This window comes from Thalassolituus pacificus (assembly GCF_025318105.1).
GTDB lineage: Bacteria > Pseudomonadota > Gammaproteobacteria > Pseudomonadales > Oceanobacteraceae > Venatoribacter > Venatoribacter pacificus.
Genome location: NZ_JAOANI010000019.1, coordinates 56,012 through 107,958 on the forward strand (window position 1 = coordinate 56,012; position 51,947 = coordinate 107,958).

Annotated in this window: 37 protein-coding genes; 23 read left to right on the forward strand and 14 right to left on the reverse strand. The window is 53.4% G+C overall.

Going from position 1 to position 51,947, the window contains the following annotated elements; translation table 11 throughout:
- Positions 1–174 precede the first annotated feature (174 nt).
- The 3 genes from NYR02_RS10900 to aceF all read left to right on the forward strand — a co-directional run bounded on the left by NYR02_RS10900 (position 175) and on the right by aceF (position 5,974).
- On the forward strand, positions 175–1,212 hold the full coding sequence (locus NYR02_RS10900) for a hypothetical protein (RefSeq protein ID WP_260976399.1): 1,038 nt from the start codon (positions 175–177) through the stop codon (positions 1,210–1,212).
- A gap of 372 nt (positions 1,213–1,584) precedes the next feature.
- Positions 1,585–4,263 carry a pyruvate dehydrogenase (acetyl-transferring), homodimeric type gene (gene aceE, locus NYR02_RS10905; RefSeq protein WP_260976400.1) on the forward strand — a complete coding sequence of 893 codons (2,679 nt, stop codon included), beginning with the start codon at positions 1,585–1,587 and terminating at the stop codon, positions 4,261–4,263.
- Between the two features lie 13 nt (positions 4,264–4,276).
- The gene (gene aceF / locus NYR02_RS10910) at positions 4,277–5,974 is read left to right on the forward strand and encodes a dihydrolipoyllysine-residue acetyltransferase (RefSeq protein WP_260976401.1); all 1,698 of its coding nucleotides are present in this window, start codon (positions 4,277–4,279) and stop codon (positions 5,972–5,974) included.
- 186 nt (positions 5,975–6,160) lie between these two features.
- Here aceF and NYR02_RS10915 read toward each other — a convergent pair whose 3' ends face one another.
- Both NYR02_RS10915 and NYR02_RS10920 read right to left on the reverse strand, forming a co-directional pair.
- Positions 6,161–7,030, reverse strand: coding sequence for a CPBP family intramembrane glutamic endopeptidase (locus NYR02_RS10915; RefSeq protein ID WP_260976402.1), 870 nt, complete (start codon positions 7,028–7,030; stop codon positions 6,161–6,163).
- Positions 7,031–7,373: 343 nt separating this feature from the next.
- Positions 7,374–7,982: a MarC family protein gene (locus NYR02_RS10920; RefSeq protein ID WP_225692572.1), complete on the reverse strand. Its 609-nt coding sequence runs from the start codon at positions 7,980–7,982 to the stop codon at positions 7,374–7,376.
- A 177-nt stretch (positions 7,983–8,159) separates the two neighbouring features.
- Between NYR02_RS10920 and rlmF the strand changes: the two genes are divergently transcribed.
- Positions 8,160–9,410, forward strand: coding sequence for a 23S rRNA (adenine(1618)-N(6))-methyltransferase RlmF (gene rlmF, locus NYR02_RS10925; RefSeq protein WP_338055949.1), 1,251 nt, complete (start codon positions 8,160–8,162; stop codon positions 9,408–9,410).
- A gap of 175 nt (positions 9,411–9,585) precedes the next feature.
- Here rlmF and NYR02_RS10930 read toward each other — a convergent pair whose 3' ends face one another.
- Positions 9,586–10,350, reverse strand: coding sequence for a GntR family transcriptional regulator (locus NYR02_RS10930; protein ID WP_260976403.1), 765 nt, complete (start codon positions 10,348–10,350; stop codon positions 9,586–9,588).
- A gap of 278 nt (positions 10,351–10,628) precedes the next feature.
- Here NYR02_RS10930 and NYR02_RS10935 point away from each other — a divergent pair, with 278 nt between their 5' ends.
- The 8 genes from NYR02_RS10935 to NYR02_RS10970 all read left to right on the forward strand — a co-directional run bounded on the left by NYR02_RS10935 (position 10,629) and on the right by NYR02_RS10970 (position 22,685).
- Positions 10,629–11,495, forward strand: coding sequence for a (Fe-S)-binding protein (locus NYR02_RS10935; protein WP_260976404.1), 867 nt, complete (start codon positions 10,629–10,631; stop codon positions 11,493–11,495).
- Positions 11,492–13,099, forward strand: coding sequence for a LutB/LldF family L-lactate oxidation iron-sulfur protein (locus NYR02_RS10940; protein ID WP_260976405.1), 1,608 nt, complete (start codon positions 11,492–11,494; stop codon positions 13,097–13,099). The genes NYR02_RS10935 and NYR02_RS10940 overlap by 4 nt, the downstream gene beginning before the upstream one ends.
- A complete protein-coding gene (locus NYR02_RS10945) occupies positions 13,096–13,776 on the forward strand; it encodes a LutC/YkgG family protein (RefSeq protein ID WP_260976406.1) in 681 nt (226 codons plus the stop codon). The genes NYR02_RS10940 and NYR02_RS10945 overlap by 4 nt, the downstream gene beginning before the upstream one ends.
- 1 nt (position 13,777) lies before the next feature.
- Positions 13,778–16,582, forward strand: coding sequence for an FAD-binding and (Fe-S)-binding domain-containing protein (locus tag NYR02_RS10950; RefSeq protein ID WP_260976407.1), 2,805 nt, complete (start codon positions 13,778–13,780; stop codon positions 16,580–16,582).
- Between the two features lie 162 nt (positions 16,583–16,744).
- Positions 16,745–18,589, forward strand: a complete 1,845-nt coding sequence (locus tag NYR02_RS10955; protein WP_260976408.1) for a PAS domain-containing protein — start codon at positions 16,745–16,747, stop codon at positions 18,587–18,589.
- Positions 18,576–21,011 carry a two-component system response regulator gene (locus NYR02_RS10960; protein ID WP_260976409.1) on the forward strand — a complete coding sequence of 812 codons (2,436 nt, stop codon included), beginning with the start codon at positions 18,576–18,578 and terminating at the stop codon, positions 21,009–21,011. Before NYR02_RS10955 ends, NYR02_RS10960 begins: the two co-directional genes overlap by 14 nt.
- Positions 21,012–21,195: 184 nt before the next feature.
- The gene (locus NYR02_RS10965) at positions 21,196–22,119 is read left to right on the forward strand and encodes a Dyp-type peroxidase (RefSeq protein ID WP_260976410.1); all 924 of its coding nucleotides are present in this window, start codon (positions 21,196–21,198) and stop codon (positions 22,117–22,119) included.
- Between the two features lie 29 nt (positions 22,120–22,148).
- Positions 22,149–22,685: an isochorismatase family protein gene (locus tag NYR02_RS10970; protein WP_260976411.1), complete on the forward strand. Its 537-nt coding sequence runs from the start codon at positions 22,149–22,151 to the stop codon at positions 22,683–22,685.
- Positions 22,686–23,155: 470 nt separating this feature from the next.
- Here NYR02_RS10970 and lon read toward each other — a convergent pair whose 3' ends face one another.
- A complete protein-coding gene (gene lon, locus NYR02_RS10975; RefSeq protein WP_260976412.1) occupies positions 23,156–25,537 on the reverse strand; it encodes an endopeptidase La in 2,382 nt (793 codons plus the stop codon).
- Between the two features lie 199 nt (positions 25,538–25,736).
- Here lon and NYR02_RS10980 point away from each other — a divergent pair, with 199 nt between their 5' ends.
- Both NYR02_RS10980 and NYR02_RS10985 read left to right on the forward strand, forming a co-directional pair.
- Positions 25,737–26,921 (forward strand): YeiH family protein, encoded by a 1,185-nt coding sequence (locus NYR02_RS10980; protein WP_260976413.1) that lies wholly within the window; start codon positions 25,737–25,739, stop codon positions 26,919–26,921.
- A gap of 177 nt (positions 26,922–27,098) precedes the next feature.
- Positions 27,099–28,457, forward strand: a complete 1,359-nt coding sequence (locus NYR02_RS10985) for a TrpB-like pyridoxal phosphate-dependent enzyme (protein ID WP_260976414.1) — start codon at positions 27,099–27,101, stop codon at positions 28,455–28,457.
- Between the two features lie 137 nt (positions 28,458–28,594).
- Here the strand turns inward: NYR02_RS10985 and NYR02_RS10990 are convergent, their stop codons facing one another.
- From NYR02_RS10990 to NYR02_RS11000, 3 genes are all read right to left on the reverse strand, one after another.
- The gene (locus tag NYR02_RS10990) at positions 28,595–30,889 is read right to left on the reverse strand and encodes a DUF6351 family protein (protein ID WP_260976415.1); all 2,295 of its coding nucleotides are present in this window, start codon (positions 30,887–30,889) and stop codon (positions 28,595–28,597) included.
- A gap of 204 nt (positions 30,890–31,093) precedes the next feature.
- The gene (locus NYR02_RS10995) at positions 31,094–33,190 is read right to left on the reverse strand and encodes a DUF6351 family protein (protein ID WP_260976416.1); all 2,097 of its coding nucleotides are present in this window, start codon (positions 33,188–33,190) and stop codon (positions 31,094–31,096) included.
- Positions 33,191–33,450: 260 nt separating this feature from the next.
- Positions 33,451–34,167: a pseudouridine synthase gene (locus tag NYR02_RS11000; protein WP_260976417.1), complete on the reverse strand. Its 717-nt coding sequence runs from the start codon at positions 34,165–34,167 to the stop codon at positions 33,451–33,453.
- A 232-nt stretch (positions 34,168–34,399) separates the two neighbouring features.
- Between NYR02_RS11000 and NYR02_RS11005 the strand changes: the two genes are divergently transcribed.
- From NYR02_RS11005 to NYR02_RS11025, 5 genes are all read left to right on the forward strand, one after another.
- Positions 34,400–35,659, forward strand: coding sequence for a dicarboxylate/amino acid:cation symporter (locus NYR02_RS11005; RefSeq protein ID WP_260976418.1), 1,260 nt, complete (start codon positions 34,400–34,402; stop codon positions 35,657–35,659).
- Between the two features lie 187 nt (positions 35,660–35,846).
- A complete protein-coding gene (gene rimO / locus NYR02_RS11010) occupies positions 35,847–37,190 on the forward strand; it encodes a 30S ribosomal protein S12 methylthiotransferase RimO (protein ID WP_260976419.1) in 1,344 nt (447 codons plus the stop codon).
- 169 nt (positions 37,191–37,359) lie between these two features.
- Entirely contained in the window at positions 37,360–37,737 is a 378-nt protein-coding gene (locus NYR02_RS11015; RefSeq protein ID WP_260976420.1) for a helix-turn-helix transcriptional regulator, read from the forward strand.
- Positions 37,731–39,059 (forward strand): type II toxin-antitoxin system HipA family toxin, encoded by a 1,329-nt coding sequence (locus tag NYR02_RS11020; protein ID WP_260976421.1) that lies wholly within the window; start codon positions 37,731–37,733, stop codon positions 39,057–39,059. The genes NYR02_RS11015 and NYR02_RS11020 overlap by 7 nt, the downstream gene beginning before the upstream one ends.
- Positions 39,056–40,102, forward strand: coding sequence for a tRNA-queuosine alpha-mannosyltransferase domain-containing protein (locus NYR02_RS11025; protein ID WP_260976422.1), 1,047 nt, complete (start codon positions 39,056–39,058; stop codon positions 40,100–40,102). Before NYR02_RS11020 ends, NYR02_RS11025 begins: the two co-directional genes overlap by 4 nt.
- Here NYR02_RS11025 and NYR02_RS11030 read toward each other — a convergent pair.
- The 3 genes from NYR02_RS11030 to NYR02_RS11040 all read right to left on the reverse strand — a co-directional run bounded on the left by NYR02_RS11030 (position 40,085) and on the right by NYR02_RS11040 (position 44,014).
- Positions 40,085–41,215, reverse strand: a complete 1,131-nt coding sequence (locus NYR02_RS11030; protein ID WP_260976423.1) for a response regulator — start codon at positions 41,213–41,215, stop codon at positions 40,085–40,087. The two genes, NYR02_RS11025 and NYR02_RS11030, sit on opposite strands and share 18 nt — an antisense overlap.
- A 347-nt stretch (positions 41,216–41,562) precedes the next feature.
- Positions 41,563–42,351, reverse strand: a complete 789-nt coding sequence (locus tag NYR02_RS11035; protein WP_260976424.1) for a substrate-binding periplasmic protein — start codon at positions 42,349–42,351, stop codon at positions 41,563–41,565.
- A gap of 190 nt (positions 42,352–42,541) precedes the next feature.
- Complete coding sequence (locus tag NYR02_RS11040) at positions 42,542–44,014, reverse strand: RimK family protein (protein ID WP_260976425.1); 1,473 nt, start codon at positions 44,012–44,014, stop codon at positions 42,542–42,544.
- A gap of 339 nt (positions 44,015–44,353) precedes the next feature.
- On the opposite strand from NYR02_RS11040, the gene NYR02_RS11045 reads away from it, so the two are divergent.
- Positions 44,354–45,451: a GNAT family N-acetyltransferase/peptidase C39 family protein gene (locus tag NYR02_RS11045; protein WP_260976426.1), complete on the forward strand. Its 1,098-nt coding sequence runs from the start codon at positions 44,354–44,356 to the stop codon at positions 45,449–45,451.
- Between the two features lie 69 nt (positions 45,452–45,520).
- Here the strand turns inward: NYR02_RS11045 and NYR02_RS11050 are convergent, their stop codons facing one another.
- A complete protein-coding gene (locus tag NYR02_RS11050; protein WP_260976427.1) occupies positions 45,521–45,733 on the reverse strand; it encodes a hypothetical protein in 213 nt (70 codons plus the stop codon).
- Between the two features lie 273 nt (positions 45,734–46,006).
- Here NYR02_RS11050 and NYR02_RS11055 point away from each other — a divergent pair, with 273 nt between their 5' ends.
- Positions 46,007–47,734, forward strand: coding sequence for an endonuclease/exonuclease/phosphatase family protein (locus NYR02_RS11055; protein ID WP_260976428.1), 1,728 nt, complete (start codon positions 46,007–46,009; stop codon positions 47,732–47,734).
- A 70-nt stretch (positions 47,735–47,804) separates the two neighbouring features.
- Here NYR02_RS11055 and NYR02_RS11060 read toward each other — a convergent pair whose 3' ends face one another.
- A complete protein-coding gene (locus NYR02_RS11060) occupies positions 47,805–49,001 on the reverse strand; it encodes a GNAT family N-acetyltransferase (protein ID WP_260976429.1) in 1,197 nt (398 codons plus the stop codon).
- Between the two features lie 137 nt (positions 49,002–49,138).
- On the opposite strand from NYR02_RS11060, the gene NYR02_RS11065 reads away from it, so the two are divergent.
- A complete protein-coding gene (locus tag NYR02_RS11065) occupies positions 49,139–49,597 on the forward strand; it encodes an HIT domain-containing protein (protein ID WP_260976430.1) in 459 nt (152 codons plus the stop codon).
- 21 nt (positions 49,598–49,618) lie between these two features.
- Positions 49,619–50,413 carry a hydroxyacylglutathione hydrolase gene (locus NYR02_RS11070; protein WP_260976431.1) on the forward strand — a complete coding sequence of 265 codons (795 nt, stop codon included), beginning with the start codon at positions 49,619–49,621 and terminating at the stop codon, positions 50,411–50,413.
- Positions 50,414–50,419: 6 nt separating this feature from the next.
- On the opposite strand, the gene NYR02_RS11075 is transcribed toward NYR02_RS11070, so the two are convergent.
- A complete protein-coding gene (locus tag NYR02_RS11075; RefSeq protein ID WP_260976432.1) occupies positions 50,420–51,229 on the reverse strand; it encodes an SGNH/GDSL hydrolase family protein in 810 nt (269 codons plus the stop codon).
- Positions 51,226–51,813 (reverse strand): uracil-DNA glycosylase family protein, encoded by a 588-nt coding sequence (locus tag NYR02_RS11080; protein WP_260976433.1) that lies wholly within the window; start codon positions 51,811–51,813, stop codon positions 51,226–51,228. Before NYR02_RS11080 ends, NYR02_RS11075 begins: the two co-directional genes overlap by 4 nt.
- Positions 51,814–51,947: the final 134 nt, after the last annotated feature.

Sequence of the window (51,947 nt, forward strand, 5' to 3'; positions counted from 1 at the left end):
TATCTGGAGAGTGTCTGCGCCTGGCTCCCACGCTCTGCGTGGTAGTTTTTGCTGACGAAGTTGCATTCCCACGCGGAGCTTGGGAACGAGAAATGGGAACGAGAAATACTGCATAACTTTACCCATATTTGTTGTAATCTCGGGCCGTTTAAGGCACTACTCAATGGATAAAAAATGTACGGAAACTTATTAAAAATACTGCTGCTTGTTCAGCTGGTGTTAATCATTACTCCTGTACAGGCGGGAAGAAATAAAGATTATTCAGATCTTACCTATTTTTCGCTGACCAGCAATAATACCTTTCCGGACGCTGCTTATCAGTCGCTTACCGGGTTGGGTGATGCCGATCTGGTTGTGGCTATCAGCCTTGACGATACTCCTTATCAAAAGGAGATCAGTTTCAGGGTAGAAGCCGTAGCCGGAAAACTCTATGCGCCGGATATTGTTGTGCTGGATGAACATTTTCGCGTTATTCAGTTAACCAGCTCTTATGCGGATATTGATGCCTGCGATGAGGAACTGGATCATCATGTGATACTCAATAGCGAAGCCCGTTATCTGGTCATCAAGGCAGGGTATAAGGGCAACCGGAAAGCAATGGATACCTGTGTCCGCTGGTGGGCGGTTCCGGGATTAATTATTCCGGTATTTTATTCGGCTGAAGTGTTCGCCGCATATGAGCCGGAAGGGAAGTCCAGTCTGGAAATAGACAAGGTATGGAATGAACGAACGCGCTTTTTCTGGTCTTCTGAGCTGGAAAGTAATGGTAAGGATTTTTTGCGCAGCAGCGACAATCCGGACTTTAAAACCCCACCCAGCGTGAACTTTCATCTCGGCGCTGATGTGCCTTTAAATCCTACGTCCTTTCTCCGCGCCACCCTGGGCGCGCGCTTTACCACGGTCAACGATCAGCAGCAAAAAGGTCAGATGCTGTATCTCGGCGCCGGTTACCGGCCAACACAAAACTGGAATATCAGTGCCGGACTGCGGGCGGAGTTTAACCGCAGCCAGATTGCTCCCTGGATTGATTATCAGGGCAATGCAGCGGTGAAGTATGACACCAGCTATGGCTTGCGCCTGGGAGCGGGTTATCACCTCGGCCGTTCCTGGAGCTCTGAATTGTCAGCAACCTTGCTGGAGCTGGAAACCCAGTCGGGCGTGTCGGTGTCTGGTAGCAGTTTGTCGCTGGCGCTCGTTTATCACTTCAATTAACCGCTATCAGCGGGACGCCCGGGCAGTGTTACTGGTCGGGCGTCGCTCTCCGTTTTTGCGCCTCCTGAATTCCTCTCTACGACCTTGGTGGTAAAAATTGGTCATTCTGTAAAAAAACTACAGGAATGCATTGTCAATAAGCGTTCTTAAGTGCAGACTGGGTTTTGTCAAGGTTTTATGGGCTTTTATTCTGTAAAAGTACTACGAAATAACCTTGGTAAAACTACCTAAAAGGTCTTATCTATGATCATTTTTAAAGAAAAGGATAATAGGTAAGACCAATTTAGACGGTGTTGCAGCTCACAAGGCTGCAGCGGACTCAGTGCCGGACTAATCGGTTGCGGCACGTACAATCAGGAGACCGGAGTTCACATGACACACGATGTCGATGTTTATGAAACGCAGGAGTGGCTGGATTCATTACACGCCACCATTCGTCACGCAGGCCCTGAACGGGCTGCCTTCTTACTGAAAAAACTCTTCGATCATGCCATGGCCAAAGGCGTTGCTTTACCGCCGGCTATTACCACACCTTATCGCAACACCATTGCCACGGAAAAAGAAAAGCGCATGCCCGGCGATTTATTTATGGAGCGCCGTATCCGCTCGTTAATCCGCTGGAACGCGCTGGCAATGGTGATGCGCGCCAACGATAACGACGAAGGCCTGGGCGGCCATATTGCTTCTTTCTCGTCGGCCGCGACCTTATATGACGTTGCTTTTAATTATTTTTTCCGTGGCAACGATGATGGTCATCTGGGTGATCTGATTTATTTTCAGGGCCATTCGGCACCGGGTATTTATGCGCGCTCTTATCTGGAAGGGCGCTTTGACGAGCAACAGCTCGACAGTTTCCGTCGCGAAGTTGATGGCAATGGTTTGTCGTCTTATCCGCACCCATGGCTGATGCCCGATTACTGGCAGTTCCCGACGGTATCCATGGGGCTGGGGCCAATCCAGGCGATTTATCAGGCGCACGTGATGCGTTATTTATCCGCCCGTGATCTGGTTGCCCGTGGCGACCGTAAAGTCTGGGCCTTTCTGGGTGACGGTGAATGTGACGAGCCGGAAACTCTGGGCGCGATTTCTCTGGCCGGGCGCGAGCAGCTGGAAAATCTGATCTTTGTCGTTAACTGCAACCTGCAGCGTCTGGATGGACCGGTACGGGGTAACGGCAAAATCATGCAGGAACTCGAAGGCGTATTCCGTGGCGCCGGCTGGAATGTGATTAAAGTGGTGTGGGGACGGCACTGGGATATTCTGCTGGAAAAAGATAAATCCGGCATGTTGCAGAAACGCATGGACGAAGTCTGTGACGGTGATCTGCAGAACTACAAAGCCAATGGTCCGGCCTATACCCGTGAACATTTCTTTGGTGCTTATCCGGAATTAAAAGAACTGGCAGATGAACTGACCGATGACGATATCCGCAAACTGAACCGCGGTGGTCATGATCCGTTTAAAGTCTATGCCGCTTATGCCGAAGCCGTTGCCCATAAAGGCCAGCCAACCGTGGTGCTGGCGCAAACCGTAAAAGGCTATGGTCTGGGTGATGCCGGTGAATCGGCCAATATTACCCACTCGGTGAAAAAACTCGATAAAGAAGCGCTGAAACAATTCCGTGATCGCTTTGCCATTCCGCTGACCGATGACCAGCTGGATGACGTGCCGTATTACCGTCCGGCGCCGGACAGTCCGGAAATGAAATACATGCGCGAACGCCGCGAGCAGTTGCACGGTTTTGTGCCATCACGCCGTCCGGATTTTGAGCCTTTAAATATCCCGGCACTGGAAGCCTTCCAGAGCCAGCTCAGTGGCAGTGGCGAACGTGAATTATCCTCGACCATGAGTTTTGTGCGGGTGTTATCGCAACTGGTTAAAGACAAAAATATTGGTCAGCGGGTCGTGCCTATTGTGCCGGATGAAGCCCGTACCTTTGGTATGGAAGGCATGTTCCGCCAGCTGGGTATTTATTCCTCCGCCGGGCAGAAATATACCCCGCATGATTCCAATCAGATCATGTATTACAAGGAAGATAAAAAGGGCCAGATTCTGGAAGAGGGCATCAATGAAGCCGGTGCGATGTCGGCCTGGATTGCAGCAGCGACGGCCTACAGCAACAGCCATTGCCCGATGATTCCGTTCTATGTGTTTTATTCGATGTTCGGTTTCCAGCGTATCGGCGATCTGGCCTGGGCTGCTGGCGATATTCAGGCGCGCGGCTTTTTAATCGGCGCGACCTCTGGCCGTACCACCTTAAACGGTGAGGGGCTGCAGCATCAGGATGGCCACAGTCATTTAATGGCGCACACTATTCCTAACTGTAAATCCTACGACCCGACCTATGGTTTTGAGCTGGCGGTCATTATTCAGGATGGTTTAAAGCGCATGTATGAGCAGCAGGAAAACTGCTTCTATTACATCACCACCATGAATGAAAACTACGTCCATCCGGATATGCCACAGGGTACCGAAGAAGGCATTATCAGAGGTATTTATCTGCTGAAAGGCGGTAAGAAAACCAAGGCGGCCGAACCCCGGGTGCAGCTGATGGGGGCAGGCTCAATTTTGCGTGAAGTGGAAGCTGCGGCGGATATTCTGCGCAACGATTACGGCGTTGAGTCGGATATCTGGAGCGTAACCTCGGTGAACGAACTGACGCGTGATGGTCAGCGCTGTCAGCGTGACAATCTGCTTAAACCGGATGCTGAAGCACAGGTGCCGTATCTCACTCAGGTACTGGCCGATAAAAAAGGCCCGGCGGTGCTGGCAACCGATTATATCAAGTCGTATGGCGAGCAGTTGCGTGCCTTTATTCCGCAAAACTGTGGTGGTGCCGCAGGCTTTAAGGTGCTGGGAACCGATGGTTTTGGCCGCAGTGATACACGTAAAAAGTTACGACATTTCTTTGAAGTCAGCCGTGAATTTATCGTACTGGCTGCCCTCAGCAGCCTGGCCGAAGAAGGTAAGCACTTCACCAAAGATGATCTGTTGAAAGCGCGCAAAGCCTTAGGTATTGCGGCTGACAAAAACGACCCGACCCTGTGCTGAGAAGGAGGACATCATGAGTAAACTGACTGTGACTGTGCCCGATATCGGTGGTGCAGAGAATGTGGAAATTATTGAAATTAATGTCGCGGTGGGCGACAGCGTAAACGCCGATCAGGATTTACTGGTACTGGAAACCGATAAAGCAACGATGGAAATTCCCTGCCCGCAGGCCGGTAAAATTCTGGCGTTGCTGGTAAAGGTTGGCGATAAAGTCTCTGAAGGCTCGGCCATTCTGGAGCTGGAATCTTCAGATTCTGCTGACACTGAGCAGAACAAAGCTGAGCCAGCGGCTGCTGCGCACGAGCCTGCTCAGACGGCTCCGGTGGCAGAAATAAACGCCGGCGCAGCAGATGCTTCAGCAACAGATAGCTCAGCAGCGGATAGTGTAGAAAGCCTGATCGATCTGGTGGTGCCTGATCTGGGCGGGGCCAGTGAAGTCACCGTGATTGAACTCTGTGCGCAGCCGGGCGATAACCTGAATGCCGATGATTCACTGATCGTACTGGAAACTGATAAAGCCAGTATGGATATTCCGGCACCTGTAAGTGGCACTTTAAAAGAGTTGCTGATTAATATTGGCGACAAAGTGAAAGAGGGCCAGGTGTATGGCAGGCTGCTGACGCAAGCGCAGCAGGGCTCTGCAGCGACAGCTCAACAGACATCGGCTCAGCAGGCAGCGGTTCAGGCAGCGTCAAATAAAGCGGTGGAAAATGCACCAGCGACAACAGCGGCGGCTGTTTCTGCGGTGCCTGTAGCTGCCGTGTCTGAAACGACGAGCAGTGCAGAAAAAACTGATATTCATAATGTCTACGCCGGTCCGTCTTCCCGTCGCCTGGCGCGGCAACTGGGTGTCGATTTAACCAAAGTAAAAGGCACGGGTGACCGCAGCCGTATTACCAAGGACGATATCCGTGACTACGTTAAAGCGCTGGTAAAACAGGCTGAAAGTGGCGTTGCTGCGGTGACTTCTGGCAGTGGTATTCCAGCGGTTCCGGCGGTTGATTTTGCACAGTTCGGTGAGATTGAACTGCAACCGATGAGCAAAATTAAAAAGGTCACGGCGGCTAATATGAGCCGTAACTGGCTGAATGTGCCGCACGTTACGCAGTTTGATGAAGCCGATATTACCGACCTGGATGCTTTCCGCGCCTCGATGAAAGCGGAAGCAGAAAGGCAGGGCGTTAAACTGACTCCGCTGCCGTTTTTAATTAAGGCAGCGGCCAGTGCCCTGACGCTGGAGCCCAGCTTTAATGTATCGCTGCATCACGATGGCGAACATATGGTGCAAAAACACTATGTGCATATCGGAATCGCCTGCGATACGCCGAACGGCCTGATGGTGCCGGTGTTGCGTGATGCCGATAAAAAAGGCATTTATCAGATTGCCCGTGAAGCCAGCGAGCTGATTGAAAAGGCCCGTAACGGTAAGCTCAAACCTAACGAAATGCAGGGTGGCTGCTTTACCATTTCCAGTCTGGGAGCGATGGGCGGCACAGGTTTTACGCCGATTGTGAATGCACCGGAAGTGGCGATTATGGGCGTGTCTAAGGCGCAGATAAAACCACAGTGGAACGGCAAAGAATTTGTGCCGCGTAATATGCTGCCGCTGGCGGTATCTTACGATCACCGGGCGATTAACGGTGCCGACTGTGGCCGCTTCTTCACCACGCTGGTGGCGTTGTTGTCGGATGTGCGTCGGCTGATTTTATAACCAAGCGTGTTATCGCGGGCATGGCCCGCTCCTACCCAAATCTGCTCCTTTTAAAAGACGCCGATTTGGGTAGGAGTGGACCATGCTTGCGATAAAAAGATTGTGTCATCGGGAAATTCAGCAACATTGATTTTGTAGGAGCGGGCCATGCCCGCGAATACCTTTAGCCTTAAAGATATATTCCTCTCAGCGCAGCCACTGCTCAGGCAGGCCTTTGGTCTGAATCATCGCGGCAAAATCCATGGCCAGCGCAATTGCCACATGCACGGCAACACCACCCCAGATTGAGCGTGACTTTAACGCCAGAATGCCAAGAAAAAAGCCAAATAAAATTGCGCCGGTCGACTCCAGCCACAGCTTTGGGAAATGCAGCATCAGATAGGGCAGGCACATCACCGCGACCGATAAACTGCCAAACTGAGGCCGCAGGCCATTCACAATAAATCCGCGGAAGAAAAACTCAACGGCAATAAACTGGGTGATGTAAATACACTCCCAGAGCAACAGATCAAGCCAGCTTTTATGGGCCAGATTATAAAAGGGGTAGTGGTTGGCAAAGTCGTCGCGGAAGCTGGCCAGAATGGCAAAGAACACAATCGGCGTGGCCAGCAGGCAATAACCTAACCAGTGCTTATGCACCTCGCCCCATTGCCAGCCGTAATCGCGGACGGATTGCTTCAGCACGTATCGGATGGTGAGCATCGGGATAATAATAAAGGTCAGCAAATGCCAGCCTCCCCACCAGACATAACCCAGTAATTCGCGGTACTGGCTGCGCTGATAGCTGATCAGCCACTGGTGGTTGTCAATGGCAAACAGGTTTTCGAGTAGCGGGATTGCAGTACGCAGGTTGCTCGAGTATTTCAGGTAATGCAGCATCAGTAAGCAAACACAGGCAACGGCAATCACAATCCAGGCGCGGTTTTTTAAGGTTGCCGGGCTGACATTCTGCCGTTCCTGATCGGCCTGCTCATCAATGGCGCTGACGTGCGACCAGATCTGCTTCGGGTGCAGCCAGTACAGCGGGTTATGCAGGGGTCTGGATTGCGATGACATAAACATCCTGTTTGTAATGCCGCCGTGCGGCTTTTTGTGAGGGCCTGTCGACACTAATTAAACAGACCTGTTATCGGCTAAAAATTTCTCAGGCAAGGCGCTGAGAGTGTGGCCTAACGGGTTAAGCGAGCGAACAGCAACGCTGGATGAGGGATTTTTAGCCATAACCCTTCGGGCTGAGGCCAGTTTTCCCCATTAACATCGTCGTTCGTCATGCATTTAGCCCGCTAATATCACTCCTCTCTCCTTGTTCTGAGAAAAACTGGCTCTCAGCAGGCGGATTTACTTAGTGTCGACAGGCCCTAGGTAACACGCACGCGGCCGCTACTGTGCCGGCACAGGGTTAAAGCAAAAAGTAGGTCTTAATACCGGACAGGATATTATTCACGGCGACAGAGGCCAGAATCAGCCCCATCACCCGGCTGATAATACTGGCGCCACCATCACCGATAAGCCGGTGAACCCGGCTGGCCAGCAGTAGCAGGACAAAAACCACCCCCAGAACCGACAGCATCACCAGCGTGGTCTGCGACTGTTCGAGCAGGCTGTAACGGTTATTCTCGGTCATCAGTACCGCACCAAGCATGGCGCCGGGGCTGGCAATGGATGGCACTGCCAGCGGAAAAATAGCGGTTTCTCTGCCGTCGCGGGCGATGCGTTTTTCTTCAGCCGGTTTGCCTTCGCCAAAGATCATGGTCAGGGCAAACAGAAACAGCACGATACCGCCGGCAATCTGAAACGCCGACAGCGGAATATTGATGGCGGTCAGAATGATTTCGCCAGCCACCACAAAAAACAGCAGGATCGCGCCGGAGAATAACGTCGCCTGCAGGGCAATTTTGCGCCGTGTCGCTTCGTTATGCAGAGCGGTGACCGCAATAAACACCGGAATGGTGCCGATAGGGTCGATCACGGCAAAAAAGAAGATAAAAGTGGCGATCAGTTCGCTCATAAGGCTCCGGAACTGTATGGGCCTGGCTGCCGGAACGGTTCCGGTCGGAAGAGGCAGGCCGGTTGCTGATGTGGCGTCGTGGCCACAGAAAGTAGCAGGATAATGGAGTTTGCCGCTGAATGCAGCGCTCCGTGCTAATATGCACGGCTATCTGTTGTTATTTCTGTGATGATTCCTGTGACCAAACCTGTTGATTCTGCTGCATCTGACTCTGCGCCGAAAAAAGTATCCGGCGCTTCTCTTTATGGTACGGGTAAGGCCCGCCCGGATGCCTCCTCCGCTGATGGCGCGGGTAAAACCCGTTCGGATACATCCTCTGCGCCCAGTCGTGAGCCGAAAAAAGCGCCTTATAAAGGCCGTAATGCTGAATCCGGCGCGTCCGCTTCTGACAGATCCGGCAGTCGTAAGCCTTCTTCCGGCAAACCATCTTCCGGCAAGCCTTCCTCAGGAAAAGACGCCGCAGCTAAGGCGCCCTATGGTCAGAAGAGCAAAAAACCGGCCGCCCGCCGCGATGATGAAAAAACATCCTCAGCGCTCTATGGCGAAGTAAAGCCCGAGGGGCTGCATCCGCGTAATGTGCATCAGGGGCGTTACGATATGGCAGCGCTGGTGGCCGCGGTACCGGAGCTTGAGTATTTTCTGCAGGCTAATCCGCGCGGTGAACAGACCATCGACTTCAGCGATAACAATGCCGTTGTCTGTCTGAATAAAGCCTTGCTGAAACACCATTATGGTGTTGAGCAATGGAGTATTCCAACCGGGTTTCTGTGCCCGCCGATTCCGGGGCGTGCCGATTATGTGCACTATCTGGCGGATGTGCTGACGGAGTCGGCAAGGCCTTCCGTTAATGCCACACCGCGGGTACTGGATATCGGCACCGGCGCGAACCTGATCTATCCGATTATCGGCACCAGTACCTATGGCTGGCAATTTACCGCGACCGATGTCGATGCCACGGCCATCCGCAATGCCCATGCGATTATTTCTGCCAATCCGGCGCTGCAGAGTATTACTATTCTGATGCAGCGAAACAGTGAGAAATTATTTGGCGGTATGATCCGCCCCGATGATTATTTTGATTTAACCCTGTGCAATCCGCCGTTTTTTGCTTCACAAAAAGAAGCCGAAGCGCAGGCACGACGCAAGTGGCGTAATTTAAAAGGTGATAAAGCCTCGGTAAAACGCAATTTCGGCGGACAGGGGAATGAACTCTGGTGCGAAGGCGGGGAGCTGGCGTTTATTAAGCGCATGATCCACGAAAGTGTGGAGTTTTCAGCTCAGGTTGGCTGGTTCAGCAGTCTGGTGTCAGCCCATGACCATCTTCCGGCACTGAAACAGCTGCTGCGCAAACTGGGCGCGACCGACGTTAAAACCGTGCCGATGGCGCAGGGACAGAAAATCAGCCGCTTTATTGCCTGGCGTTTTTAAAGAAGTGCAGACGGTCTGAATCTGTTTTGCGGCTATCATATCGCTGTTCATGCTTCGACTGCTTCGCGCTCATCCCGAGCGAAAAAATCAGCACGAACGGAAAGGTTTTAGGCGGTTGTGCACTCAGTGCAAACAGCCGAAGCCATGTGAGCAGTTCATATCAACGCATCTGATATCAACGCATCAGGCCAATGCGGCGCAGGGAGCGCTTGGAGTGGCTTTCAAAACGGCTGCTTTGCTGCAGGGTTTCTTCAACAAAGGCCAGATGATCATTCACCGCTTGTTGCGCGGCTTTCGGATCACGGCTTAATACCGCGTCTTTAATCGCGCTGTGCTGGCGCAGGATTTCATCACGCCGGTCTTCTTTGGTGTACAGGTATTCCAGGTTGGTGGCGATGGTCATTTTAAATAAGTTGAACAGGGCGCGCATGGAGTGCAGCAGTACCGCGTTATGTGATGCTTCGGCAATGGCGAGGTGAAAACGCCAGTCGAGTTCCGCTTCTTCTTTATGGCCAATGCGCTGCACATGGCCGTCGAGCCATTCGTTATAGCGCCGTTCAATAATTTCCCGGTCCGTCTCCGTGGCGCGCAGGGCGGCGTAGTGGGCCGCCACTTCTTCCAGCGCGTGGCGGAACTCCAGCAGGTCGTAATTAAATTCGCTGTGGGTCTGAAATAACTGCATCAGCGGATCAACAAAGGACAGACCGATTTCGGCTGAAACAAAGGTACCGCCGCCCTGTTTGCGGGTAACCAGACCTTTGGCTTCGAGTTTATGCAGGGCTTCGCGCAGTGATGGCCGCGACACTTCAAACTGCTGTGCCAGTTCGCGCTCCGGCGGCATTTTCTGGCCGGGCACCAGGCTGCCTTCCAGAATCATGGCTTCCAGGCGCTTGGCAATAATGTCGGAAATCTTGCTGGCGCGGATCGGTTCGTCACTCATGGAATACCCACTGGATTTTTTAGCTTGTTAAAAGGTAAGGCCAATTCTATCTGAAGGTTACACTGCTTGTCAGGCCTGATGCTGGAAATTGGTCTGTTTTTTTATGCGACCAATGTCGATATTACAAAGGGCTATATACGGCATAAAGGGTTTGACCCTGAGCAGGGGCGGCGGTAATTTATTGCGACTAACTATAAGTGGGTAATTGGTAATACCAATCTTCAAGAATTGATAATACCCATCAGCCCACCTTCACAGCCGACAGCGGTGATAGCGCAATGACAGAACACAACACAACAGCGGCAGCCAGCCGCCATCAGCGGGTGTATCCGCCCAAACCAGAAGCGGTTTATCTGCTGGGCACTTGTCTGGTCGACAGCTTTTATCCCGAAGCCGGAATGGATGCGATTGCGCTGCTGCAGCATGCCGGTATCGAGGTGATATTTCCGCAAAGCCAGAGCTGTTGCGGCCAGCCGGCGTATAACTCCGGCTACGACGAGCAGGCGCGTGCTGTAGCGCGCACTCAGCTGCAGGCCTTTGCCGCCGATATTCCTGTGGTGGTGATGATGGGCTCCTGTGCCGGCATGGTGCACAAAGAATATCCGAAGCTGTTTGCCGGTCAGCAGGAAGAGGCGGCTGCCATTGCGCTGGCGGCACGCAGTTATGAGTTCAGTGAATTTATGGTGAACGTTCTGCAGCTGGAGCAACAGCTGGCGCAGGCAGAAGATCAGTCGCCGTTAACCGTGGCGCTGCATACCTCCTGTTCGGCCCGTCGTGGCATGGGTGTGGCGGCGGAGCATAAAGCGCTGGTGGAAAACCTGCCCGGTGTACAGGTCGTTGAGCCTGAACGGGTTGCTGAATGCTGCGGCTTCGGTGGCACCTTTGCAGTGAAACAGGGTGATATTTCTGCGGCCATGGCGGCGGATAAAGCCAGTGCGATTGCCGCCACCGGTTGTCAGCGGCTGGTCAGTGGTGACTGTGGTTGCCTGATGAACATCAGTGGCACTCTTGATAGGCAGGAGAGGGCGTTGCCGGTTCAGCATCTGGCCTCGCTGCTGTATACGCGTCTTAACGGTGGTGATGGCTCCAATATCGGCCAGAAGCGCAGCCAGCAATACAGCAAGAAAAGCGGAGAGAAAGCATGAGCCAGAAAATTGCCTCCGACAGTATGCATATCAATATCGAACAGTTGCAGCAGGAGCTGAACGTCGAACAGCGCGAATTTAACGAGCTGCAGCAACGCCATTTTAAAGTACGCGCCAAAATGGCACTGGAAAACGAAGCCTTACGTAAAAGCTTTCGCGGTGCTTCCGATTTTTTAATGGGCAAACGTAAAGCCGTGTTTCCCGATGAAGGTGCGTTGTCGGCGTTACGTGACCGTGGTGAATCCATTCGTCAGCACAGTCTGGCCAATTTGCCGGAGTTACTGGAGCGCCTGGAAAACAATCTGACCGCCAACGGTATTCAGGTGCACTGGGCCGAAACCGCTGATGAAGCCTGCGCTATTATTCACGATATTTTAACGGCGAATAACGCCCGCACCGTGGTGAAGGGTAAATCCATGGTGACGGAAGAAATTGAACTCAATCATTTTCTTGAGGCACGGGGTATTGAGTGTCTGGAAAGTGATATGGGCGAATATCTGGTGCAGCTGGCCGGTGAAACGCCATCGCATATTATTATGCCGGCCATCCATAAAAATAAGGCACAGATTGCCAGGCTGATGCACGCCCGTGCCCAGACCAGCGATGGTTCGCAGGTGCCTTATACCGAAGACGTTGACGAATTAATCGGCAATGCCCGCGCTATTCTGCGCGATAAATTTATGCGCGCCGATGCCGGTATTTCCGGCGTGAATATGGCCGTGGCTAATACCGGTACGCTGTGTCTGGTGGAAAACGAAGGCAATGGCCGTATGACCACGACTATGCCGAAGCTGCACATTGCCGTAACCGGTATTGAAAAAGTGGTGGAAGATTTTTCCCATGTACCGGAATTACTGACACTGTTAACCCGCTCGGCAACCGGGCAAAAAATCAGCACCTATTTCAATATGATTTCCGGGCCGAAAAAAGCCGGTGAGCTGGATGGCCCGGAGCAGGTGCATCTGGTGCTGGTGGATAATGGCCGCTCGCGTATTTTCAGCCATCCGGTGTTAAAACCGACACTGCAGTGTATCCGCTGTGGTGCCTGTATGAATCATTGTCCGGTCTATGCGCGGGTTGGCGGTCATGCTTACGGCTCGACGTATCCGGGGCCGATTGGTCAGGTGGTGACACCGCAGATTGCCGGATTAGACAAACACGGCGATATGCTCAGCGCCTGCTCATTAAACGGCGCCTGTGGTGAGGCCTGTCCGGTACGGATTCCTTTGCCGGAATTAATCCGCGAGTTACGCGCCGAAGCAGTCAGTCCGCAATTTACCGATGCCGCCGCGGTTTCCAATGCCACTGCAGTACAGGAAGTCATGGGGCGGGGTGCAAAACGCACGCTGGGTGAAAGTTTAATCTGGCGCGGCTGGGCGCTGACCCATCGTTTTGCACCGCTGTACCGCATCATGACCACGGCGATGACCCGCGGTCGCGGCCTGTTCCGCAGTAAAGCCGCCGCTGCACTGTTATCTCCCTGGACCGACTCGCGCAGCACGCCACAACCGGCGCGCCGCAGCCTGCATGAATTAGCCAAAGCCCGGGGTGTGGCTGGCCAGTATCAGAACAACACTGCCGATAAACGCGGAGATAACGCATGAACAGTCGTGAGCGTATTTTACAGCGGCTGTATGCCAGCCAGGTGTCTGCCCAGAACCCAGACCAGACCAACCAAACCACCGGCATTCTGGCGGGGCATGCCGCTGGCTGGACACAACTGGCACAAAGCGAATGGCTGGCTAGCTTTAAACAGAATCTGCTGGATAACCATGCCGAAGTCATTGAAACCACAACGGCCAACTGGGCAGGAGAGCTGGCACAACAACTGACAGCGCGCGGTGTTAAACGCCTGCTCAGCGGTGAGCATGAGCAGGGCAAAGTATTGCTTAATGCGCTGGCAGAACATCAGGCCGCTGCGGTTGATGCATCACTGCTGACCGAGCCGTTAAGCAAAGAGGAGTTGTTTACCGCTGTGGACGCAGGCTTCAGTGTGGCGTCGGCGGGGCTGGCGGAAACCGGTTCGCTGCTGGTCGAAACCGGTCCGCAGGAACCACGGGCGCTGTCGCTGGTACCGCCGCTGAATATTATCCTGCTCAATGCCTCGGCGATTACCGCCAGCTTTTTAACCCTGGTGCAGGCACAGAAATTACCGGCGCATATGCCGACTAATGTGTTGCTGATTTCCGGGCCGAGTAAGACCGCCGATATTCAGCAGACCCTGGCTTATGGTGCCCACGGACCAAAAGAATTGATTGTCTTGCTGTTAACGGATGCCTGATATGAACGACGCTTTTCACCACTTTGCGCAGGGTCTGGCGCCTTTTATTGCCGACGAACGCATTATTTCCGATCCGTTACGCACTCTGGCCTTTGGTACCGACGCCAGCTTTTATCGCCTGATTCCCAAACTGGTTGTCACGGTTATTAATGAGCAGGAGGTGCAGAAGGTACTGGAGCTGGCGCACAAATATAAAGTGCATTTAACCTTTCGCGCGGCGGGCACCAGTCTGTCCGGTCAGGCCGTGACCGATGGTGTGCTGGTGCGTTTGGGCAATGGCTGGAATAAAGCCGCGGTATTAAATAACGGTGCGCAGTTGCAGGTGGAGCCGGGGGTTATTGGTGCCCGTGCCAATCAGTTGCTGGCGCCTTTTGCGCGTAAAATCGGCCCGGACCCGGCGTCGATCAATACCTGCAAAATTGGTGGAATTATCGCCAATAACGCTTCCGGTATGTGTTGTGGTACGGCGCAGAATTCTTATCAGACACTGGCCTCGATGCGGCTGATTCTGGCCGATGGTACGGTGCTGGATACCGCCGATGAAGCCTCGAAAAATGCATTCCGCCAAAGCCATGCCAGCCTGTTGCAACAGCTGGCTGATTTACGCACACAGGTGCTGGCAACTCCGGCTTTGCATGAACGCATTGTGAAGAAATTCAGAATTAAGAATACCACCGGCTACAGTCTTAACGCTTTGGTGGATTTTTCTGATCCGATCGATATTATGCAGCACCTCCTGGTGGGCTCAGAAGGCACCCTGGGGTTTGTATCGCAAGTGATTTATCACACGGTCGAAGAGCACGCTTATAAAGCGTCTGCCTTACTGCTGTTTGCCAACATCGAACAGACCAGTAAGGCAGTGACCGCTCTTTCCTCGGCACCGGTTGCCGCAGTTGAATTAATAGACCGTGCAGGTCTGCGCTGCGTGGAAGATAAACCCGGCATGCCGGACTATTTACGCACCCTTGATGAGCAGGCCGCCGCCTTGCTGGTGGAGGTACGTGCTGGCAGCGATGCTGAACTGCAACAACGCCTGAGCGAAACCACTGCCGCTTTGCAGGCTTTTGATACCCTGCAGCCGAAAACCTTTACCACCGATAAAAACACCTGTCAGCTGTACTGGAATATCCGCAAGGGATTATTTCCGGCGGTCGGTGCGGTGCGTGCCAAAGGCACCACCGTCATTATCGAAGATATTGCCTTTCCGGTTGAGAATCTGGCGCCGGCGGTGCTGGAGTTGCAGGCGCTGTTTAAAAAATACCACTACGACGAGGCCATTATTTTTGGTCACGCGCTGGCCGGTAATCTGCATTTTGTCTTTACCCAGAATTTTACCGATCCGGCGGAAGTCCAGCGTTATGCCGATTTTATGGACGAAGTCTGTGTGTTGGTGGTTGGCCGTTACGATGGCTCGCTCAAAGCCGAACACGGCACCGGACGTAATATGGCGCCCTTTGTTGAGATGGAATGGGGCGGTCAGGCTTATGAGCTGATGTGGGCGATCAAACAGGCCTTTGACCCGGCCGGCCTGTTAAATCCGGATGTGATTTTAACCCGCAACCTGCGCACTCATATTGAGAACTTAAAACCCATTCCCGAAGCGGATGATCTGATTGATCGTTGCATCGAATGCGGCTTTTGCGAGCCGGTCTGCCCGTCACGTAACTTAACCCTGACGCCACGCCAGCGCATTGTGATTATGCGCGAATTAAAGCGCCAGGAGCGCGACGGTAAAAATCCGGCCTATAAAACCCTGCTGGATGACTATCAGTATCAGGGCATTGATACCTGCGCCGCCGATGGTTTGTGCAGCATGGCCTGTCCGGTCGGCATTAATACCGGCGACTTAAGTCGCAAACTGCGCCATGAACGCAATCAAAAACACGCGGGCAAAGCGCAGTGGGTGGCGGAGCATTTTGCCGGAGTCAGCAAAACCAGCCGTGGCGCGCTGCAGTTAATGGACATAACCCGTGATCTGGTCGGTGATGGCGTGATCAGTACCATGGCGAAAGGGGTGAATATCCTGACGCTGGGGGCCACACCGTTGTGGCACGATGCCATGCCGACCGCCGCCGATAAGCTCAACCCGTGCGAATACGGCGTGAATGAGCTGACTCAGGTGGTGTATTTCCCCAGCTGTGCCAGCCGCACCATGGGGCCGGGAGCCAAAGAGGATGACCAGCGCAGCCTGATGCAGGTAACCCTCGATCTGGCGCAGAAAGCCGGGGTGCATCTGGCCATGCTGCCGGATCAGGACCAGCATTGCTGCGGCATGCCGCTGGAAAGCAAAGGCCATTTTGAGCAGGCCGATGCCATGCGCGCGGCGCTTAATGCGGCGCTGCTGCAAGCCTCCGATAATGGCCGCCTGCCGGTACTGATTGATACCAGCCCCTGCGTGTTCCGTCTGCAGCAACAGCTGGATGAGCGCATTCAGCTGCTTGATCCGATCCGCTTTGCCAATCGCTTTCTGGTGCCGAATCTGGATATCCGGCCGACCCATGAACCGGTGGCGGTGCACGTGACCTGCTCAACCACCAAACAGGGTTTGGGCGAAGAGCTGATTGCGCTGGCACGGCAATGCTCCACTCAGGTGGTGGTTCCGGCGGATATTACCTGCTGCGGCTTTGCCGGTGATAAGGGCTTTATGCTGCCGGAACTGAACGCCTCGGCGCTGGCGCCGCTGAAAGCTCAGGTTGAGCACTGTGTGGAGGGCATTTCGACCAGCCGCACCTGTGAAATTGGCCTCAGCCGCCACGGGGAAATCCCTTACCACTCGCTGTTTTACCTGTTGGATCGGCTGAGTTGAGGTGAGAAACGGCCCGTCAGGGCAGGCAAACCGAGCAGCGTTCACTGCGTGAATAGCGAGGTTATTGAGTGAAGTTTTTGTAAGTAATGCAGTAAATAAACCTTATTAAAGGCGTCGGAATTCGCTAAGCTCAGGAGATAAGGCCTCAGAATAGTGGTGTGTATGGATACAACCCCGACTGCATTAGATACTGACGATCTCGCCCTGTTGAACCTTAAAGCAGGTGCCCTTGATTCGCTGCTCGGCCATTCTGAGCTTGGTCTGGCCATTCTGGACTGTGACCTGCGTTATCGCGCCATCAACAGTATCCTGGCGCGCTTTAACGGATTGAGTGTTAAAGCCCATTTGGGACGCAGTGTCAGTGAGGTTTTCCCCAACCTGGCTTCCATTGTGGAGCCGATGTTGTTGTCGGTGATCCGCGACGGCAAAGAAATCTCCGATATCGAAGTGCAGGCCGAAACCCCCAGTACCCCGGGTCGCCGTGCTGACTGGCTGGCCACTTACCGCCCGATTATGTCTGCCTCCGGCCAGGTATTGGGCGTGCTGGTGATTGCCGTAAATCATACGGTCGAGATGGAACTGCAACGTGCCAAAGAAGAAGCCGCGACGCTGGTGCGCAGCGTGATCGACAGCCTGATGTCTTTTGTTGGCATTATGGAGCCCGACGGCACCCTGATCGATGCCAATCAAGCACCGCTGGATGCGGCGGGCATTCAGCTAGACGACGTGTTGGGTAAAAAATTCTGGGACTGTTTCTGGTGGTCTTACGATCCGGAGGTTCAGCAGCAACTGCGTGATGCTGTGGCGGTTGCAGTTAAGGGCGAAACCGTTCGTTACGATGTGGTGATCCGTACCGCCGATGACAGCCGCATGATCATCGACTTTATGCTCGCGCCACTGAAAAACGCTCAGGGCGATATTGTTTATCTGATTCCTTCGGCCATTGATATTACCGCGCGGGTTGCCGGCGATAATATGCTCAAGTACAGCGAAGAACGCTTCCGCCGGGTGGTCGAAAGTACCCAGGACGGATTGATCCTGGTCGATGAAAAAGGCTGTATTCATCTGGTTAACCGCCGCAGTACGGAAATGTTCGGCTACGACAGTGAACAGCTGTTGCAGCTGACCGTTGAGGATCTGGTGCCGGACAGCATAAAAGCTGCGCACGGAGATCTGCGTCGTGGGTATTTACAGGCTCCGCAGGCCAGAGCGATGGCCGCTATGCGGGAGTTGTATGCCCGCCGTCGTGATGGCAGTCTGTTTCCGGTAGAAATTGGCCTGACACCACTGGATTTCCCCGAAGGTATCCGTATTTTGGCGACCATTGTCGATATCTCCGTACAGAAACAAATTCAGCAGAATCTTATTCGCAGCCTGAATGAAAAAACCGCGTTATTAAACGAAGTCCATCACCGGGTAAAAAATAACCTACAGGTGGTATCCAGCTTACTCAGCCTGCAGGCGCGCAGCGTGCCGGAAGAAGCTCGCGGCTATTTTGCTGAAAGCCAGGGACGGATAAAAGCCATGGCATTGATTCATCAGCTGTTATACGAGCAGAAAAATTATGATCGTATCGAAGCGGTTTCTTATATGCGTCGGCTGGGTGACCTGTTGCATCGCAGTTACTTTTCAGCCATGCGTAATGTGCAGATGATCGTCGAATCGCAGGAAGAAGAAAGTTACCTTGGCCTGGATGTCGCATTACCGTTTGGTTTGCTGATAAACGAACTGGTGACGAACTCGATTAAACACGCATTTCCTGATCGCGACAGCGGGGAGATCCGCCTGACGCTGAGCGAAGGGCCACAGCAAAAACAATTAATCATTGCCGATAATGGCGTCGGCTTACCTGAAGGCATAAGGCCCGGAGCATCCAATTCACTCGGTTTTCAATTGATTCCAGGACTGGTCGAACAAATGCATGCAACGCTTGAGGTTCTGGATACCGAAGGCGCTGTCTTTCAATTAACCATCAGTGACAAAGGAGCGTCAGATGAACAGCCATAGCACTCTGCGCTCTTACCGGATACTGATTGTTGAAGACGAGAAAGTCACCGCGCTGGATCTGAAACTGACGCTGGAAGATCTGGGCTATACCGTGATGGCCTGTGTCGGCAACGGCGAAGCGGCCATTGCCGCAGCAGAGGATCAGGATATTGATCTGATTCTGATGGATATTCACCTCGACACCGCCATGCTGGGTACTGAAGCGGCCAAAATTATCATGCAGCGTTTTGGCATTCCGGTGTTATTCCTTTCTGCTTATACCGATGACCAGACACTGGAAGAGGCCAGCGACAGCCTGCCTTACGGCTATATGGTTAAGCCCTTTGAAAAACGCGAAGTCGATGCTGCGATTCGTATTGCCCTGACACGTCATCATGCCGATCTGGAATTAAGGCGCTCTGAAGAGCGTCTGCGCCTTGCACTTGAAGCGGCCAGAATGAGTATCTGGGAGTGGACACCCGAGACTGATATTGAATTACAGGTTGCCGTGCAACATACCCCACCGCAGCTTATTTCAGAAAATCTGGACGATTTATTGGTCAACATTCATCCGGATGATCGCGATAAAATCCGCCAGCAGATAACCAGTCATCATCGTTTTCAGCAGCCGGTACGCTTCAGTAAACATGAAGGCAATGAGTACCGTTGGGTTGAATTATTTGCCAGCTTATTCCGCTGGGAAAACGGCGATCGGCGCGTCATTGGTGTGTTGCATGATGTGCATGAACGGTATTTGGCCGACGAGCAATTGCGCCAGGCAAATGCGGTATTTAATTCCACCTCAGAAGGCATTCTGATTACGGATAGCCAACGACGGGTACTGAATGTAAATCCGGCATTCAGTCATATCACTGGCTACTCACAGGAAGATGTTCGCGGCAAAAATCCGGACGAATTTCTCCATGCGCGCCGTCACAGTGATCAGTTTTATCCGCGACTGGTCAGCGATGCGCAGGGGCACTGGAGTGGGGAAATAGCCTGTCAGCGCAAAAGCGGTGAGTTTTTCCCCGCCTGGGAACATGTCTGTACCGTTTTAAATGATGACGGCGAATTACAGAACTTTGTGATCACTTTTTCTGATATCGCTGAACTGCGCCGGGCAGAAAAAAATCTTGCAACGCTGGCGTATATGGATGCTCTGACCGGCGTGGGTAATCGTGTGCGTCTGGAACAGGTTGTGCGGGAGGCGCTGGCCGACAGAACCGAAGCGCAGGGTAATGTCGGTGTCCTCTATCTGGATCTGGACGGCTTTAAATTAATTAACGATACCCTGGGTCATTCAGAAGGTGATTTATTACTGCGTGTGATGGCTGACCGCTTTAAACAATCCATCCGTGAAGAAGATACGGTGGTGCGCATCGGCGGTGATGAATTTGTGATCGTTCTGACCGGCGTAGAGCATGAAGATAACCTGAAAGTGGTGGCTGAAAAATTGCTGTTGGCGGTGCAGGAGCCGGTGACATTAAGTCGGGAAAAAGTCGAGGTTTCTGCCAGTATCGGCATCGTCATGTCACGGCCATCGGTACAGGAATATGAAGAATTATTAAAAGCCGCGGATACGGCACTGTTTGAAGCCAAGCGGCGGGGTAAAAACCGCTACTGCATTTATGATTTTGCCCTGGCAATGGAATTTAACGAACGCCTGCGGATTGAACGCAATCTTAAACAGGCCATCCGTAAGGGCGAACTGGCAGTGGAGTTTCAACCATTGGTTGACCTGCACAGTGCCCGGGTTTATGGCGTTGAAGCATTGTGCCGCTGGTATCACGATGAACTGGGCATGATTCCTCCCGATCGTTTTATTCCGATCGCTGAACAAAGCGACGCCATTGTTGATATTGGCGCCTGGGTGTTGCGCGAAAGCTGCCGTGAATTGCGTCGTTGGATGGACGCCGGTGTCCCGGAACTGGTGGTCTCGGTTAATGTCTCCGCCCGTCAGCTGACCGACAGCAGCTTCAGTGAACTTCTGACGGCAACTCTGACGGAATTTAATATTCCAGCGGCACAGATTGAGCTGGAAATTACCGAAACCGCTTTGCAGGCCAATGATCATGTATTGCGCCAACTGGAGCATATCCGTAAGTCCGGCGTGGGTCTGGCGATTGATGATTTTGGTACGGGGTACTCTTCGCTCAGTCGCCTGAAAGAGCTGCCGTTTGACCGGGTGAAAATTGACCGTTCATTTGTCCGTGATTTGCCACAGGATGCCAATGACATCGAAATCTGTCGCGCAATTATGGCGTTATGTCAGGTGCTTCATCTGCGTGTAACCGCCGAAGGTGTGGAAAATCACGATCAGCTGGAGATGTTGCGGGAGCTCGGTTGCTGTTGTATTCAGGGGTATTTATTCAGTCGGCCGATGCGGCCGGAGCTTATGGCTGATTGGCTGCAGCAGGCGGATATCAGGGCGATGCTCGAATAAACTTCGCCAGTGCGCATAAATCAGACCTGGCCGATTAAATCGAAGAACCGGTCAGATCAGAAAGAACCGGTTATATCAGAGAGAACCGCTCAGGGCATTGCTTAAGCAGCATTGCTTAAGCAGCATTTCTTATCCGCAAGTTGCTTTGTTATAGTGACAATTCACTTTGTCATGGATTATCTCAGTGTCATCGTCAACTCACTCACAATCATTGATTCCACAGCCTGGCCTGTTGGCCGAACCTGGCCGCAGCGCACATTATCTGGAAATGAACCTGCATCCGGATGCTGATACCGCCGAAATCTGCACCGCATTGGATCGTGCCCGTCAGTCGCGGCCGGAGGTTTATATTGCCGTAGCCTTTGGCGCCGATGCCTGGCAGCGCCTGCAGCCCGCGTGGCATCCAGCGGATTTACAGTCTTTCGGCGAATTACGCGGCAATAACGGTTACACCATGCCGGCCACTCAGCGCGATGTGTTTTTCTGGATTCATGGTGAAGATCAGGGCGAAGTCATGAATGCGGTTTTACAGGTGCATGAGGCCATGCGTGATGTTGCCGCAACGTTATTGGATTTAAACGGTTTTAAAAATCGTGAGGCGCGCGATCTGACGGGCTTTGTTGATGGTACAGCCAACCCGAAAGGCGACAAGCGTCTGGATGCTGCGGTGATTCCTGAGGGCGAAACAGGTGCCGGTGGCTCGTATGTGTTTTCACAAAAATGGCGTCATCATTTACAGGCATTTAACCAACTCAGTGTGCACGAGCAGGAGCAGGTGATTGGCCGCACCAAGCAAGACAATGTGGAGCTGGAAGGCGATGCTATGCCACCCACCTCCCATGTCAGCCGTACCGATGTCAAAATTGACGGTGTCGGGCAGAAAATCTATCGCCGCAGTACGCCTTACGGTGGCGCGGAAGAACATGGCCTGTATTTTCTCGCCTTCGCCTGCAACCTGCGCCGTATCAGCGTGCAGCTTGAACGTATGTTGGGGAACAGTGGCGATGGTTACAGTGATCATCTGATGAAATACTCGACGGCCTTAACCGGTGCTTACTGGTTTATGCCATCGCAGTCCGACCTTAACGCTTTGCTTATCCGCCGCTGATGTAGCGGCGGTTTTACTGGAGGCATCCGATGCTGAATAAAGAAACAACCGGCTTAATGATCGTCGATGTGCAGGGTAAATTATCTGAACAAATGCATGAAAGCAGTGCGTTATTTGCTCAGTTACGATTGCTGATTCAGGGCGCAAATCTGCTTGAATTACCCATAATCTGGATGGAACAGCTGCCGGATAAACTGGGTACAACACGTCCGGAATTGCGCGAAGTGTTGCCAGGAGAGGCGCTGGTTAAATCAACCTTCAGCGGCATGCAGGAACCGACCATCGCCAAAGCGGTAAAAGAGCAGAAAATCAGCCAGTGGCTGGTGGCCGGGCTGGAAGCTCATGTGTGTGTTTATCAGACCGTTGGGGATTTATTAGCGCAGAAATATGGCGTGCACCTGGTAACCGATGGCGTCAGCTCGCGCACACAAGCCAATAAAGAACTGGCCATCCGCAAAATGCACAGCATGGGGGCACAATTAACCTCCGTCGAAATGGCGTTGTTTGAATTGCAGAAACAGGCTGAAGGGCCGGTATTTAAACAACTGATTCAGTTGATTAAATAACGAAAAAGCAACAAAAAATATCGCGGGCATGGCCCGCTCCTACGGGAAATTTTCCCTTTGATGGACATGAACCGCTTCTTTGGAATATTTACATCATCGCGGGCATGGCCCGCTCCTACGGGACATTTTCCCTTTCACGGACATGAACCGCTTCTTTGGAATATTTACATCATCGCGGGCATGGCCTGCTCCTACGGGACATTGACACTTTCACGTACATCAACCGTTTTTTTTGGAATATTTACATCATCGCGGGCATGGCCTGCTCCTACGGGACATTGACACTTTCACGTACATCAACCGATTTTTTGGAATATTTACATCATCGCGGCATGGCCCGCTCCTACGGGATATATAGGTAGGTTCGTAGAATATCTTTTGAGTAATCGGAGCGCATTCGTAGGAGCGGGCCATGCCCGCGAACCGAAATACCCTGTTGTAAAATCTTGCTGATTTAACGTTTCTCTGTTTTAACCAAATACAACCTCAAATACATCGGCGTATTTTTCTGCGAAGTGTGCGGTCATACCTTTACGGATATGTTCCGGTAACTCTTCATAATCGCGGCGGTTGGCTTCCGGTAAAATCACTTCCATGATTTTAGAGCGGCGCGCGGCAATGACTTTTTCGCGGATACCACCGACCGGTAATACCTGTCCGGTCAGGGTTAATTCTCCGGTCATGGCCAGATTGCGTTTAATGCGTTTATTCAGCAGCAATGACATTAATGCCGTGGTCATGGTAACCCCGGCACTGGGGCCGTCTTTTGGTGTTGCGCCTTCCGGTACGTGCAGGTGCAAAAAGCGTTCATTAAAGAAATCCGGATCACCGCCAAAGTCAGCCGCATGGCCTGCGGTATAGCTGTAGGCGATTTCGGCGGACTCTTTCATCACATCGCCAAGCTTACCGGTGAGTTTAAAACCACGGTTCTGCTGGTGCACAACGGCGGCTTCAATAGGCAGTGTTGCGCCTCCCATCGACGTCCAGGCCAGACCGGTTACGACGCCGACACCGCTTAAAATACGTTCGGCACGGAAGGCCGGAGCGCCGAGGTAATCACTCAGGTCTTTATTGGTTACCGAAATTTTAGCTTTGGGGTTTTCCAGTAATTGCACCACCGCTTTACGCGCGATCTGCTGCAGCAGCTTTTCCAGATTACGCACGCCGGATTCGCGGGCATACCCTTCAATAATGCTTTTCAGCGTACTGTCACTGATTTTGACCTGAGATTTTTTCAGGCCATGGCGTTCCAGTACACGGGGCCATAAATGGCTCTTGGCAATGGCGAGTTTTTCTTCGGCGATATAACCCGATAAGCGGATGGTATCCATACGGTCGAGCAACGGTGCCGGAATGGTATCCAGCTGGTTGGCGGTACAGATAAACAGCACTTTGGATAAATCCACACGCAGATCGAGGTAATGGTCGAGGAATTCTTTATTCTGCTCCGGGTCCAGTACTTCCAGCAGGGCAGAGGCCGGATCACCCTGATACGACGCTCCCAGCTTGTCGATTTCATCGAGCATAATCACCGGATTAGCCACTTCGACATCTTTTAATGCCTGAATTAATTTACCCGGCAAGGCACCGATATAGGTGCGGCGGTGGCCTTTAATTTCGGCCTCATCGCGCATGCCGCCAACACTGAAACGATAAAACTTCCGCCCCAGCGCGTCGGCCACAGAACGGCCAATAGAGGTTTTACCCACTCCCGGTGGGCCTGCCAGCAACATAATGGAGCCGGATATTTCCTGCTTAAATGTACCAACCGCAAGAAATTCCATAATGCGCTGTTTAACGTCATCCAATCCGGCGTGGTGTGCATCGAGTACTTCGCGGGCGTGGCTCAGATCGAACGCATCGGTGGAATACACACCCCAGGGCACCGACGTTGCCCAGTCGAGATAATTACGGGTCACGCTGTATTCCGGCGAGCCGGTCTCAAGCATTTTCAGTTTGTGTAGTTCTTCATCAATGCGTTTGCGCGCCGCCGCCGGAATGTCTTTACCTTCCAGTCGTTGCACAAATTCATCAATTTCAGCGGTTTTATCGTCCTTTGCCAGCCCCAGTTCTTTCTGGATGGTTTTTAACTGTTGTTTCAGGAAAAAATCACGCTGGTGTTTGCTGATGTCTTCGTTAACGGTCTTATTAATTTCAGCCTGCAGGCGTGCCACTTCCACTTCTTTTTTCAGCAGCACCAGGGTTTTTTCCATGCGTTTCTGCAGGGGCAGGGTCGCCAGCACACTTTGTAAGGCCTTGCCTTCGGCGGTGGTAATGGCGGCCGCAAAATCGGTCAGCGGAGACGGGTCATTCGGGCTGAAATGGTTGAGGTAGTTTTTCAGCTCTTCGGAGTACAGCGGATTAATCGCCACCAGCTCTTTAATGGCATTAATAATGGCCATGGCGTAGGCCTTGATTTCATCAGTGAAATCCGTGCTGCGTTGTGGATATTGAACCCGTGCCTGCATCGGCACACTTGTGCTGAGCCATTCGCGGATACGGAAGCGGCGGATTCCCTGGGCAATAAACTGAATGCGGCCGTCTTCGGCCTGAATGCGGTGAATACGCACAACACAACCGATATCCGGGATGCGCTCCGGTGCCGGTACTTCATCAACGGCTTTGTCGTCGACAAACGACAGGCCCAGTAATTTATGTTGGGAATCGGCAACGCGTTTCAGGGTTGCGCCCCAGACTTTCTCATCGACAATCACCGGCTGTACCTGTGCCGGGAAAAACGGACGGCCATTAACCGGCAGAATGTGCAATGTTTCCGGCAGCACATCATCGGCCAGTGCTAATGCCCCTGCGCCTTCTTCTCTGCTGATAAATTCGTGATTTTCGTCGCTCATATCGACCCTTAACTGTTCGGCTTATGGTGCAAATGTGGGGGGCAGCTGCAGCTTTTCAAGGCTGGGTGATACAACGAATATGCATCTCTGTGTTTTGTTCGGTAAATCAGGATAGTCATTGCGGTTTTATCAGTTTCTCAGTAAAGAAATAGGTGCATAAGCTTATGCCAATAGGAAATAAGTAAGGCGGGGCAGAAAGATGAGAGCAGGTGACATGCCACTGGCGGCTGCAGCCAGACGTTTTCCACGCGCTCACAGCGCTGTAGCAAGCAAGGGACACTGGCAGGGAGCCTTTCCTACCCTGATGCTGATATTGCTTCTGGCACTGGTATGTCAGTGGCTGGCAGGTCTGCCGCAGCTGAAACACTGGGGGATTGGCAGTCTGCCGCTGAGTATTCTGCTGGGGATTCTGATTGCCAGTACGCTGGCGCCGCGTTTCCTGGGCAACGCCACTCAGGAATATGCCAAAGGGGGGCTGAAAGTCCGCCGTTTCAGTCAGCAGGTGTTACTGAAAACAGGCATCGTGCTGTTTGGTTTTCAGCTGACACTGGAACAGTTGTGGAGGGTAGGCTGGCAGGCGTTGCTGGTGGATGTTGTCACCATTGCCGCTGTGTTGAGTATAGGAATCTGGCTGGGCCAGCGCTGGCTGAAGCTGCCTTTGCGGCTGAGTATTCTGATTGCAATTGGCAGTGCGGTCTGTGGTGCGGCGGCCATTATGGCTACGGCTCCTCTGTTAGGTGAACGAACACAAGCGGATGCCGTTGAAGGCACAGGGCAGGGCACAGAACACAGCGCAGAACAGCAGCTGGCGATAGCCGTCGCTCTGGTCGCGTTATTCGGTACCTTAAGTGTGCTGTTGTATCCGCTGCTGTGTCAGTGGTTCGGGCTGGACAGCAACAGCGCCGGCCTGTACATCGGCAGTACCGTGCATGAAGTCGCTCAGGCGGTGGCGGCGACCGATGTTCTCGACCCGGCCACCCAGCAGAACGCATTGATCGTGAAGCTGTTACGGGTGGCGCTGCTGGCACCGACATTATTACTGCTCGGGCAGTGGTTGCTGCGCCGGCCTGTCGCGGATACGGAGAAGAACCTTCAGCCGCAGACTGCAGCAGCGCCAAAACGGCTGCCGGTTCCCGGATTTGTGCTGGGCTTTGTCGCGGTGATTGTGCTTAACAGCGTGCTGCCATTGCCGCTCTGGCTGACGGAGCTGGCCGCAAAAGCCTCCGTCTGGTGTCTGATGCTGGCGATGGTGGCGCTGGGACTGAATACCCGCTGGCAGGGCATGGTGGCGGCAGGCATGAAACCCGTCTTGCTTGGGCTGATACTCTGGTTACTGTTGCTGGTCGGTGGTGGCTGGCTGAACGCTCTTTTCGTTCTGGCCTGAGCTGCGTCATTGAGGCCGGGGCGGTAATCGGCTAGAGTCCGCGTTTTGCTGAGTTTTTTGTCAGGCTGTGGTTTTTCCCGCACATGCGGGGTCCTGACAAAAAACGTATTCGCCGCTAACCGGCCGCACTTATCTGATGAGTGCAGGCCCAGAGACAGACATCCAGAGACAACAATAATGAAACAAACCAAAATTCTGTTGCCGGAAACCGAGATTCCGAAGCACTGGTACAACGTGGTCGCTGACCTGAAGAATCCTCCGGCGCCGCCTATGGGCCCGGACGGTTTGCCGATGGACCCATCGGCTATGTCGGCCATTTTTGCTGACAACATCATTGAGCAGGAAGTGTCTGCCCAGCGCTGGATCGAAATTCCGGAGCCGGTGCGTGAGATTTACCAGCAATGGCGTCCGACGCCGATGTTCCGCGCTCACCGTCTGGAAGAAGCGCTGGGTACACCGTGCAAAATTTACTACAAGTACGAAGGGGTGAGTGCCGCCGGTTCGCACAAACTGAACTCCGCGATTCCGCAGGCGTACTACAACAAGGTTGCCGGTATTAACCGCCTGACCACCGAAACCGGTGCGGGCCAGTGGGGCTCGTCGCTGTCACTGGCCGGTCAGATGTTCGGCATCGATGTGCGCGTTTATATGGTGAAGGTGAGCTACAACCAGAAGCCATTCCGCCGTTCGATGATGCAGACCTGGGGTGGTGAAGTGTTGGCCAGCCCGACCAATCTGACCGAAACCGGTCGCCGTATTCTGGCCGAAGATCCGGATAATCAGGGCTCGCTGGGTATCGCGATTTCCGAGGCGGTGGAAGAAGCAGCAAGCCGCGACGACACCAAATACTCGCTGGGCTCGGTGCTGAACCACGTTCTGCTGCACCAGACCGTGATTGGTCTGGAAGCGAAAAAGCAGTTTGAAATGGTCGGCGATTACCCGGATATGATCTTTGCACCTTGTGGTGGTGGTTCTAACTTCGGCGGTGTGGCCTTCCCGTTCTATGCCGATGAAGCGGCAGGCGGCAAAGCGGTGCGTCTGGTGGCGGTTGAGCCAAGTTCCTGTCCGAGTCTGACCAAGGGTCATTACGCCTACGATTTCGGCGACACTGCCGGTCATACGCCAATGACATTGCAGTACACCCTGGGCCATGACTTTATGCCGCCGGGCATTCATGCCGGTGGTCTGCGTTACCACGGCGCCTCGGCTCTGGTCTCGCAGATGTACCATGAGAAGCTGATTGAAGCCGTATCGGTACCGCAGATCGCGACCTTCGAAGCCGGTGTGCAGTTTGCCCGCGCTGAAGGCATTATTCCGGCACCGGAGTCCAACCATGCTATCCGTACCTGTATCGATGAAGCCCTGCGCTGCAAAGAATCCGGCGAAGCCAAAACCCTGTTCTTTAACCTGTCAGGTCATGGCCACTTCGATATGGTGTCGTACGACAAGTACTTTACGCAGCAGCTGGAAGACTACGATTATCCGCAGTCGGAAATCGATGCTGCGCTGGAGCGTCTGCCGAAAGTGAAAGCCTGATTTTTTCTGATCGGTTTTAACAACGGCAGATAAAAACAGCAGATAAAAGCGACACATAAAAAACGCCGCGTCTGAATATCAGACGCGGCGTTTTTTATTGTCTTAACATGCGGAATTTTTTTTAGCCGGTTTCTTTTTTACCAGCTTTTGGCCATGTCGCCTTGGCGGTAATCACAGACCCCATCGGGGAATAGGGTTTCCAGCTGCGTCTGATAAGGGCTGGCATCCAGCGGCGCGTAGACACCGGATTCGATGGCGTCTTTTACGCTGACCAGATGGCAGAATAAAACGCTGGCCGTGCTGTCATCACCGGCCGCTTGTCGGCTGCTCTGAAAGAACGGATATTGCTGCGTACAGCGACCATCGTCTTTGCCATTCCAGCGTCCATCCCAGACGCCGTGCCCACTGGCAATGATGTTGCCGTTATTATCCAGACAGCGGTCGCTGGCAAACTCCGCAGCCACAATACTTTCTGGTGCCTCATTACCCGGTATGGATCCTGTGGCGCGGGCATCGAGCCAGCGCACCATGGCATCAAAGGCATCCCAGCGTGCATCGTATTGTGCGTCACTGATCCAGATGCTCTGGTTGGGGTTTTTGCCCTGATTAAAATCCAGAATCCGCGCGCGGCTGGATATCGCCGACCAGCTGTGATGGATGTCCAGAATCGGATCTTTATACGGGCGCACATCAATAATCGGAATATCCAGTTTGCCGAGGAACACATTGCCCGACTGATACGCTCCTTTGGCGGCGGCTAAACTGCCGGGAATGCGCGCTGCCGGTTTTTCTGCCTTGCCGTTATGGCTCATATTCTGTTCACCATAGGGGCTGTATTTGCGCAGGGAATCGTCGCCGCTGATCAGCCAGTAATGTTCCGGCTGCATGTCTTTTTGTGCGTTCCAGCTGCCGACTTTAGCGTTCAGATCAAGGAATTGTGCGGCGCTGATATTGCCTTCTTTCCAGGCATTTAAACCGTATTGCACACCCACGTTACTGGCCGGTACTTCGGCGCGGCCAAAGCGGTCGGTGCCGTAAAAGTCGCGGTTGTCCTGCCAGTGGGTCCAGAAGTTTTCGCGGTTTACCTGTTCGCTGTAACGCGGGTAATGGCTGTTAAAGGTCGGGTTATTCACCAACTGGGCAGAACCGCGCCAGCTGTAGCTGCATTCGGTAGCACCCTGATGAACCGGTGGCTTTTCCAGCCGTAACACGCTTGCAATATCGGCAAGAATATCCAGTCGCGGTTTGAATTCGGTGTTGTAGGCCAGCCCTTCAATCCAGCTGCGGCGTTCGGCCTTCTGCCAGAAAGTACGGTCAGCAGATAAATGGTCAAAATAATATTCCAGCAGCTCGCAATCGAGGCCGTAGGTAATCTGCGTCACCATATCCGGGTAGGGAATAATCGCCACGCCGCCGTCGATAATGCGTTGCTGTTTGCCCTGGTCGTTATCCACCTGCGGATGGTTCTGGCTGATTAAATATTGTTGCAGGCCGCCACCGGAATCACCCATGCCGATGGTGTATTGCGGTTCGCCAAAACGGGCAATAAATTGCTGCTTAACGCGCAGGGCGGTGTCTTCCTGCAGCCAGATATTGTAGTGGTTGTCGGTCTCTGTGCCGGTGGAATAGAGCACCGCATAGCCTTGCTCCAGCGCCGGGCGCATGTCTTTTAATAAGCGTTTAAAGCGCGCCTGACCTTGCTGAAAACCAATACCGATGGCGCCTTTAAAATGATAAATCGCTTTGCCGTTCCAGCGTGATACATCCGGCTGGTCGCGCTGATCGTTATGGCTGGTGGGCATCAGCAGCACATAAATAAAGCGGTTAATGGTTCCGCTTTCGGCCCGGATTAACAGCTCTTCATTGTCGGCGGCCGGGGGGAGTTGTTCGTCGCTGCGGAAAAACTCGCCGTCACGGTAACCGAGATAATGCAGTCGGGTCGGCAGTCCACAGTCCTGGCTGTAACCGACAATATTGCCGCTGTTATCGCTGACGGCGGTGCCATAACCGAGCTGATTATCAACCAGCGGCTGGCCCAGTTCAGAATCCAGCGTCTGGCACATAAAAGGGTATTGTTTAGGGCCAGCAAATAAGGCTTCGACCGGACCGGTTTGCCCCCATTGGATCGGAAACGCGAAGGTTTCCGCCGGGCGGATCAGATCTTTCGGATGGGCACCATGATAAGCCGGCCAGTTGGCGACTTTGCTTCCCGGTGGTGTGCTCAGTACCGGTGGTTCGGCCGGGTTCAGATCCAGCTTGTCACTGATATAAGCGGTTGCCCAGTACCAGCCAGCGGTTACCAGCAGCGTGACCATAACACCCAGAATCAGCAGGATTTTCACAAAGCGCGGCAGAGCGAAAGCCTGTTGCTGGCGCCGCTTTGGCGTTGGGGAAACAGTGTGAATCGGGCGGGCAATAAGCGGCGTGCGCATCGTTATATCCTTATAAAACGGTATCCTGACAGCGCGCCTGGGTTGCTTGCGGATTGCTGCTTGCGGAGAACGGCTCGCGGAGAGCCGCTTTCGCCAGCGCGCTTCGGAAGAAAGTACTGAACGGAGGATAAGGTGCCGGCGCGCGAATGCCAATTTTTCATTGCGCCGAGAGGTGCTTTTTTATTGCGCCGACAGATGTCTTTTTTATTGCGCCGGTATGTTCTGGCTCGTCGCTGTTTTCAGCTCCTGCACCAGTTCCGGAGGCAATGCACGATCTGGCTGGCGGTAATCACAAACGCCGTTGGGGAAAATGGTCTGCAGTTGCTGGCGGTAGGGGGAGGCGTCGATATCACCGTAAAAGCCTTCAATAATGGCCTGCTCAACCGGAATCAACGCACACTGAAAGGTATTGCCGGCAATGGATTCTCCGGCAATCTGCCGGCTGCCCTGATTAAACGGCATCAGCCGCGTACAGTTGCCGTCGGGGTGCTGGTTCCAGCGACTATCCCAGACCTGTTCGCCTTCGTAGATCACATCGCCTTCACTGCTCAGGCAGCGGTCGGTGGCAGCCGGTGGCCGGGCGCTGATCAGATCACCGTTGCTGAGCGCTGCGCGGGTCAGCCACTGGTCCATCACAGCAATGGCATCCCACATCGGGTTATAGGGTTTTTGTGAAATCCAGATCGGTTGCAGGCGGATATCGGTGCCGGCGTTCAGCAGCCGCTGACGGGTCGATAAGGCCGCCCAGGTATGGTGGATATTCAGTTGATGATCGAGGTACATGCGCACGTCCATCACCGGAATGTTTAGTTTCCCCATAAACACATTGCCCGATTGATAGGCTGCCGTTGCGGCGGCGATACTGCCGTTAAAGCGCGGTGCAGGCTGTTCCGGGGAGGTGCTGTTAACACCGTGATGGGTCATATTGTGCTCGCCGTAGGGGGTGAAACGATACAGCCGCGAATCGCCGCTGACGTGCCAGTAGCGTTCTTCGGTCATGTCCTGTGCTGGCAGCCAGGAGCCGACGCGGCGGTTCAGTTCCAGAAATTGCGCCATGCTGATGGTGTCGTTTTTCAGCGCCTGCAGACCATATTGCACGCCGTCGTTACTCCAGGGTGACGGTGCACGGCCGCTGTCGTCGGTGCCATAGATATCGCGGTTATCCTGCCAGTGAGTCCAGTAAGTGCGTTCGCGAACCGAGCGCGCAAAGCGGTGGTAGTCACTGTGAAAATGCGGATTGTTGACCAGCGGTACCGAACCGCGCCAGCCGCTGTTGCATTCCGAGGCCGGTGGCGTCGGGTCTGGCCACTCCAGACGCAACAGTTGGGCAATATCGCTCAGCCAGCTGAGACGTGGGCGACGCTCATTGTTGACGCTCAGGCCGGATACTGCCTGGCGGTGAGCCGGATCACGCCAGAAACCGGTATCGCTGGCAAGGTGGTCAAAATAGTACTCCAGCAGCTCACAATCCAGGGTGTAGTGAATCTGGGTGACCATATCCGGGTAGGCAATCAGGGCGACACCGCCGTCGATAATACCCGGCTGGTTTTGGGCAAACAGGTTCTGCTGTAGCCCACCGCCGGAGCCACCAATACCGATGGTAAACGCCGGTTCGCCGTAACGGGCGACAAACTGACGTTTTACCCGCAGTGCGGTGTCTTCCTGCAGGCGGATGTTGTAGGTGTTATCGGTTTCGTTGGCGGTAGAAAAGGCCACGGCATAGCCTTGCTCCAGCGCTTTGCGCATGTCGCGCGTCAGGCGTTGGAGGCTGAGTTTGCCCTGCTGGAAACCAATACTGATGCCGCCACGGAAGTAATAGATCAGCTTGCCGTTCCAGCGTGACAGGTCGGGTTTGGTGAGCTGGTCGGCGCGGCTGGTGGGCAGCAGTAAGACGTACATAAAGCGGTTAATGGTGCCGCTTTCGGCGCGCACCAGCAGCTGATGATCGTCGGGCACCGGGTCGATGTTGTCATCTACCCGCTGTGGGAAACTTTCCTGTTGGTTGCGGTAATACAGGTAATGCACCCGGGTTGGCAGGCCGCAGTCTTTGCTGTAGCCAATCACGTACTGCGAGCGCTGACCTTTCAGGGTTTCAGCGTACACCGGGATACCCCAGCCACGGGTGTTATCGATCAGCGGCTGACCCAGATGCGACTCTTCGGTCTGGCATAAAAACGGATACTGATTCGGCCCGGCAAACAGTGGTTCATCGGGGCCGGTGGCACCAAAGTCGATTGGAAACGGAAAGGTTTCTGCGGGGCGTTCAGCCAGTGCCGGATGCGGGCCGTTATAAGGCGGCATATTGGCCAGCCGACTCCCCGGAGGTAAACCCACAACCTGGGGGAAATTCGAGTCCAGCCCGGCCTAGTGGCGCAGTTGCAGGTAGTAGTGATAAGCAATGCCGGCGCTGCCGGTCAGCAACAGAACAATCACCAGCAACAGGATATTGATTTTGGCGCGGTTCAGTTTGGGCATGGCGTGCTCCTTATACTTCCAGTCTAGAAGACGGCATAAGGAGCGCAGTTACATTTTGTAGTTTTGTCGAAGCGTTACGGACTTATTTACTGGCTAACAGGTTTGCCGGCGAGCAGGGCAATTTCAGCCTCGGTCAGGTCACGGAACTCGCCCACCGGCAGGTTGGGGTCGAGTACAAACTCACCCACCTGTTCACGATGCAGGTGCTCGACGTGATTACCCATGGCGGCAAACATACGCCGTACCTGGTGGTAGCGGCCTTCGTGGATGGTCAGCAGCACTTCCCGGTCGCTGATGCGTTGCAGCTGAGCAGGTTTGGTCGGCACCGGATCATCATCGAGCAGAATACCGCGCTCACAGCGTTGCTCTGCGTCGGCACACAGGTCTTCGGCCAGCCAGGCACGGTACACTTTTGGCTGGTGATGACGTGGTGAGGTTAAATGGTGCGACCACTGGCCATCGTCGGTGATCAGCAGCAGGCCGGTGGTATCCAGATCAAGGCGACCGACGGTGTGCATGTCGAGCCGGTTGGTGATGCCTTTGAGTAAATCAAACACCAGCGGGTGAGCGCTGCCACGGTTGGCACAGACATAGCCGGCCGGCTTGTGCAGCAGAATATAGCGGTAGCCTGTTTGCAGAATTAAGCGTTCGCCATCGAGGGTAATCTCATCACTGTCGGCCACTTTGGCCGCCGCACTTTTGGGTTTGACGCCATTGACCAGTACACGGCCGGATTTAACGGCTTTGGTGGCCAGTGAGCGGGTCAGGTCGGTGGTATCGGCTAGGAATTTATCGAGGCGCATGATGAACTGCAGAAAAAGAATGAGGCCGCATTTTATCACGGCGTAGAGAAGGCGTCTGTCCTGCCTGCCGGTTCTGCTTCTGTTGTTCTGGCTGTATCAGTGAGACAAAGCATTCCGGCCTGGAGGTCGTCGGCAACTCTTTGCAACCGGGATAAGCATGCTTTAATAGCGACGCGCACAACACACAACACATAACAAGAACAGCAGGCCGTCAACATAGAAGGGGCAGGGTGTGACAGAACAAAATAGGTGGAACATACGCAGCTATTGGCCGGGCATTAATGCCCAGATTCTGATTGCCGCCGCGGCCGGATTGCTGCTTGGCTACTGGCTGAATGGCCAGAATGCCGCGCCACAGACCCGTGATCAGATTCTGTACGTCGCCGGTCTGGCCGGTGGTGTGTTTATTGATCTGCTGAAAATGGTGCTGATTCCGCTGATCTTTACCTCCATCGTTACCGGAGTCGCGCACTTGCAGGCGCATCGCCAGGCCAGCCGGGTGTGGCGCTATACCTTTGGTTTCTTTGTGCTGTCGATGCTGCTGGCAATGATACTGGCGCTGGTCGCCACCGGCTGGGTCAGACCCGGCGACGGGCTGCAGCTGGATATGTTTGCCGACAGCATGGCCAGCGTCAAAATCACTCAGCTCAGTGGCCCGGAATTTCTTGCCCAGTTTCTGCACAGCCTGTTTTTGAATCCGCTGCAGGCGATGGCCAATGGCAAAATTTTACCCGTGGTGGTGTTTGCCCTGTTTCTCGGTGCGGCGATGGTGAAAGCGGGTGAGCGTAAACAACAGGTACTGGGTGTGTTGCAGGAATTGCTGGAGCTGCTGATGCTCATTATTCAGTGGGTAATGTACCTCGCCCCGCTGGGCGTTTTTGCTTTGCTGACCAAGCTGATGGCCACCCAGGATATGGCGCTGTTGCGTACCATGGGTGAGTTTATTCTGCTGATTTTCGCCATCACGCTGATTCATGGTGTCGTGGTGCTGCCTGGTCTGCTGTATGTATTTACGCGTAAATCGCCGCTGTGGTTGTGGCGCGGAACGCGTCAGGCTCTGGTCACGGCATTTGCCACCAGTTCCAGCGCGGCGACGCTGCCGGTCAGCCTTAAGTGTGCCGAAGAGCAGCTGCAGGTACGTAATGATGTTGCCGGTTTTGTACTGCCGGTGGGGGCGACCATGAACATGGACGGTACAGCACTGTATGAAGCCTCGGCGGCGCTGTTTATTGCCTATCTGGCGGGGGTGGATTTATCCGTCGGCCAGCAGATTATCGTTATGCTGACCGCGATGGTGGCCTCGATGGGCGCACCGGGAATCCCCAGTGCCGGCATGGTGACCATGGTGATGGTGTTGCAATCGGTGGGGTTACCGGCCGAAGCCATCGCCATTCTGCTGCCGATTGACCGCATTCTCGACACTGTGCGTACGGCCGTGAATGTCGAAGGCGACCTGGTCGCTTCAGTGGTGGTGAATGAGCGCCTGGGCTGAACTCCGGTGGTTCAGGGCGGTACAGGCAGTGAAATAGGCAGGTTTGAGCGCAGTCTCTGCAATGACTCTGTCTGCCGACTTCTGTACAATCCGCGCCAATTCTGTTTCCGGTACGCTGCCCCGCGCCGCAATAAAAACAGTGGAGTGATCAACGAGGGCAGCGGCCTTATTCCGTGAGGTTTGTGTTATGTCCGATGGCAAATTGTCTTCCGGCAAGGTTGGTTTTGTCTCCCTTGGCTGTCCCAAAGCGCTGGTGGATTCTGAAAAGATCCTGACCCAGCTGAAAATGGATGGCTATGACGTGGTGAACAGCTACGACAACGCCGACGTGGTGGTGGTGAATACCTGTGGCTTTATCGATGCCGCCAAGCAGGAATCGCTGGATGCCATCCGCGAGGCCATGACCGAAAACGGCAAGGTGATCGTGACCGGCTGCATGGGCAAAGGCAAAGATGCCGAAACCATCAGAGAACTGAACCCTGGCATTCTGGCTGTTACCGGCCCGCAAGCTTATGAAGAAGTAATGACCGCCGTGCACGAGTGGGTGCCGCCGGTGGCGCAGGAACATAACCCGTATATTGATCTGGTGCCGCCGCAGGGTGTGAAGCTGACGCCGCGCCATTACTCCTACCTGAAAATTTCCGAAGGCTGTAACCACAGCTGCACCTTCTGCATCATTCCGGATATGCGTGGCAAGCATGTCAGCCGTCCGATTGGTGATGTGCTGGACGAAGCCAAGCGTCTGGTGGCGGCGGGCACCCGTGAGCTGCTGGTGATTTCGCAGGATACCTCGGCGTATGGCGTTGATCTGAAATACCGTACCGGTTTCTGGGACGGTAAGCCGGTTAAAACCAAACTCTACGATCTGTGCAAAGAACTGGGCGAACTGGGTGCCTGGGTGCGTCTGCACTATGTGTACCCGTACCCAAGCGTGGATGACATTATGCCTTTGATGGCCGAAGGCAAAATTCTGCCGTATCTGGATATTCCGTTTCAGCACGCCAGTCCGCGTATTCTGAAGCTGATGAAACGTCCGGCCCATGCTGAGAACACGCTGGAGCGTATCCATAAATGGCGCGCCCAGGTGCCGGATCTGGTGATCCGTTCGACCTTTGTGGTCGGCTTCCCCGGTGAAACCGAAGAAGACTTCCAGATGCTGCTCGACTGGCTGGAGGAAGCGGAGCTCGACCGCGTTGGCTGCTTTAAATACAGCCCGGTGGAAGGCGCGAAAGCCAACGATCTGCCGGACCATGTGCCGGAAGAGATTCAGCAGGAGCGCTTTGATCGCTTTATGCAGGCGCAGCAGGCGATCAGTGCACGTAAGCTGCAGCGTAAAATCGGTAGCCGTATGACGGTCATCATTGATGAAGTGGACGAAGAGGGCGCGGTTGCCCGTTCCGCCGCCGATGCGCCGAATATTGATGGTATGGTGTACCTGAATGATTTCTTCGATTGTCAGCCGGGCGATTTTGTTGAGGTTGAGATCGAGCACGCCGATGAGTACGACCTGTGGGCATCACCGGTGGTCTGATGTCTATTTGAAAAGATGATGATCTTATAAAGTCCCTTTTCAGGGACTTTATTTTGTCTTTTTGCTATTAAAGTCCTATTTGTCGATCTTTATGGTGTATTGACTTTAATGTCCCTCAGTGGGATCTTAGTGGCTATTATTAGTTATTAAGTCCACTTTTGGTTGCTTTATGCCATCTTCATCTGCTGCTTATTCCGATTTGTCTCCCGCTGCCCTCAGCGAGCTGCTGGGTGAGCGCCTGAAGCTGGCACGGCTGAATCAGGATCTGACTCAGGCTCAGGTTGCTGAGCAGGCGGGTGTCAGCCGTAAAGTCGTGATCAATGCCGAAAAGGGCAAAGCATCGCTGGAAGTGTTTGTTGCTGTCTTGCAGGCGCTGAATCAGGTGTCGCAGCTGGATCAGTTTTTGCCGCCGCAGACCTTATCGCCTTTGCAGCTGGCAAAGCTGCAGGGGAAGCGTCGCCAGCGGGCTTCAGGTCTGGGTCTGGATTTTGTGCAGGGGCAGCAGGCTGCTGATACGGGACCGGCAGAGGAGGGCGGCTCATGGTGATGGAGGCAATCCGGGTGCAATACGCCGAGGGTGCTGTAACCCATTCTGTGGGAGCGGTCAGCTTTGATACCGCTAGCGGACAGGGGGCATTTGAGTACAGCCCGGAATTTATCCGCAGTGGCATCGAATTAGCACCTCTGACCATGCCTCTGGCGGCGGGTGTTTATCGTTTTCCGCAACTTGGCTTCGCCACCTTTAAAGGCTTACCCGGTTTAATTGCCGACTCGCTGCCGGATGACTTTGGTAATGCGGTATTAAACGCCTGGGTTGCCAGTCGCGGTAAGCGCCCGCAGGACATCACGCCACTGCAACGTCTGCAGTACACCGGTAAACGTGGCATGGGTGCGCTGGAATTTGCACCGGCGACGCGGCTGAAAAGTCTGAATGCCTCGCAGCAGGTGGACATTCATGCGCTGGTGGAAATCGCGCAGGATATTCTCGATAAGCGCAGTAATTTTCAGGTGACGCTTGGTCAGCACGGTGCCGATGATAAAGAAGCCATGCTGGCGCTGTTATCGGTGGGCATGAGTGCTGGTGGCGCACGGCCTAAAGCTGTACTGGCCTTTAACGACGATTTTACTCAGGCGCGCTCCGGGCAGACCGATGTACCGGCAGGGTTCAGTCAGTATCTGATGAAGTTTGATGGTGTCAGTGAACACAATCAGAATACAGAAACCTTTGGTGATCCTATGGGTTATGGCGCCATGGAATATGTCTATGCGCAGATGGCTCAGGCCTGCGGCATTCAGATGATGCCCTGTTATTTATTGGCAGAAGGTAATCGCCGCCATTTTCTGACCCGGCGATTTGATCGCGCGGGTAACGACAAAATTCATATGCAGACGCTTAATGGTCTGGCGCATGTGGATTATATAAAACCGGGCAGTTTTTCCTACGCCGAAGTGTTTGCCGTAGCGCGCCGGTTAAAACTGAGTGCGGCTGAAGCAGAACAGATTCTGCGCCGTATGATATTTAATATCGTTGGCCGTAATCATGATGACCATGCCAAAAATACCGCCTTTCTGTACCGTAACCGGAAATGGTCGCTGGCACCGGCTTATGATCTGGCATACAGCTATAAACCCGGCAGTCCCTGGGTAAACAGCCATTGGATGAGTTTAAACGGCAAACGGGATGGCTTTACCCGTGAAGATATTTATTCGCTGGAAAAGCTCAGTCCGTTATTCAGCCGTAAAAAACTGAATGCGGTGATTGATGAAATCGTTGAGCAGGTTTCCCGTTGGCCCCAGCTGGCCAGAGAACAGGGCGTACCGGCATCACTGGCGACTGAAATCACCGCCAATTTGCGCTTGAGCTTATGAGTAAAAAAATTCTTCTGCTGTCTGCCTACCGCTCCGACAGTCACGCCAGCTGGGTGAATTGGCTGACGCAGAATCTGGCCGCTGACTGGCGTGTGCTGGAATTGCCAGGGCGTTATTTCCGCTGGCGCATTCGCGGTAATCCACTCAGCTGGCTGGATGAATTGCCTGAACTTCTGCACGATTGGCAACCTGAGCGTATTCTGGCCACCTCGATGGTGGATATCGCCACTATTAAGGGCTTGGTTCCGCAACTGGCTGTGGTGCCGGTCAGTTATTATTTTCACGAAAACCAGTTTGCGTATCCGCAGGGAGAAGGCCAGCACGATTCGGTTGATCCGATGATGGTGCAGCTGTATGGCGCGCTGGCGGCGGATGAGTGCTTATTTAATTCTGATTTTAACCGCCAGACGTTTTTAACCGGTGTGGATGCACTGTTAAAAAAACTGCCGGATTGTAAACCATCGTCGTTATCTGATCGTCTCAGGAAAAAATCCACAATATTACCGGTGCCGGTTAACGCTGTTATGGCGGGAGAAAAAATCCCGGGTCTTATTGTCTGGAATCACCGCTGGGAATACGACAAAAAGCCAGAGAATTTTTTACAGTTACTGCAGTTACTGAAAGCTCAGGGCGTTGATTTTAAATTGGCGCTGCTGGGTGCTCGGGCGCAAAAAACACCCGCGGCCCTGAACCAGATCCGCACTGAATTTTCTGCGCAGATTCTGGTGGATGGAATGCTTAGCCGAACGGATTATAAATATTGGCTGGGGGCCGCTCAGGTGGTGGTCAGTACCGCCATTCATGAGTTTCAGGGGTTGTCGGTGCATGAGGCCGTCAGTGCCGGAGCGGTACCGGTCGTGCCGGATGATCTGTGCTACCGCGAACAATATCCGGCAGCGCTGCGTTATCCGCCCGCAGATACTGGCGCGGCGGCGACTATTATTCGCGCAGTATTGTCTGACAGTGATCGTCGCTTACCACCGGCAACAGTGACCAGTTCCGCCGATGCCTGGCAGCAATGGTTTTCACTGTTGCGCCAGTAAATCGTACAAGGCTTCAAGAATATGGCTGAGGTTATTGTCCAGAGTTTTAGTTTTTTCAGCAGTTTTGTCTAGCGTCGCCGTGGTTTGATTTGCAAGTGCCATTAGCTGTTTCTCCTGATCTTCCTCTAAGCCTAAAGTGAATAGCATGGCTTCGAGTTTTGTTACCATATTGTTGGCAATATTGGTTACATTTTCGGAGTAATTACGGATTTCTCTATTCGTTTCTTCGATGTTCTTCTCAGCTTTCTCGATAACATCATGGAGCAGCTTTATTCTCTGCTGATGTTTTTCCTGTGACACACTTGAAATAGCATTGGCTCTGCTATTGGCAACATCAATAAGAACGGCTAGGTGGTCATTCAAGCGACCGTATTTTATTTCATCGTTAAGTGGCATGTTTTTAATCAGGATAATTATCATTCCATAGCAAATGACAGTACGGATGCCAGCATGAGTAATACGTTGATTGGCATCGCGGAATTTCATCAGTACTTTTGCCTCTATAGATTCCTCCTCGCAGCCGAGCAAAACAGGTTTTTTGTCGGCAATTAAAACACAGCAATTGAGGCCGAATTTTGCTGTAATGGAAATAATTGCTTCAGCAAGAATGTCATTGCTATGAATGGCCTGTACGTCTTTTACAAAGTGGATAATCTGCCCCAACTCGCTGGAGCTGGTCATGGCTTCCATCGCCACGTTCATGGCTTCCTGGGATTGGGCGATGGCTTGTTTGCGGTCGATGCCGCGCTGCAGTTGGATGTGCATTTTTTCCAGCAGCAGGGTTCCGTCGACGGGCTTGGTCAGGTAGTCATCGGCCCCGGCTTCAAACCCTTCCAGACGTTCTTCCGGGCTGTCTTTGGCGGAAACAAAAATGACCGGAGTACTTTTGCTTTTCGCCAGTTTACGAATGGCAATGCAGGTGTGATAGCCGCTGATGCCGGGCATGCTGACATCCAATAAAATCAGATCAGGCTCTTCCTGCTCCAGCAATGCCAGGCACTGCTCGCCGGAATCGGCTTCCATCAGCCGGTATTCATCTTCCAGCAGACTGCGCAGAAGCAGGCGATTGTCGGCGGCATCGTCGACAATAAAGACAAGCGGTTTGGGCGTCATGCACACACTCCGTCAATATTGGCCAGTTGTTATATAAGTGGTCAATGCGTTCATTAGAGCTACCGATATTCATGTGGCAAGTCAGACAGTCATTGCCTGTACGGTGCGCAGATTAAGAGTTTAGTCATCATTATGGTTATTCTGAGTCTAGTCACTGCGGGGGAGGTATCAATGCCGCGTGGTCTTTTTGCTGTGTCGTCTTATTGCTGTGGCAGGTGATGCGGTTGTGGCAGGTGTGCGGTGGCAGCGTTGGAGAGTCAGCAGTAAAGACGTTGAATACGGAATGGGGAGGGTGCATCAGCCTGTCAACAGACAGGCTGATGCAAGGGCGCTCTGGCGGGCGTCAGTCAGAGGGCTTTGTTGGCTCTGTCTTTGACCGACAGCGGAATGTCGGCTTCCCATTTTTCATAGAGGTTAAGCAGCTTTTTCTCGCGATACAGCACCGGAATGCGTTCGTTGTATATATCAATCAGCATCTGTGACAGCGGGGTGTTGGCAAAAGCAATGTAAACATCTTTGCCATTGGGCATCTCATTCATAACGTAGCGCGTCATATCCTGACCACTGGCGGATACCGCTTCAGCGATTTCATCCCACTCATCAATCATGTAGTCAATTTTGCCAGCGTCCAGCAGCTCAAGACCCTGTGCGGTGGTACGGTATTGCACCAGTTCAAAGGTCTGATCTTCTTTGGCGATGACATCGTAGTCTTTGATCCAGCCGACTTTTTTGCCCGCCAGGCTGGCCGTACCATCCCAGGGAAGATTGCGGCTGGCTTTGCTTAATACCGACATATATTCAACATCAATGGCGTAGTCGGGGAAGAGCAGCTCCTCTTCGGTATTTTTATTTTCACCGACGATGGCGTTGTAAACGCGGTATTTGGTGACCATTTTCATCGCCCGGTTCCAGGGCACAATGGCTGTTTTTACTTTCACCTGCACCGGTTCGTAGACCGCTTTCAGGACTTCCCAGTAAAGACCACTGCCGTCAGCATTGGTGAAGCCTTCCCACTCGGGAGCAACCACGCTGATCGATTTAATATTGTCACGGGTAAAGACAGACGTTTGTTCGGCGGCATTGGCCGGGAGCAGAAAGCTGCCAGCAGACAGCAAAAATATAAGGGACTTGAACATGAAAGGGCCTTGGCTTGAGTGATTGTATAATCTTAACACTTGTACAGCCATGTATCGGTTCATGTTGCCTGGAATGACAAAAAAGTCTGCGGAATTGCGTAACAGTTCCCATGAATTACAAAAAAAACGCAGAAGATCGAAGTGCTTCTGCGTTTGAATTGCTACTGACTTTTTTATATTCAGAGATGCCTTAATTACGGCCGTTCAATGCATCCAGTTTACGCAGCATGATGCCCATTATCTGTTGATACAACAGACTGCCGCTGTGCAGGTCTTCAACGCCGAGGTCGATGCTGGGGTTGTCGTTAACTTCAATAATAACGGCACGGTCGCCGCTTTCTTTCAGGTCGACACCATAAAATCCATCGCCCATGCATTTGGCCGCTTTGAGGGCGGTTTTAATGACTTTTTTCGGTACTTTATCCACCGACATCGCATCGGCATTGCCGGATTTATGCGAGCGCGCGCTGTGGTTGTAAATCTGCCAGTGGCTTTTGGCCATAAAGTAGCGGCAGGCGTAAATGACCTGATTATCCATAATGCCGATACGCCAGTCGTAATCGGTGGGCATAAACTCCTGCAGCAGCAAAATTGCCGAGCGTTGGCTCAGGCGGTCAATGCATTCAATCAACTGCTCGCGGTCCTTGGCTTTTTCTACGCCGATTGAAAACGAGCCGTCCGGCACTTTGACGATAACCGGTAAACCTAATTCGGCAATCAAACCGTCGAGATCGTAGGGGCGTGTGCCCATAATCAACCGGGTTTTGGGCGTATCGACTTCAAAGCGCTGTAAGCGTTCATGCAGATACACTTTGTTGGAACAACGCATAATGTCCGTCGGGCTGTCGATGACCAGCAATCCCTGATTTTCTGCGCTCTGAGCAATCTGATAGGTGTGATGATCCACGCGGGTGGTTTCACGGATAAACAGAGCGTCGTATTCACCAATACGGGATGCATCTTTCCAGGTGATGAAATCGACATTCAGACCTAAGTCTTTACCGGCTTTTTCAAAGGCTTTTAAGGCGCCTTTGTTGGATGGCGGCAATGCTTCTTCCGGGTTGTGCAGAATGGCGAGGTCGTATTTAAAGCGTTTACCGGAACGGCGGTTGCGCCAGATTTTATGGCTGAACGTGTTCAGCGCTTCGGCAAACTGGGTTTGTCCGGCGTCGTCGAGATCATCCAGCGAACAGCAGGTCACCGTACTGATGGTCCACACACCGGGCTGGTGGCGGGTCAGGGTGATATCCAGTACCGGAAAAGCAAAGGTATCAAAAATACGGCGGGCAACACCGGCCAGCTCTGGCTGATCGCTCTGGCCGAAATAAATCCGCATCGCCAGTTGTTGATTGTCGGCATCACGTTTTTTGTAGCGCGTGTCGAGCTGACGGCCGTAGCGTAATGGCAGTGGCTGTCCGGCTTCGAAACTGTTCAGCTCGCGGATGGCGCGTACGGATGGGAATACCTGTCCACCCCGGGCTTCGGCCAATAAAGAGCCGTAGTAGCCGGTACTCAGATAACTGTAGTCGCGGCACAGGTTGATGACATAGCCGCGGGTCTCGGCAAAGTCGCGCAGGTATTGCTCTATCGCAATCACCTGATTGGTCGGATAAAACGGACTCCAGTCCGTGAGCTGGTCGACGAGCACGAGCAAAGGTTTCATAACATATTCCGCAGAGCGAGACCGATAAAAATAAAGTGATTGCTGAGCCTTAACGGTGTCACATTGCACGTTGGCAGGATGCTCTGGTTCGTGGGCCTGAAGAGGCAAAAGAAAAAGGGCTGTCCGTGGCCTGGCGCTTGTGATCATCAGCAGGCGGCAAGCACCAGAACAGTGCCAGCCGAAAGGTCATAGTATGCAGTGAACAGCGCTTCTGCCAGTAAAAAATAGCCGTGGCGCTACTTTTTTTCAGTGGCCGTGAAGACTATGCTCAGCGGCGTTATCAGTTGTGTATTAACCTGCACGGCTGAGTCTCATTTATGCCACTCATAACGGATTTTTATGCACCCTCGTATGGCCGAATTGGCCGATGTTCCGGCGCTCAGTGTGCTTGAGTCACAGGTATTCAGCGGTGACTGTCTGAATGCCCGGCGTTTCCGGCATTTTATCCGCAGTGAACACAGCGAGCTGTGGTGTTTGGGCAATGAACAGGGCGTGTTGCTGGCGTATGCTCTGGTGCTGTTTCATCGTGGCACATCACTGGCGCGGCTGTATTCGCTGGCGGTGGCTCCGGCCGCGCGCGGACAAGGGCTGGGGTTGCAGTTACTGGGCTGGGTGGAAGAGCGTGCGCTGGCGCGCCATGTGTTATTTATGCGGCTGGAGGTGCGTAAAGATAACCTTAACGCGCTGTCTTTGTATGAACGTAATGGCTACCGCAAGCTGCGCAGTCTTAAGCACTATTATGAAGACGGTGGCGATGGCTGGCGCATGGAGAAGCATTTGCGCGGGGCAATCCCTATTCCGGAGACCATTCCGTTTTATGCGCAGACCACACCGTTCACCTGCGGTCCGTCGGCATTGCTGATGGCCATGCGCAGTCTGGATAAAGGCATTGCTCTGAATCGCCTGCACGAACTCAATTTGTGGCGTGAAGCCACGACCATTTACCTGACCACCGGCCACGGCGGAACGTCACCGCAAGGTCTGGCGCTGGCGGCTCACCATCGCGGGTTTGATGTGCGGCTGTGGCTGTCGGATATCCGTGTGGCATTTCTGGACGGTGTGCGCAGCGAACATAAACGTGAAGTGATCCAGCTGGTGGGGGATGATTTTCAGAACCGCTGTGATGTGGCAGGCATCATGATCGACGTAGGCAATAAAAGCGTGGATGATTTACGTCAGGCGCTGGCGGCGGGATATCGCATTCTGTTGTTGATCAGCACCTGGCGGCTGAATCGTAATAAAGCGCCGCATTGGGTGTGGCTGGTGGCCATGGACGACGACTACGCCTATATCAACGATCCGGATGTGGATGCCGACCTGGATCAGGTTGCGACCGACAACCTGTATGTGCCGGTCAGTCTGGAAAATCTGGCGCGTATGATTCAGTACGGCAGCGCGCAGTATGGGGCGGCGGTGTTGTTGTCGGTCAAAAGCTGACGCGTTAATGCATTAAGAGGGCTGCGCTAAAAGGCTGCGTTTACGTTCTGAGGTAGTCTCCCCTATGCTTCAGGACGCTGCGTGTACATAAGGCTCGGTGCGTTCCGGGTCATACAGCTCATCAAATTCGGCGGCGCGCTCTGAGCGCAGCGCTACCCAGCCGGCCACATCTTCGCGCCATTCTTCCATCGGCCGTATCAGCGGTGCGGCCAGCATTTTGGCCTCGGTGCCTCGGGAAGCAAATACCAGAACCTGTTCCACTTTGTATGCCTGTAATGCCATGTCTGTTACTCCGCGATTATCTGACTCTGTGCCGGTAGTGAGTGCTGCGACTAGGTGGCACTTTATACCAGAATAGAGGCGCTCAGCCTATGCCGGACCTGTGCCCAGGATGATCTCCGGTCATCAAAAAACAGCATAAGTGGCGCGAAAAAACGTAACAAAAACAAAGAGTTCTGAGATATGCTGGACGAAAGTCCAGGAAGGGCTGCGCTGAATATTCTCCGCTGACAGCGACTTATTAATCCGCTAACGATGACAACCAAGAGATTCCCTATGCCGAACCTTGTCCGTTTCCGTTCCACTGCACAGATCAGTGCTGCCGCGTTATTGCTGGTGGCTTCGTCCGGTGCATTGGCGATGTCGCAGCCACCGCAGTCGCTGAACAGTGAGATCGTATTGACCAACAGCACGCTGGAGACTCTGCAGGTAAGCCTGCAGGGTACTGCTAATGCTGAACTGCTCAGCGCCGAAGTACCGCCGCTGGCAACCCGTACTCTGGCCCGCCTGACCCGTGATGCCGCGACCGACAGCAGCCTGGTGCTGAATCTGAGTTCCGATGCCGATCAGTTTGTATTGCAGCAAAATACTGCAGGCCTGAACGTCAGCTTTACCGCCAGTGGTAATGGCTGGAATCTGGCTGGTCAGAGTGACGAAAACATTCATCGTCAGGCGGCCAATATTGAAGGCCGCGCCGCCACACTGGCGGTAAAAGGTGAGAGCCTGAACGACGGCGGTGTTATCCGCTATGTGTTGCAGGAGCAGGATAATAAGCCTGTGGCCGCAGCACCCGGCGATTTCAGCCTGCTCAGTTATAACATCTGGGCGACCACCATTTTCGGCTCGAAAAAAGTATCCACCCGTCTGACGCAAATGCCGGAAGTGATGGCTGGCTACGATGCGCTGGTGCTGACCGAAGTGTTTGATCTGGCCGAAAGCAACGCGCTGCTCGACGATCTGCGTGCAGAATACCCGTATCAGACCGGCGATATTTTTAAACTCGGTAAGGTGCTCGGTTCCGGCACACGCATTCTGTCGCGCTGGCCAATTGTGTTGGAAGACTCGCACGCTTACAGCGATTGTGACGGCATTCAGTGTGCGGCTACGCGTGGGGTGATTTATGCGAAGTTGAACAAGCAGGGCAAAACGTATCACCTGTTCGCCACCCATACCCAGTCGTCCGATGACGATGCCAATCGCAACGCCCGTCTGGCACAGTTGCAGGAAATGGGGGATTACATCCGCAGCCTGAACCTGCCTGCGGATGAGCCGGTGCTGATGGCCGGTGACTTTAACGTTAATAAAATCGGCCTGCCGCAGGATCGTGATTACCTCGAAGCTGTGCTGAATGCCCGTGAGCCTCAGAATACCGGCCATACGCTGAGTTTCGATTCCAATACCAACCATTGGGCGGAAGCGCCGTATCTGGAATACCTGGATTACACCCTGGTCAGCAATGTTAACCAGCCGGCAGTGAGTGCCACGCAGGAAATTATTGCGCCGCGTTCGCTGCAGGATAACCTCTGGGGCGAATGGGATTTATCGGATCATTATGCCGCCCGTGGTTTGTTCCGCTTTGATGACAGCAATGTCGTCCGCAGCGCATTTCCTTATGCCGGTGACGTGGTGCATCTGCAAACTTCGAATGGCCAGTACCTGCGTGCCATGAGTGGGGGGGGCAGCTTTGTCTCGGCGGGTTCATCGCAGGTCGGAACCTGGGAAAGCTTTATTATGGCCAGTCTGGCTGACGGTAAAGTGGCTCTGCAGGCGCGCAATGGCGGTTATGTTGGTCTTCATTCTTACCTGTTGGGCACCCTGACCACGGGACACAGTAAAGACAGTGCAGCAGCGCAGTTTGAACTGGTAAATCTCGGTAATAACCGTGTAGCGCTGAAAGCCGATAACGGCAAATATCTGCGTGCCGATTTTGGCGGTGGTGCCGGTGCCAGCGCTGGTTCCGCCAATATTGGCGCGAATCAGACCTTTGTGCTGATTCGCCCATAAAGCGGAGTTTTAGCAGACATAAAAAAACGGAGCAGCAGCTCCGTTTTTTTATTGCCGTTGTTAAACTACTTCAGCTTTTAAACGGCAGCAGGCTGCGTGCCTGTTGCTCATAAATAATAACCTGAGATTCTTCTTCCCGGGCGAATTGTGCAACGGCCTGCTGGAATTCCGGCTGCATTAACTGGTGATAACTGAAGGTGCTGACCGGAGTAAAGCCACGGCTGATTTTATGTTCTCCCTGGGTTCCCGGATCAAAACGTTGCAGGTTATGCTTTATGCAAAATTCAATGCCCTGATAATAACAGGCTTCAAAATGCAGACCGTCGATGTCTTGCTGGCTGCCCCAGTAGCGACCGTAGAGCGTGGTGTCATCAAAAAAATACAGGGCAGAGGCCAGAGGCTGGCCATCTTTTTCAGCCTGTACCAGTAACATCTGTGCGGATAAATGCTGACGGCAACATTGAAAAAAAGCTTCGTTTAAATAGCCCTGAGAGCGTCGGCGCCAATAGGTCAATTGGTAACATTGGTAGAAAAAATGCAAGTCGGCAGTACTGATCTCGTCGGCGGTTTTTTGCACGATATTAATGCCCGCTTCCTGCAGTCGCTGACGTTCTTTGCGCACATTTTTGCGTTTGCGGCTGGCAAAAGACTGCAGGTAATGATCAAAACTTATATAGCCCTGATTAAACCAGTGAAATTGACAGCCACGGCGACGCACGGCGGCTAATGGATTGTCTGGCCGCGGCTGTGCGCACAGCGTGTCGAGTAATGGCCGGGTTGTATTGTCGATAAAATTCAGATGCCAGCCGGATAAATGTTGCTCTGCGCATAAGGTGTGTACGGCATGAATCGCATCCTGCCAATATTGTTGCCGCCGTCCATCTGAGGTTGCGTTATGCAGCAGGCGTGGGCCGCTGGCAGGCGTGAAGGGTACCGCCCACAACAGCTTGGGATAATATTCCAGGCCATAACGCTGATAGGCCTCAGCCCAGCTCCAGTCAAAAACATATTCGCCATAACTGTGGTCTTTGCGGAAGCAGGGAATAATCAGTTCTGCTTCGCCCTGCGCGTTGTGCCGAACCAGATAATGAGCCAGCCAACCGCTGGCGTGCGTAGCGGTACCGGTGCCAATGCAGCCACTGTCTTCCAGCGCCGCAAGAAACTGATAATTCAGAAACGGGTACGTTCCGCCGCTGTTCAGCTGCAGTGCCTGCCATTGTGCTTCAGGAATATCGCGGATGGTGGTGATCAGGCGGAAATCCGTCATTAAGAGCGATCCGTAGTGTCTGTTGGCTGTATATCCGTGTCTGGCACAGAATATTTGTCGGCTTATGGGGGAAAGCAGTGACCTTATGCAGGCTCAGGCCTATTATAATGGCTGGAATAACTGCTACGGAGGGAATTATGTTCCGTCTTGATGAACGACTGCAATCGGATACCACCCTGATTGGCCGCCTGCCACTGAGCCAGGTATTGCTTATGAATGACAGCCGTTATCCCTGGGTCATTCTGGTTCCGGCCCGTAACGATGTTTTTGAAATTTATCACCTGTCGGAAGAAGACCGTATTCAACTGGCAAAAGAATCCAGCTGGGTGTTGGAAAAACTGGCGGATCATTTTTCCGCCAAGTCGATGAACGTTGCTGCATTGGGGAATGTCGTGGCGCAGCTGCATGTGCATCATGTTGCCCGTTTCAGCAATGATCCTGCCTGGCCGGGGCCGGTATGGGGACACAGCCCGGCCGTACCTTACAGTGCGGCAGCACTGGAGGAACGCGTGCATGAACTGAAAAGTTTATTTGCCAGTCATTTTGTTGAAGATCTGCACGCTGAGGACGACGAAGAAAACAACGTCTATTGGTAATGTCTGAGCCGGAGAAAATATATGATTGTGTTGCGCCGCTTTATGAATAACCCGCTCAGAAATTTTAATTATCTGATCGCCTGTGAAGAAACCCGTCAGACCATCGCTCTTGATCCGCTTGATGGAGAAGGCATGGTGCAGCTGGCTGCGGAGCACGGGCTGGATATTAAACTGATCGTGAATACCCATGAGCATCATGATCATATTGACGGCAATCCGGCCGTACAGGCGGCCACCGGTGCGCCGATCTGGGCACATAAAAATGCGCTGGGAAAAATCCCCAATCAGGCTCATGGCCTGAGTGCGGGCGACGTTATTGAACTGGGTACTTTGCGTCTGAATGTATTGTTTACACCGGGTCATACACCGGTGCATTTATGCCTGCTGGCACCCGTATCAGAGCGCGATAATGTGCCGGTTTTATTTTCCGGCGATACCCTGTTTAACGCCTGTGCCGGTAATTGCTACAACGGCGGTAATGTCGACACGATGTACGATACCTTTGTTGCTCAATTACTGCCGTTGCCGGATGAAACCTTGCTCTATCCGGGTCACGATTATATGAAGAATAACCTGGCGTTTGCCCTCGACCGGGAACCGGGCAATGCCATGGCGGGCTATTGGGCTGATCAGGTTTCCGCCTTTGCTCCGGATGATATGCCGGTGATGACGCTGGGGCAGGAGCGTGAATACAATCCGTTTTTACGACTGCATGAACCGCTTATTCGTGCGCGCTTAAAAGAGCAGTTTCCGCAGCTGGGTGACGGTGACCGCGATGTATTCCGGGCATTGCGCAGTCTGCGCGATCAATGGTGATCGTGCTCAATGGTGATCGCGCTCAGTGCGATCGCCATCCTGACGAATGTCAGTTATGAGTTGGCGGATTTTTTCGGCAATTCCTTCACCCCAGCGCACATAGCCTTCAGCGTTGGGGTGATAACCATCTTCCGCCATCCATTGAGCCTGCAGCGGCAGTGCTATTGGTACATGGTGCCAGCCGTTTTTCTTGCATAACCCCTGTATGTGTTTGTCCAGTTGCCAGGCCCGCAGTCCGAGAAAACGATTCAGCGGAGTGGGCAGGGCGGGGAAATTCTGCATGGGGGGAATCTGCGTAAAAACCACCGGCGTATTGCGTGGCAGGTGTGAGGATTCATAACGGATAATCTGCTGCAGTTGCTGACGCCATTGTTGTGACGACGTCAGGCCAGTGGTGTCATTGACGCCGAGCGTTATTAATAACACCGCGTGTTGGTTGGATGGCGGAGTCTGTTGTTGCTGATCGTTTTTGCTCATCTCAGCCAGGTCGGCGGCACGGATACCGCTTTGTGCCAGTGCCTGCCAGTGTACGCCCTGATGCTCGTTAGCCAGCGCCCGGGCAATACAGGCCGTCAGGCCATTGTTGATGCTGCGGATACCGACGCCGGCAACGGTACTTTCTCCCAGATGACGCAGCAACAGGCTGTGCTGCGGTTGCTGCAGTTTGGGTTCTTCACCATGACGCAGCCCTGTGGCCTCGGGCAAGCGCAGTGTATCGCGTTTTACGGTTTTTCCCTGCCGTATAATCAACGGCAGCAGGGGCAGTAAGGGCAGGTAGAGGGCGTAGCTCAGCAGCAGTATTATGCGCGATTTCATTCATCAGTTTCCCAGAGGGCATGGATGCGTTGTTGCAGAGCGGGTACGGCGTCCTGTTCAAACCAGGGATGTTTTTTCAGCCACAATTGATTGCGTGGAGAGGGATGTGGCAGGGCAAAAAAATCGTGGGGGAAATCCCGCCAGTGCGCAACGCGTTCGCTCAGGTTGCGATAATCATCGTTTAAATAGTAGTTCTGTGCATATTGCCCGATTAACAGCGTCAGGCGGATATTGGGCATGGCTGCCAGTAATTGTGCATGCCAATGCGGTGCACACTCCGGGCGCGGTGGTAAATCTCCGCCTTTACCTTTTCCCGGGTAGCAAAAACCCATGGGCATAATGGCAACTTTACTCTCGTCATAAAACACATCATTACTAACCCCCAGCCATTGCCGCAGTCGCTGGCCACTGGCATCGTCCCAGGGTATGCCGCTGGCATGGACTTTGGTTCCTGGTGCCTGACCAATAATCAGCAGGCGTGCCGTCGCTGATGCGCGCACAACAGGGCGAGGCCCAAGCGGCAGGTGATGGGTGCAGAGGTCGCAGTGGCGAATGTCGGTCAGTAGAGGAATCAGGTCTGGCATGCTCAGCCGTTGTTGGCGGATTTAATGTATGTTGCCGCTTTGCGCATTGACTAGGGCCTGTCGACACTAATTAAACAGACCTGTTATCGGCTAAAAATTTCTCAGGCAAGGCGCTGAGAGTGTGGCCTAACGGG

Bases quoted from the DNA above. Each gene is read 5' to 3' on its own strand.
- NYR02_RS10900 (WP_260976399.1), top strand. From the start codon at position 175: ATGTACGGAAACTTATTAAAAATACTGCTGCTTGTTCAGCTGGTGTTA.
- aceE (WP_260976400.1), top strand. From the start codon at position 1,585: ATGACACACGATGTCGATGTTTATGAAACGCAGGAGTGGCTGGATTCA.
- aceF (WP_260976401.1), top strand. From the start codon at position 4,277: ATGAGTAAACTGACTGTGACTGTGCCCGATATCGGTGGTGCAGAGAAT.
- NYR02_RS10915 (WP_260976402.1), bottom strand. From the start codon at position 7,030: ATGTCATCGCAATCCAGACCCCTGCATAACCCGCTGTACTGGCTGCAC.
- NYR02_RS10920 (WP_225692572.1), bottom strand. From the start codon at position 7,982: ATGAGCGAACTGATCGCCACTTTTATCTTCTTTTTTGCCGTGATCGAC.
- NYR02_RS10930 (WP_260976403.1), bottom strand. From the start codon at position 10,350: ATGAGTGACGAACCGATCCGCGCCAGCAAGATTTCCGACATTATTGCC.
- NYR02_RS10935 (WP_260976404.1), top strand. From the start codon at position 10,629: ATGACAGAACACAACACAACAGCGGCAGCCAGCCGCCATCAGCGGGTG.
- NYR02_RS10940 (WP_260976405.1), top strand. From the start codon at position 11,492: ATGAGCCAGAAAATTGCCTCCGACAGTATGCATATCAATATCGAACAG.
- NYR02_RS10945 (WP_260976406.1), top strand. From the start codon at position 13,096: ATGAACAGTCGTGAGCGTATTTTACAGCGGCTGTATGCCAGCCAGGTG.
- NYR02_RS10950 (WP_260976407.1), top strand. From the start codon at position 13,778: ATGAACGACGCTTTTCACCACTTTGCGCAGGGTCTGGCGCCTTTTATT.
- NYR02_RS10955 (WP_260976408.1), top strand. From the start codon at position 16,745: ATGGATACAACCCCGACTGCATTAGATACTGACGATCTCGCCCTGTTG.
- NYR02_RS10960 (WP_260976409.1), top strand. From the start codon at position 18,576: ATGAACAGCCATAGCACTCTGCGCTCTTACCGGATACTGATTGTTGAA.
- NYR02_RS10970 (WP_260976411.1), top strand. From the start codon at position 22,149: ATGCTGAATAAAGAAACAACCGGCTTAATGATCGTCGATGTGCAGGGT.
- lon (WP_260976412.1), bottom strand. From the start codon at position 25,537: ATGAGCGACGAAAATCACGAATTTATCAGCAGAGAAGAAGGCGCAGGG.
- NYR02_RS10980 (WP_260976413.1), top strand. From the start codon at position 25,737: ATGAGAGCAGGTGACATGCCACTGGCGGCTGCAGCCAGACGTTTTCCA.
- NYR02_RS10985 (WP_260976414.1), top strand. From the start codon at position 27,099: ATGAAACAAACCAAAATTCTGTTGCCGGAAACCGAGATTCCGAAGCAC.
- NYR02_RS10990 (WP_260976415.1), bottom strand. From the start codon at position 30,889: ATGCGCACGCCGCTTATTGCCCGCCCGATTCACACTGTTTCCCCAACG.
- NYR02_RS10995 (WP_260976416.1), bottom strand. From the start codon at position 33,190: ATGCCGCCTTATAACGGCCCGCATCCGGCACTGGCTGAACGCCCCGCA.
- NYR02_RS11000 (WP_260976417.1), bottom strand. From the start codon at position 34,167: ATGCGCCTCGATAAATTCCTAGCCGATACCACCGACCTGACCCGCTCA.
- rimO (WP_260976419.1), top strand. From the start codon at position 35,847: ATGTCCGATGGCAAATTGTCTTCCGGCAAGGTTGGTTTTGTCTCCCTT.
- NYR02_RS11015 (WP_260976420.1), top strand. From the start codon at position 37,360: ATGCCATCTTCATCTGCTGCTTATTCCGATTTGTCTCCCGCTGCCCTC.
- NYR02_RS11020 (WP_260976421.1), top strand. From the start codon at position 37,731: ATGGTGATGGAGGCAATCCGGGTGCAATACGCCGAGGGTGCTGTAACC.
- NYR02_RS11025 (WP_260976422.1), top strand. From the start codon at position 39,056: ATGAGTAAAAAAATTCTTCTGCTGTCTGCCTACCGCTCCGACAGTCAC.
- NYR02_RS11030 (WP_260976423.1), bottom strand. From the start codon at position 41,215: ATGACGCCCAAACCGCTTGTCTTTATTGTCGACGATGCCGCCGACAAT.
- NYR02_RS11035 (WP_260976424.1), bottom strand. From the start codon at position 42,351: ATGTTCAAGTCCCTTATATTTTTGCTGTCTGCTGGCAGCTTTCTGCTC.
- NYR02_RS11040 (WP_260976425.1), bottom strand. From the start codon at position 44,014: ATGAAACCTTTGCTCGTGCTCGTCGACCAGCTCACGGACTGGAGTCCG.
- NYR02_RS11045 (WP_260976426.1), top strand. From the start codon at position 44,354: ATGCACCCTCGTATGGCCGAATTGGCCGATGTTCCGGCGCTCAGTGTG.
- NYR02_RS11050 (WP_260976427.1), bottom strand. From the start codon at position 45,733: ATGGCATTACAGGCATACAAAGTGGAACAGGTTCTGGTATTTGCTTCC.
- NYR02_RS11055 (WP_260976428.1), top strand. From the start codon at position 46,007: ATGCCGAACCTTGTCCGTTTCCGTTCCACTGCACAGATCAGTGCTGCC.
- NYR02_RS11060 (WP_260976429.1), bottom strand. From the start codon at position 49,001: ATGACGGATTTCCGCCTGATCACCACCATCCGCGATATTCCTGAAGCA.
- NYR02_RS11065 (WP_260976430.1), top strand. From the start codon at position 49,139: ATGTTCCGTCTTGATGAACGACTGCAATCGGATACCACCCTGATTGGC.
- NYR02_RS11070 (WP_260976431.1), top strand. From the start codon at position 49,619: ATGATTGTGTTGCGCCGCTTTATGAATAACCCGCTCAGAAATTTTAAT.
- NYR02_RS11075 (WP_260976432.1), bottom strand. From the start codon at position 51,229: ATGAAATCGCGCATAATACTGCTGCTGAGCTACGCCCTCTACCTGCCC.
- NYR02_RS11080 (WP_260976433.1), bottom strand. From the start codon at position 51,813: ATGCCAGACCTGATTCCTCTACTGACCGACATTCGCCACTGCGACCTC.